The sequence below is a fragment of the Nocardia niwae NBRC 108934 = DSM 45340 genome (genome assembly GCF_001613465.1).
Classification (GTDB): domain Bacteria; phylum Actinomycetota; class Actinomycetes; order Mycobacteriales; family Mycobacteriaceae; genus Nocardia; species Nocardia niwae.
The window spans coordinates 56,050-111,215 of sequence record NZ_BDCK01000027.1 but is presented as its reverse complement, the minus strand read 5'-3'; the positions used below and the strand labels follow the sequence as shown (position 1 = coordinate 111,215).

The following is a 55,166-nucleotide window of genomic DNA, read 5'->3' as shown; positions in this document are numbered from 1 at the left end:
TCCCGACCGTCGCCGAGCGCACCGCCCCCAGCACCGCGACCGACTCCAGTTGCGGAAGCACCTCCTCCACGGCCGGGTCGGTCCAGATCGGCGCCGCGTTGCGGTAACGGCTGACGGTGACCGTGTCGTCCTCGCCGACGCGCCACCAGGCGACGCCGAAACCGTCGGCGTTGATGGTGCCGCCGTGGCGCATGTCGCGCGGCGCCCACGCCTGGGTGCGCAGCGAATGGGAGCCGAGGGTCAACATGTCGCCTACCCGCACCGGCGGGCCGACGTAACCCAGGTGTCTACACATCCGCACCCACCGGTGCCGCCGTCGCCGGGCGCGGGCCGCTCGCCGTATAACCGCGGCCGCTCCGCCGCCCGGCCGGACGGGCGTGGCTCACTCCCCTTCTCCCGGCCGCAGATCCCGCGCCAAGCGGAACCCGGCGAAGATCTGGCGGCGGATGGGGTGGTCCCAGTTGCGGAAGGTGCTGCGGCAGGCCACCGGATCGGTGCCGAAGGAACCGCCGCGCAGCACGCGGTAGTCGCCGCCGAAGAAGACCTCGGAGTATTCGCGGTAGGGGAACGCGCGGAACCCGGGATACGGCTCGAAACCCGAAGCGGTCCATTCCCACACGTCACCGATCAGCTGGTGCACCCCCGCGGGAGACGCGCCGGCCGGATAGGCGCCGACCTCGGCGGGTTCCAGATGCCGCTGCCCGAGGTTCGCGGTGGAGTCGCCGGGATCGGTATCGCCCCAGGGGAATCGGCGCGACGCGCCGGTGTCGGGATCGAACCTGGCCGCCTTCTCCCATTCCGCTTCGGTGGGCAGGCGCTTACCCGCCCAGTTCGCATATGCCTCGGCCTCGAACCAGCACACGTGGACGACCGGTTGGTGCGGCCGCAGCGGGGTCATCACCCCGAACACCCGCCGCCACCAGCGCCCGGACGGGTCGCGCTCCCAGAACTGCGGCGCGACCAGGCCCGCCTCGACGCGATGCGCCCAGCCGCGTTCGGACCAGAGCTCGGGTCGCTCGTAGCCGCCGTCGTCGACGAAGGCCAGGTATTGCTCATTGGTCACCGGCGCCGCGTCGATCGCGAAACCCGGCACCCGGACCTGGTGGGCGGGGCGCTCGTTGTCCAGCGCCCACGCCTCGGTCGAGGTGCCCATGGTGAATTCGCCCGCGGGGATGACGACTTCACCGGTGACCGCCGCGGTGGCGGCCGGTGCGGCCGCCGCGGAGAGCACGGCGGCCCCAGTGCGCAACTGATGGGTGGCCAGCATGGTCTCGTCGTGCTGCTGTTCGTGCTGGGCGATCATGCCGAAGGCGAAGCCGTCGTCGATCAGCGGACCACCTCGTAGCTCGCTGCGCTCCAGCACATCCCAGACCTTGTCGCGCACGGTGCCGACGTAATCGCGGGCCTGACCGGGGTCGAGCAGCGGCAGGCCGGGCCGGTTTGCGCGGGCGTGTTTGAAGGCGTCGTAGAGTTCGTCGATGTCGGCGCGCACCGGGTCGCGTCCGCCGACGTCGCGCACCAGCCAGAGTTCCTCCTGGTTGCCGATGTGCGCGAGGTCCCAGACCAGCGGGCTCATCAGGCGCGAATGCTGGGCCACGAGTTCTGCCTCGTCGACGCAGTCGGTGAGGGTGCGGGTGCGCTGCCGGGCGCGCGTGAGTACGGCGGCGATCCGGTCGCGGAGCTGCTCGGTGCCGGAGTGGTCGGTGAAGGCTGGGTGGGAAGTGGTCACGGGAAACGTCTCCGAGATTCGTGATGATCGGCGTCGGCGCGGCCGCGGACGGTTCGGCGCTCGCCCGTCCGGTCGCGCGGGGCGCCGTCGGGGAAGTGCGGCTGGTTGCTGGTCACGGGGCGGCCTCCGAAGGCTCCGGGTCGAGGCCGTGCTCGGTGTCGTCGTCGGTCGGGGTGCGGCCGTGGCGACATCGTTCGGCGGCGGCTTCCACGGCACGGGCCGCGTCGTCGGTCGCGGTGTGCTCGGCCGCGAGGCGCAGCAGGGCGACCGCGCCTGCTCGGATGTCCGGATCGGCCAATCCGTAACGGGCGGCGTCGACCCACCGGCCGGCCAGGGGCGCGGCGATCGAAGTCGCCTCCGCGGCGACCGACGGGCTGGACATGAGCGCATCGATCACGTGCACCGGGACGGTCCACGCGTCGCCGGGCTGGGCGTCGAGATAGCGGACCTCCAGATGGCCCGAGGCGCGTACCGGGGGGAACAGCGTGGTCAAGTGATAGTCGAGGTCGCCGAGGCCGGGGCGGCGGCCGACCTCGTCGTCCAAGGCGCCGGACAGCCAATCGGCGAACGTCGCACCGGGCGGCGCGGACCATCCATCACCGTCACCGCGTTCGGCGGCCCCGTCGGGTCGGCGCACGCACAGCAGCGGCACGTCCAGCGCCCATCTGCCGTACGCGGCGATCGGGTCGGTCCAGTCCAGCACCGGCGGGCGAGTGCGCGTGTTGTCCAGCCGCAGCCAGGCCCGCATTCGCTGGGATGCCCACCCGCCGGGCGGCGCGCCACGCAGGACGGGTGAACAGGCGAAGGCGGCCAGCAGCGCCGGGCCGACGGCGTACAGGGCGGTCCAGCGGGCGGTGACCTCGGCGCGGTCGGCGCCGGCGTCGACGCTGACCTGGGTGGCCGCGGTATTGCACATCATCAGCTTGCCGAACGGACCGATGCCGCCGAAGGAGCGCTCCATCGCGCGATAGCGCGGAAGCTGGAGCAAGCGTTTGGGACGACGGTCCGCGTCCGCGGCGAGGGAAACGGTGCGGATGGACCGGGATTCGAGAAGTTCCCGCAACAGGCGGGCATCGTCGCGCAGGCGATCACACAACTGCGCGGCAGCGCCATAGGGGGCGCTGGAGAGTTCGATCTGACCACCGGGTTCGAGAGTGACCCGGCTGCCCCCCGGCAGTGCGAGCGCCGGCGAATGAGGGGCGATGGACCGTGGTGCATACGGTCCGAGTGCGTCCGCGAAGGCGGACAGCTGGGGGCGCGGAGCCGCGGATGGACCGGACGCCGAACACTCACCCTGCACGGTGAGCCATTCGAGTTCGGCGCCGATCAGCGCGGGTGGTCCGAGTTTGAAGCACACCCCGCCGATGTATGCCTCCGCCGCCGCGCGGGAGGACAGTTCTCCCTGCTCGGTGGCACAACCGGCCGACTCCGGACTCTCGAGCGTGACCGCCATGCCAACCTCCAGTGGGCTCCGGGACGTAGTCCGCTGCTCTTCGGTTATCGCCATTCTGCTCGGTGATATTCCACTCCCCGGCCGAAATTCGCGTGCGGCGATCCATCCAGCGTAGCCACGCGGACCGACAAGAAAACGACACGAAGCCGAACAATTCACCCGATAAGGTCGGCTCATGCTGGACGACGATCGTGTACGAGCCGACACTCCCGGATGCGTGGACGGGCCCCGCCCCGGCCCGGTCTTCCTCGACAGCGCCGGATCTTCGCTGCCGCCGCGGGTCGTCACCGACACCGTGATCGCGCATCTGCGGCGGGAAGCGGAGATCGGTGGCTATCGCGCGGCGAACGAGCGGCTCGACGATCTCGCCGACGTCAAGACCGCGATCGGCGCGCTGATCAACGCCGAACCGGAGAGCATCGCGCTCAGCGACAGCGCCACGCGTTCCTGGGCGGACTTCTTCTACTCGGTCCCGCTCGCCGCGGGCGACCGCATCCTGATCTCCGAGGCGGACTACGCCAGCAATGCCATCGCCGCCCTGCAGCGCGCCCGCGCCACCGGCGCCACGGTGGAGAAGATCCCCAGCGACGGCAGCGGGCAGATCGATCTCGACGCGCTGGCGGCGCTGGTGGACGAGCGGGTCAAGCTGGTCTCGGTGCTGCACGCGCCGACCAACGGCGGGCTGGTGAACCCGGCCGCCGAGGCCACCCGGATCGCGCACTCGGTCGGCGCGCTGGTCCTGCTGGACGCCTGCCAGTCCGCCGGGCAGCTGCCCTTGGACGTGGCCGAACTCGGCGTCGACGCCTTGTCTGCCACAGGTCGCAAGTGGCTGCGCGGCCCGCGCGGCACCGGGTTCCTCTACCTGCGGCCGGAACTGGCGCGCTCGATGGAACCCGCACGGCTCGACCTGCACAGCGCGGAATGGACCGGCCCGCACGACTACCGGCTCGCGCCCGGCGCGGGCCGCTTCGAGTTCTGGGAGTGCGACGTCGCGGCCCGGCTCGGCCTGGGCGCGGCCGTGCGATACCTGCTGGAATTGGGCCCGGAGAACGTCTACGCCGCGATCGCGGCCCGCGCGGAGCACCTGCGCAAGGCGCTGCCGGAGATCCCGGGTGTGACCGTGCGCGATCTCGGCATCCGGCACAGCGGCATCGTGTCGTTCACCGTCGACGGCATCGACTCCGCCGAGGTGCGCGACCGGCTGCTGGCGCAGGACATCACGGTCACCGTCAGCCATGCCGGTTCGACCCTGCTGGACATGACCGGCCGCGGCCTCGGCTCCGTGGTGCGGGCCTCGCCGCATTGCTTCGTAGGTTTCGACGAACTCGATCGTTTCGTCGCCGCGGTGGCGGCACTGCGAGCCTGAGCCACCGGCAGCGCCCGGGAGCGGTCAGGCCAGGTGCACGGCGAGCGCCCTGGCCACCAGCGCCCCCGCGTCGGCGCCCGGCCCGACAAGGCGGAGACTGCGATTTGCCTGCGCGGTCGCGATGCCGTGCAGGTTGGTCCACAGGGCGATCGCGCGGTCGCGCGGGTCGATCGTGTCCGAGGCCGCTGCCGCGCCGACCAGCTGGGCGAACCGCGCGAACAGCGGCAGGCTGACCGACCGCAGATTCTCGCCGGACCCTTCGAGCAGGTCGTGCCGGAACATCAGGGTGAACATCTCCGGACGCCGCACGGCGAACTCGAGATATTCGGCGCTCATGCGCGCGAGACGGTCGCGTGCCGATCGGGCCTCCACCGCCGCGAACCGTTCCTCGAGGTCGGCGAACCCGCGCGCGGCGATGGCGGCGAGCAGTGCGCGGTGCGTCGGGAAGTATCGCCGCGGCGCGCCGTGCGAGACGCCCGCCGCCCGGGTGATCGCGCGTAATCCCAGGTGCGCGGACCCCACCTCTTCGAGCAGATCGACGCCGACGTCGACCAGTCGATCCCGCAACGACTCGCTCCCGGCCATGCGGACATTGTCTACGCCTGCCGCCGGGCGGGGGCACCCCGGGTGTAGACACTGTCTACAAGATCGGGTAGACAATGTCTACGCACTCGGCTCCCGGAGGTCCCCATGTGGTACGCATTGTTCAAACACGTCTTGCTCGGCCCCCTGCTGCGACTGCTCGGCAGGCCCGATGTCGCAGGGCTGGAGAACATTCCGCGTACCGGGCCGGTGATCATCGCGGCCAATCACCTCGCCGTGATCGACTCGCTGTACCTCGCGCTGGTCGTGCCCCGGCGCGTGACGTTCCTGGCGAAGCGGGAGTACTTCACCGGCACGGGTCTGCGCGGACGATTCAACCGGTGGTTCTACTCGGTCTCCGGACAGGTGCCGGTCGACCGGACGGGCGGCGACGCGGCCGCGAGCGCGCTGGCCGCCGCCACCCGAATCCTGGAAGCAGGCGGAGTCTGGGCCATTCATCCCGAGGGCACCCGCTCCCCCGACGGGCGCGTCTACCGCGGCCGCACCGGCACTTTGCGGGTCGCCATGGCCACCGGCGCGCCCGTCGTCCCGGTGACGCTGTCGGGCACCGACCGGGTGAATCCGCGCGGCAGCCGTCTGCTGCGTTTCGCCAAAGTGCGCATCGAGTTCGGCGCGCCCCGCCGCTACCCGCCCGCCGAGCAGCGTCATCTCGTGCGCGCCGCGACCGACGAACTGATGCGCGAACTCGCCGCACGCTCGGGCCGCCGCTACGTCGATCGCTACGCCGCTACCTTCCATACCTCCGCGCCGGCGCGCTGACCTGGGCCCCTGGAAAGGGGGTTAACGCCCTGCCGCGATGACGGGATAGTGGTGGGAGGCCGGTTCCCGGCGACGGCTGGTGATGGAGGAGTTGAACGTTGAGCAGATTCACCGACGAAATGTATGCCACGGCGCGGACCTCCGAACGTGGACTGGTGACCGGCGAGCCGGGCGCCCCGCTGCGTCGCACCTGGGCCGAAATCCACCGGCTCGCCCGGCGCATGGCGGGCGGGCTGGCCGAAGCGGGCATCGGGCACGGCGACGCGGTGGGCGTACTGGCGGGCATGCCCGCCGACATCGCGCCGGCCTGCCAGGCCGTCTGGATGCGCGGCGCGTCGATCACCATGCTGCACCAGCCGACTCCGCGTACCGATCTGGTGGTGTGGGCGCGTGACACCGAGACCGTGCTGACCATGATCGAAGCGCGCGCGGTCGTGCTCGGCGCGCCGTTCGAGGCGGCCGAACCGCTGCTGCGCGAACGCGGCATCACCGTGGTGCGCATCGATCAGCTGCCCGAGGGCCCCGACATCGATCCGGTGCCCACCTCCGAGGGCGATATCGCGTTGCAGCAGTTGACTTCCGGCTCGACCGGCTCGCCCAAGGCGGTCCGGATCACGCACGAGAACTTCTACGTCAACGCCTACGCCATGTTCGACCGGGTGAAATTTCAGCTCGACGACGACGTGATGGTCAGTTGGCTGCCCCTGTTCCACGACATGGGTATGGTCGGATTCCTCAGCGTCCCCATGCAATTCGGAGCCGAAGTGGTGTGCGTGACACCGCTGGACTTCCTCACCAGACCACTGCTGTGGGCCGAGCTGATCAGCAAGTACCGCGGAACCGTCACCGCCGCACCGAATTTCGCCTATTCACTGCTGGCGCGGCGGCTGCGGCAGGCCGACGACGGCGCGTTCGACCTCAGCAGCGTGCGCTACATGTGGAACGGCGCCGAACCGGTGGATCCGGACACCATGGACGCCTTGGCCGAAGCGGGCAAGCGCTTCGGGCTCAACCCGATGGCGCTCACGCCGGTCTACGGCATGGCCGAGACCACGCTGGCCGTGTCGATTCCCGACCCCGGGCACGGACAGGTGGTCGACGTGATCGATGCCGATCTGCTCGAGGCGATCGGCAAGGCGGTGCCCGTGCCGGAGGAGCACGGCCATCCCGCCAACATCCGCAGGTTGCCCACGCTCGGCTACCTGGTCGACCACCTGGAGGGCCGGATCGTCGACAGCGAACGTCAACCGCTGCCCGCACGCTCGGTGGGCGTGATCGAACTGCGCGGTCCCGCGGTCACTTCCGGCTATGTGACGGTGAACGGATTCCAATCGGCCCAGGACGCCGAGGGCTGGCTGGACACCGGCGACATCGGCTACTTCACCGACGAGGGACTTATCGTGGTGTGCGGCCGGATCAAAGACGTGATCATCATGGGCGGCCGCAACATCTACCCCACCGATATCGAGCGCGCGGCGACCAGGGTGCGCGGCGTCCGGCCGGGCAACGCCGTGGCGGTGCGCCTGGACGCGGGGCATCAGCGGGAGAGTTTCGCCGTGGTGGTGGAAAGCGGCAGTCACCAGGACCACGAGGAGGTCAAGCGGATCGAGCGCGAGATCGTCCATTCGGTGTTCGCGGAGGTCGGCGCGCGGCCGCGCACCGTCACCGTGCTCGGCCCCGGCGCACTGCCGAAGACGTCCTCCGGCAAGCTGCGCAGGGCCGCGACCGCGATGCATCTGCCCCGTGGCTGACCGCCCTGCGCCGCGCGGCCTGAATCAGGTCGCGTCTCAGTGCAGTTGGTTCTGCGCGGTCTCCAGACCCACGCGCAGCAGCAGTTCCACCGCGTCGGCGGCCTGCTCGACGATCACCGGGACCTCTTTGCGCTCCGGCGCCGAGAACGGCTTCAACACGTAATCGGCCGGATCCTGGCGGCCCGGCGGGCGGCCGATGCCGATGCGGGTGCGCAGGTAGTCCTTGGTGGTCAGGGCGCTGGACACGGAGCGAAGACCGTTGTGCCCGCCCTCGCCGCCGCCGCGCTTGAGCCGGATCGCGCCGAACGGCAGGTCGAGTTCGTCGTGCACGACGATCACCTCGGTCGGCGGCACGGAGAAGAACTTCGCCAGCGCGGCCACCGGCCGCCCGGACAGGTTCATGAACGACCGCGGCTTGGCGATCAGCACCTGGCGGCCGTCCAGCCGCGCCTGCAGCAGGTCGGCGCCGGACTTCTTGTGCACACCGAAACGGCCGCCGACGCGCTCCGCGAGCACGTCGGCGACCAGGAATCCCACATTGTGCCGGGTGCGCTCGTATTCGGGACCGGGGTTGCCCAGTCCGACGACGAGCGCGGGCCCGGCGGACGAATCGCTGTTATTCAGCGCTCTCGCCCTCGGCCGATTCCTCGCCCTCGACGGGCTCGGCGGCCGGGGCGGCGATCACGTTGACGATCAGGGTCTCCGCATCGGCAGCCAGGTCGACACCCTCGGGCAGCTGCAGCGCGCCCGCGGTGATCTGGGTGCCCGCCTCGACGCCCTCGACGGAGACCTCGATGGCCTCGGGCAGCTTCAGCGCGTCGGCCTCGATGGAGACGGTGGTGGCCTCCTGGGTGACCAGGGTGCCGGGGGCGGCGTCGCCGGTGACGGTGACGTTCACGTCGGCGGTGACCTTCTCACCACGCTTGATGATCAGCAGGTCGGCATGCTCGATGTAGCGGCGGATCGGGTGCACCACCACGGACTTGGTCAGCGCGAGCTGCTTCTTGCCGTCGATGACCAGGTTCAGCACCGCGTTGGTACCGTGCTCACGCAGGATGGCGGCGAAGGCCTGGGCGTTCACCGAGAGATGCTGCGGGTCGGCCTGGTGGCCGTACAGCACGGCCGGGACGTTGCCCGCACGACGGGTACGGCGGGCGGCGCCCTTGCCGAACTCGGTGCGTACGGCTGCTTCGAGAAGGTTGACGTCGGACATGACTGGATCTACTCCTACGGCTCTTCCGGGCTGTCAGTTACACGTCAGGGGTTCCGCACACCTGACGGGAGGGTCTATTCGTCGGGGCGAAGACCGAACGGGGACGGCCGGAAGCCGCGCCGCGTCGATCACGGTGTCGCAAAACTGGTCTGCGGTCACCCTCGCCGAGACAACCCGAACACCATACCCCAGCGCCGGGGCCCTCTTTGAATCGGGTGGTCACCGGCGGTTCGGCTCGCGCTCACGCGCGTCGCGTACGCTGGCGTGGTTGCCGATCGGTCGTCTGCGAAAGGTTGTCTTGCGTTGAGCGCCTCCCCTGAGGGTGTTGTCGCGCCCGCACCCCGCGGGTTGCCCGCCGAGGTAGCCCGCCGGCGCACGTTCGCGGTGATCTCCCACCCCGACGCGGGAAAGTCCACGCTCACCGAGGCGTTGGCCCTGCACGCCAGGATGATCTCCGAGGCGGGCGCGATCCACGGCAAGGCCGGGCGCAAGTCCACCGTCTCGGACTGGATGGAGATGGAGAAGGCGCGCGGCATCTCGGTCAGCTCGACCGCGCTGCAGTTCAACTACCGCGCCGCGGGCTCGGATGTGGACAGCGTCATCAATCTGGTCGACACCCCCGGCCACTCCGACTTCTCCGAGGACACCTACCGGGTGCTCACCGCCGTCGACGCCGCGGTGATGCTGATCGACGCGGCCAAGGGTCTGGAGCCGCAGACGCTGAAGCTGTTCCAGGTCTGCCGCCACCGGGGCATCCCGGTGATCACCGTGATCAACAAGTGGGACCGGCCGGGCCGGGCGCCCCTGGAACTGCTCGACGAGATCAACGAGCGGATCGGCCTCACCCCCACGCCGCTGTTCCTCCCCGTCGGCATCGCGGGCGACTTCCGCGGCCTGCTTCGCCGCGGCCCGGACGGCGCGGCGCTCGAATACATCCACTTCACCCGCACCGCGGGCGGCGCGACCATCGCGCCGGAGGAGTCGCTCACTCCCGAGGCCGCGCAGGCGCGCGAAGGCGAACCGTGGACCACGGCCGCGGAGGAGAGCGAGCTGCTCTCTGCCACCGGCCAGGACCACGACCAGGAGTTGTTCCTCGCCGGGCAGACCTCACCGGTCATCTACGCCTCCGCGATGCTGAACTTCGGCGTGCGGCAGCTGCTGGAGACCCTGGTGGCGCTCGCGCCAGCACCGGGGCCGCGGCCCGACATCGAAGGCAAGCCGCGCGCGACCGGCGACCCGTTCAGCGCGGTGGTGTTCAAGGTGCAGGCGGGCATGGACGCCGCACACCGCGACCGCCTCGCGTTCATGCGAATCGTGTCCGGCGAGTTCGAGCGCGGCATGGTGGTCACCCACGCCCAGACGGGGCGGCCGTTCGCCACCAAGTACGCCCTGACGGTGTTCGGCCGCGAGCGCGCCACCGTGGACACCGCCTATCCCGGTGACGTCGTGGGCCTGGTGAACGCGACGGCACTGGCTCCCGGGCACACGCTGTTCGTGGACAAGAAGGTGGAGTTCCCGCCGATCCCGTCGTTCGCGCCGGAACATTTCGCCGTGCTGCGGGCCCGCACGGCGGGCAAGTACAAGCAGTTCCGCAAGGCGGTGGATCAGCTCGACTCCGAGGGCGTCGTGCAGGTGCTGCGCAACGACATCCGTGGCGACGCCTCCCCGGTTCTGGCGGCCGTCGGCCCGATGCAGTTCGAAGTGGTGACCGCGCGCATGCTCACGGAGTTCAACGTGGAGACCACGATGGAGCACCTCGGCTACACGCTGGCCCGGCGCACCGATGCCGCGTCGGCGGAGGAACTCGGCCGGCAGCGCGGGGTGGAGGTCTTCACCCGCTCAGACGGTGCGCTGCTCGCGCTGTTCAGCGACAAATGGCGGCTGCAATACATCGAGAAGGAGCACCCGGCGCTCACCTTGGAGCCCCTGGTGGCCACGGCCGACTGAGTCAGCCCGCTTCGGACTCCGGCCGCAGCGGCGCGGTGCCGGGGTCGCGTTGGATCGAGGCGATCCCGTCTTCTTTCGCGATCAGCCCCCAGCGACTGGAGGTCAGGCGCAGGCTGGGCAGGTCGCTCAGGGAGAGCACCACCTCGTAGGTGCGTTCGTAGCCGGTGTGCGAGATCCGCCAGTGCCGGTCGTCGCAGCGGACGTAGCGGTCGGTGTAGAAGGCCGCGCCACGCAGCAGCATGTTGTGGCCCGGGATGAGGACCGTGTCGGCGAGGTACCACGTGCCGGTGGCGGTGTCGCCCTCGACATCGATCTCCGGATGGTCACAGCGGTGCTCGGTGATCACGTGCGGCCCGAGCGTGTTGCGCATGAACGCGATGAACGCCTCGCGCGATTCGAACTGCAGATATTCGCTGTAGGTCGCGGTGGCCTCCGGTATCATGGTGTCGGCAAATTCATCCCACGATTTTGTGTCGAGGGTGCGCAGGTACCGGTACTTGAGCCGGGAGATCGCCGCGACGTCGTCCGGCTCGGGCTCCGCAGCGCGGCCGCGCGGCCGCGGATCGTCGCGCACCTGCCCGAAGTCGATGGGTCCCGCATCGAAGCGCAGCCGGTCGTCCGGATCGCGCTCACCCGTGCTCGTGGCCCGCTGGCCGCGCGTGCGGTCCGGACCGACCGGGTCGAGGTCCCGCTCGTCCTGCTCGGAGCCGCCCGCGTCGAGATCCACGCCACCGCGCTCGCCCTGGGGGAAGGCCGGGTCGTCGCGCTGCTGCGCACCGGAGCCCGTGTCCCGCTCACTACGCGCTTGCCCAGCGATACCCACACCCGGGTCGCCGCGCCCCTGCCCGCCGTTTCGCTGATCCATACCCTCAACAATCCCATCCCGAGTGCCGGATTGGGAGAGTTGTATCAGATTGCTATCACGGCGACGCGAATCTCCCGGCGAAGATCAACTCCGCGGCGTCAGCTCCCGATCGTGAAGCAGGTGCGGCAGAAGTCCTCGCCGAACTCGGTCAGCCGGAGGCTTTTGCGCACGATCTTCGGCGCCCGGCCCGCTTTCTTCAGCGCCGCCTCCACCACCGGCTGCACCTCGAGCACCATGTACCGGCTCAAGACCACCGGATCGTCCGAGGTCAGCGTCAGCCCGAGGCGGTTGAGGTTGATCAGGTAGGAGCGCGCCCGGTCCGGGTAGCGCACGCCGGCCTGCTCAGGCACCGAGGTGAGATCGCCCTGCACCAATTCCGAGCCGATCCCCAGCGGACGGTTGGTGCGCACGTCGACCGACGGCTGCGGTCCGTTGAGCGCCATGAAGCGCAGGATGCGCGCCTCGTCGGGCGCGATCTCGTCGAGGATGCGGTCGTAGGCGGGGTGCACGTCCTCGGTGAAGTAGACGTCGGCGGACCTGGCCAGCAGCGCGTCGCCGCGGCGGCGCAGCTCCTCGGTGCTGGCCGAGCGCAGGTACGGGCCGACGGCCAGCGCCTGCTGCGACGAGGTCGGGCCGTTGGACGTCGGGACGTAGCTGACGATTTCCCGGACCGAGCCCTCGGTGACGCCGAGCGCGCTGCGGGCGATGGAGCGCAACGCGTTTCCGGTCCGCTCGGCGATCTCGGCCGAGGACTCCCCGTCCAGCGCCGCCTGGGTGATCTCCCTGGTGACCTCGTAGGTCGTGCCAACCGCCCATTGGCTTCCGCGCACGACGGTGCCCGCCGCCACTCCGGCCGCCCGGAACACGCCGCGGATCAGCCGTGCCTCGTTGCTGATCTGCCGCTGTTCGACATCCGAACTGCGCTCGACGGCGCGGGAACCTGGCCGGGCCACGTCCTGTGCGGTCCTGTCGTCTGCCACGTTTTCTCCGATATCGCCGGGGGAACGAATCCGTTCCACAGATTACTTCCCCTTGTGTCGCGGGTCATTCGCACCGCCTGACTCGGACAGTGCGACCGGCACGCGGCGCGCAATAGGGTTCCTTCGCCGAGGGGGTGCTAGTTTTGGGTGCCGGTGAGGCGGCGATCACCGGTGTATCGGCAGGAGGGTGTCGTGTTAGAGAGCGTATTCGGAATCCACCCCACGATCCTCCTCGAGCTCGTGACCATACCGCTTTTCACCGGGGTGATCGGCTACATCACCAACTGGACCGGCGTGCTGATGCTGTTCAAGCCCGTCGCCTTCCACGGCATCCGAGTTCCCGGCCTGCGTGCGCTGTATCCCTTCCTTCCCAAGCGAATTCAAGTCCTCCCGTTGCTCAGCTATGACGGCCGGTTCGGCTGGCAGGGCATCGTTCCCTCGCGTGCGGACAAGATGGCCAGCATCGCCGTCGACAAGGGCCTGGCCAAACTCGGCAGCGTCGCCGACTTCTACCGGGAACTCGAGCCGGACAAGCTGGCCGAGCACCTCGCGAGCATCGCCGACTCGCAGATCAAGGACATCGTCGAGGAGATCCTGCGCCGCGAGCATCCGCAGCTCTGGTACAACCTGCCCGCCCAAGTGCGCGACATGGTGCACGCGAGGGTGCGCCAGCAGCTGCCGGAGATCCTGCGCGAGCTGACCGAGGAATTGGGCGCGAATATCGATCAGCTGCTCGATGTGAAGCAGATGGTGATCCGGTACTTCCAGGCCCGGCCGCATCTGCTCAACACCCTGTTCCAGGTGCTCGGCGCGAAGGAACTGCGATTCATGCAGAACTTCGGTTTCTACTTCGGCGCGCCGATGGGCGTGCTGCTGGTCGCCGTCCTGCATCTGACCGGCTGGTCCAGCCTGGTCGTGCTGCCGATCGGCGGCGTGATCATCGGATGGGTGGTCAACTGGATCGGCATCAATATGATCTTCGCGCCCGCATATCCGAAGTGGTGGGTTCCGTGGCGGCAGGGCCTGCTGATCAAACGCAAGTCCGAAATCACCGACGGATATGCGGAATTGGTTTCCAGCCAGGTGATCACCGTGGCGAATATCGGTGACGAGTTGCTCAACGGCCCCCGCTCGGATCGCACCATGCAGATGCTGGAGGACACGCTGCGCCCGGCCGCCGATCGCGCGCTCGGCCCCGCGCGCCCCGCGGTCAAGTTCGTGCTCGGCAGCCGCGAATACGATTCGCTGCAATCGACGTTCACCAGCGAAGCCATGGCCATCGCGCCGATCGCGTTCGCCGACCCGGAGTTCAACGTCCGCCAGGGCAGGCAGATCAACGAGTACATCGCCAGGCAGATGGCGATGTTGTCGCCGCCGGACTTCGTCGACATGCTCCGCGCCGCCATCAAACAAGATGAATGGCTTCTTTTCGTCCATGGCGGCGTGCTTGGGCTGTTCGCCGGATACGCTCATATCCTGATCTTCGGAACGGGAGTGGCGACATCATGGCTGTAGCGGGTCCGGACGACGGCGATATCGAGGCCGTCGAGCACCTCGACGCGACGGCGGCGAATGCCGAGCCATCGCAGGAGATCGCCCGGCGGCCGGCTTCGGACCTCGCCCACTCCGACGAGTTATCCAGACGAGTAACGGTTCCCGTGGCTACCGTGCGTGCCGCGACGGGCGTCGCACGGGTCGCGTGGACCGCCGTCGCCGGGGTGACGACGTGGGGAGTCGGCACCGCGGTCGGCGTCACCTCGACGGTGGTGCGGCGCAGCATCGAGGGAGCGCCGCCGCGAGAAGTATTGGCGGAGGCGGAATCCGAGGTCCGCGACGCGATGCGCAAGGCGCTCGGCCTGCCCGCCGCCGCGCAGCCGCCCACGCAGGAAGCCGTGCCCACACTGCGGGAACAGGGCGCCGCGCTGCTGCGGTTGTCGGCCAGCCCGCACGGCGAGGACGACAACCACCCGGCTTTCGCGGGCATGCTCGCCGAACTCACCCCGGACGAGGCGCGCATCCTGCGTTTTCTGCATCTGGACGGGGCGCAGCCCTCGATCGACATCCGCACCGGACGTCCGCGCGCACTCGGCTCCGAACGCCTCGGCTCGATGCTCACGCTGATCGGCGAGCACGCCGGATTGCGCTTCCCGAATCGGATCCAGCAGTACCTGACCAATCTGCGCAGGCTGGGGTTGATCGAGCACGCGCGTGAGCCGGTCGGCAACCCGAACCGGTACCAGCTGCTGGAAGCGCAGTCACCGGTGCGAGAGATGCTGAAGCGCTCCGGCTTCGGCACCAAGGTGATCTACCGCAGCGTGGTGCTCACCGATTTCGGCGCGGATTTCGTGCGCACCTGCCTGCCGGTGGTGGTGCAGGACGGACGCGCCTCGGGCCACTAGGCTCCCCAGCCGCGCAGCGCGAGTTCGGCCACCCGCTCGAGTTCGGCCCGGCTCGCGCCATCGCGCGCCGCCTGGGACATGCCTTGCATGACCGTCCCGACGTAGCGGGCCAGCGTGCGCGCGTCCAGCTGGTCGGGCAGCAGGCCCGCGTCGATGTCGTCCTGGATGCGCGCGGCGAACGTGTCGATGTTCCGGTTGCGCAGCTCGCGTAGGAATTCGGCGATCTCGGCGCTGGTGGTGTTGACGCCCGCGCTGATCACCAGGCACCCGTGCGGGCAGTCCGGCCGCGTGTACTCCGTCGCCGCCTCGCGCAGGATGCGCCGGACCGCCGCCTCCGCGGTGTCCTCCTCGGCGAGCGCCCGCGCGACGAATCCGCCGTAGCGCGTGCCGAAAGTCGCGACGACCTCACCGAACAGCGTCTTCTTGTCGCCGAACGCCGCGTACAGGCTCGGCGCGCCGATCCCCATGGCCGCGGTCAGGTCGCCGATCGAGGTGGCTTCGTACCCGCGCGCCCAGAACAGCCACATGGCCTTCTCCAGCGCCGCGTCCCGGTCGAAGGAGCGCGGCCGTCCGCGGGTCGTCGTGCTCATGCCGGGAATTCTATAGCGGCCACTAGATAATGTGCTACCTTTCTTTCTGTAGCGAGCACTAGAGAAAAGGATTCCACGATGGGCGCACTGACCGGCAAGACAGCACTGGTGACCGGAAGCAGCCGGGGCATCGGCCGGGCGATAGCCGAACGACTCGGGCGCGATGGCGCACGCGTGGCGGTCCACTACAACGCCGACGAGCAGGCGGCGAAGGCGACCGTGGCCGCGATCGAGGCGGCGGGCGGCACGGCGTTCGCCATCCGGGCCGAGCTGGGCGTGCCGGGTGACGCGCAGGCGCTGTGGGCGGCGTTCGACGCGCACGCCGACGGGCTGGACATCCTGGTGAACAACGCGGGAACCGACGGCATCCGCGAACCCATCGCCGGAACCGACGAGGCGGCGTTCGACCGGGTCTTCGCGATCAACGCCAAGGCACCCTTCTTCATCACCCGCCTCGGGCTGGAGCGGCTGCGCACGGGCGGCCGGATCGTCAACATCTCCACCGGGCTCACCCACGGCGCGTACATGCCGCAACTGATCGCCTACACCATGACCAAGGCCGCGATAGACAGCTTCACCAGCGTGCTCGCCAAGGAGGTCGGCGGCCGCGGCATCACCGTGAACGCGGTGGCGCCGGGCATCATCGACACCGACATGAACGCCCACTGGCTGCGCAACGCCGAGACCCAGGCGGCGGTGGCGGCGATGTCCCCGCTGCAGCGGGTGGGGCAGGCCGCCGACGTGGCCGACGTGGTCGGTTTCCTCGCCTCGGACGATGCGCGGTGGGTGACCGGGCAGTGGATCGACGCCACCGGCGGCGGACTGCTGTAACCCGCCGAGGATCGCCCCTCCTCCGGTTCCTTTTCGCGGCTCCGGCTACGGTCCGGCGTCGCCCGGCCGCTCCCATTAGGCTTGAGCACCGTGCTGTCAGTTGTGCCGAGTCCCGTCACCGTGCGGGCGCCGTCGAAGGTGAACCTCCATCTCGGAGTGGGCGACCTGCGTGCCGACGGTTACCACGACCTGACCACGGTGTTCCAAGCACTGTCCCTGAGCGACGATCTGGAGATCTCGCCGTCGGGTTCGCTGACCGTCCGGGTCACCGGCGAGGGGGCCGCGGAAGTGCCGACCGACCGGGCGAACCTGGTCTGGAAGGCTGCCGTCCGGCTCGCGCACCTCGGCGGCCGCGCTCCCCTGGTCGAAATCGCCATCGCCAAAGGCATTCCGGTGGCCGGGGGCATGGCGGGCGGCAGCGCCGACGCCGCCGCCGCGCTGGTCGGCCTGAACGAGCTGTGGGACCTGGGACTGTCCAGGGAGGAACTGGGCGCGGTGGCGGCCGAACTGGGCAGCGACGTGCCGTTCGCCCTGCACGGCGGCACCGCGCTGGGCACCGGCCGCGGCGAGCGCCTGCTGCCGGTGCTGTCGCGCAATACCTTTCACTGGGTGCTCGCCTTCGCCAAAGGCGGCCTGTCCACTCCCGCGGTGTTCGCCGAACTCGACCGATTGCGCGAGCACGGTGACCCGCCCCGGCTCGGCGAGCCCCAGCAACTGATGCAAGCGCTGGCCTCCGGCGACCCACACCAGCTCGCGCCCTTACTCGGCAACGATCTCCAGGCGGCGGCGGTGTCGCTGAAGCCGGAACTGCGCCGCACGCTGCGGGCGGGCGTCGCCGCGGGCGCGCTGGCCGGGCTGGTCTCCGGCTCCGGGCCCACCTGCGCCTTCCTGTGCGACAGCGAGGAATCGGCGATCTCGGTGGCCGCCGAACTCGCGGGCGCGGGCGTCTGCCGCAGCGTGCGGACGGCCAGTGGGCCGGTGCCGGGCGCGCGCATCCTCAGCGCCGACCCGTCCGGCAAGCACTGACCGCCTCGAACTGGCCTGCCACGGCGAGCAACGGCGGCGTGGTTGTCGGGGCACAGCCCGCGAACGGCCGGTCGGACGGGGATACCCCACACGTCCGCCCCGGCTCGACCATGCCGCCGCGATCGCCCGCCGCCGGATAGAGCGCATCTCGACCGCGATGAAAGCGACCACCCCAACGGCGGCGCGCAGGCGACCACGACGAAGACGGCCGGCCACAGCGGCCGCGCAGACGATCGCGACCGGCGCGGGGATCAGCCGTTCCCGCGCCGATCGCAATCGCGCGACCGCTGGGACGCGTCGCTCAGGGCAGCGCGTCGGCGAGGCGATCGATCTGATCGGCGTCGCGCCCGTAGCAATAGAACATCACCTCGTCCGCGCCGAGGTCACCGAATTCGGCGATGGTGGTGCGGATCTGCGCGGGCGTGGTGAGCATTCCGGCGAGGATGCCCTCGGTGTAGTCGCTGAACCCGTAGTAGGCGCCCATCGAGGCGCGGGCGTCCTCGATCACGTGATCGGGACCGAGGGCGACATTGACCTGGGCGACGATCCTCGGCTCACCCGCTCGGCCGTGGTCGGTCCAGGAACGACGCGCGGTATCGAAGAGTTTGCCCGCCCACGACGGCGCAACGGCGGCGAGGAACCCGCCGCCCCACCGCCCGACGCGGTCGAGCGCGGCGGGTTGGAAACCACCGAACAGGATCTCGGGTCCTTCCGGACGCAGCGGGGCGGGGCCGATCGGTCCGCACTCCGCGTCGTACGGCTCGCCCGCCCACAGGCGGCGCATGAGCGTGAGGTGCGCGTCGAGGCGGCGGCCCCGGGTGCGCAGCTCGGTGCCCGAAGCTCGGTGATCGTCGGCGCGACCGCCGACGCCGAGACCGAGCACCAAACGTCCCCCGGACATCCGGTCCAGGGTGGCGACCTCCTTGGCGAGCAGGACCGGGTCGCGCAGCGGCGCGAGCAGCACTTCGGTCTGGACTTTGACGCGGCTGGTCGCACCGGCGAGCGTGGCCAGCGCGATCAAAGGTTCCGGGTTGTCGTACACCAGCCGGTCGAGCAGGCCGAGCGTGCGGAACGGCCCCGCGTCGGCGCGCCGGGCCCAGTCGAGCAGGGCGACAGGATCGGAAATGGGCAGGCCGAGGCCGACGTGCATGGAATTCCTCCAGGGAAACGATGCGGAATGGGGTGCCGCCCGCCGACACCTCGAGACGAGGTGGGCGTCCCACTCTGCGGCTGTATTTCTGGGGAACGCCGGATCGGTCAGATGGAACGAACAATGTTCGTTCGCGGATGAATCTAAACGAACATTGTTCGTCACGCAAGGTCCCCGCCGCTCGCCGGGCGGACGGACGCCCCGCCCGGGTCGGTACGCTGGCCCGGGGCGATCATCGGCCCGCCCCCGCAAGACACGGAAGGATCCATGTCCAACCTGATCAACCTCGAACAGGTCCACAAGAGCTTCGGGATCAAGCCACTGCTGGACAACGTCTCGCTCGGCGTGCACGCGGGCGAGCGGATCGGAGTCGTCGGCCTGAACGGCGGCGGCAAGACCACCCTGCTCGAGGTGCTCACCGGCATCGAGGAACCGGACAGCGGCCGGGTCAGCCGGCTCGGCGGCCTGCGGATGGCGGTGGTGACCCAGCGCGGCGTGCTGCCCCCGGGCGCGACGGTCGGTTCGGTGGTGTTGGCCGGCCTGGCCGACGACGCGATGACCGATGAGGTCGCCGAACACGAATGGGCCGCCGACCCGCGCATCCGCTCGGTGATGGACGGCATCGGCATCGCCGATCTCGGCATGGACACCCAGGTGGACAATCTCTCCGGCGGCGAGCGCCGCCGGGTCGCGCTCGCCGCCGCGCTGGTGCGCGAACTGGACCTGCTGGTGCTCGACGAGCCGACCAACCACCTGGACGTGGAGGGCGTGCAGTGGCTGGCCGCGCATTTGCTCGGCCGCCGCAGCGCGCTGGTCGTGGTGACCCACGACCGCTGGTTCCTCGACACTGTCGCCACCAACACCTGGGAAGTGGTCGGCGGCAAGGTCGAAAGCTACGAGGGCGGCTACGGCGACTGGATCTTCGCCCGCGCCGAGCGCGCCCGCCAGGCGGACGCGTCCGAGGCCCGGCGGCGCAATCTGGCCCGCAAGGAACTGGCCTGGCTGCGGCGCGGCCCGCAGGCGCGCACCTCCAAACCGCGCTACCGGGTCGAGGCCGCCGAAGCCCTGATCGCCGACGTGCCGCCGCCGCGCGACAGCGTCTCACTGGCGGCGTTCGCCCGTAAACGCCTCGGCCGCGTCGTCGTGGAACTGGAAGACGCCACGCTCACCACCCCCGACGGCCGGGAACTGGTGCGCGACCTCACCTGGCGGCTGGCGCCGGGCGAGCGCGTCGGTCTTGTGGGCGTCAACGGATCGGGCAAGACGACGCTGCTGCGCGCCTTGGCAGGCGACAGCGCCGCGGGCTTGGCCGCGGGCAAGCGCGTCCAAGGCCAAACCGTCCAGATCGGCTGGCTGCGCCAGGAACTCGACGACCTGCCGACCGACCTGCGCGTGCTGGAGGCGGTGCAGCAGGTCGCGCAGCGAATCATGCTCGGCGACAAGGAGATCTCGGCGGGGCAGCTGGCCGAGCGGCTCGGCTTCACCCCCGCCCGCCAGCGCACGCCGGTCGGCGACCTGTCCGGCGGCGAGCGTCGGCGCCTGCAGCTCACTCGCATCCTGATGTCCGAGCCGAACGTGCTGCTGCTCGACGAGCCGACCAACGACCTGGACATCGACACCCTGCAACAGCTGGAGGACCTGCTCGACAACTGGGCGGGCACGCTGGTCGTGATCAGCCACGACCGGTATCTCATCGAGCGGATCTGTGACTCCACCTGGGCACTGTTCGGCGACGGCAAGCTGACGAACCTGCCCGGGGGCATCGAGGAGTATCTCGCCAAGCGCGCGGTCCTCGCGGCGAGCCGGACCCGCGCCGCCGCGCCGGAGAGCAAGCCGGCGGACGCGCCCGCCACCGACGCCGCCGCCTACCGCGCGGCCCGCAAGGAGCTGACCCGGCTGGAACGCGCCATCGACAAGCTGTCCGAACGCGAGCAGCGCTTGCACTCGGCGCTGGCGGACGCGGCCACCGAGCCGGACAAGCTCGTCACCTTGGGCGCGGAACTCAAGCAGGTGCTGGCGGAGAAGGAGACGGCTGAAGAGCGCTGGCTGGAACTGGCCGAGGGCGTGTGAGTTCACCCCTTGCGCACACATACCCTTAGGGGGTATGTTTCGGAGGTCGGGATACCCCCCGGTCGTATGAGAATCTGGATGCGAAGGAGTCGGACATGCCCACCACCACCTACACCGTCACGGGGATGACCTGCGGGCATTGCGTCAGCTCCGTCAAGAGCGAGATCGGCAAGATCGATGGCGTGACCGGCGTGGACGTCGACCTCGCCAGCGGGGCCGTCCGCGTCGACAGCACCGCGCCGATCGCCGACGCCGACATCGTCGCCGCCGTGGACGAAGCGGGCTACGAAGTCGCCGTCTGATCCTCCGCGTGGCTCCTCGCACCGGCCGATCCGGCGCGGGGAGCCACTGTTTCGCGCGGCGCTATGCCTGCGCGGCCAAGCGGACGAAGGCGGCGGTGTCCAGGGTTTCGCCGCGAGCCGTGGGGGCGATGCCCGCGGCGAGCAGACGACGCTCGGCTTCGGCGGGCGAACCGGCCCAGGCGGCGAGCGCGGCACGCAGAGTCTTGCGGCGCTGCGCGAAAGCGGCGTCGACGACCTCGAAGACGCGGCGGCGGTGCTCGGCGTCCATCGGCCACGGCGACTGGGCGAAGCGATCGATCCGCACCAGCCCCGACTCGACCCGCGGAACCGGCCAGAACACCTGGGTGCCCACCGCTCCGGCACGCCGGATCGTCCCGAAGAAGCCCGCCTTGACGCTGGGCACGCCGTAGGTGCGGTTGCCCGGCTCGGCGGCCAGCCGATCGGCCACTTCGGCCTGCACCATCACCAAAGCGACCGCGAGGCCGGGCAATTCGGCGAGCAGATGCAGCAGCACCGGCACCGCCACGTTGTACGGGAGGTTGGCCACCAGCGCGGTCGGCGCGGCGGGCAGATCCGCGGCGGTGACACGCAGCGCGTCCGCCTCGACCACCGACAGTCGCGCCGCCAGTTCCGGCGCCCGGTCCGCGACAGTCTTCGGAAGGTGGCGCGCCAGCACGGGATCGATCTCGACCGCGACCACCGAGTCCACCACGTCCAGCAGCGCGAGGGTCAGCGAACCGAGACCGGGGCCGACCTCGAGCACCACGTCCTCGCGCCCCACCCCCGCGGCCGCGACGATCCGCCGCACCGTGTTCGCGTCGTGCACGAAGTTCTGCCCGAGTTGCTTGGTCGGCCGCACCCCGAACCGTTCGGCGAGCACCCGCACCTCGGCGGGCCCGAGCAGCGCCGCACTCCCACGAGCGGAAATTTCAGGTTCGGACACCTCGAGAATCTATCAACCGCGCCGGGAAGCTCCCGAGGTCCGGTGAGTGTCAGCTGATGCCGAGCCGGCCGGTGCACGCGGGCCACGCGCCCCAGCCCTGCCGCTGACGGGTGATCTCGGCGATGGCGATCTGCTCTTCCCTGGTGGCCAGATCGGCGCGCGGGGCGTACCGCAGCCCGCCCTGCCGCTCCCAGGTGCCCTGGTCGAACTGCACGCCGCCGTAGTAACCGTTGCCGGTGTTGATCGACCAGTTGCCGGTCGACTCGCAACGGGCCAGCGCGTCCCAGATCGCGCCGTCGCGCACCGGGGGCACCTCGGTGCCCGGCTTGGCGCCCTTGCGGACGGTCTTCGGCTGCGCCGCCACGGTGACGGTCGAAGCGACCGGCTTGCGGTCGACTTCCTGACCGTTGACCATGGTGACCGCGAACGTGACGTTCTGCACGCCGGGAGCGCCGGGGGTCTCCACCACCGTGCGGCTCATGTTCATGGTCGGGTCTTCGATGACGTTCTCCGGCGGATCCAGCGGCAGCGTCTCGGTCTGCTGTTCGACCCGCTTGCGCGTCACGGTGACGCGCAGGCCGTTCGTCAGCGGGGTGGACGCGGCGGGCTCGACGGAGTCCTGCTCGAGCAGCGGAATGCCGGTCACCTCGAGGAACTTGCCGACGGTGGGCGCGGCGGCGCGCACGTCCACCGGATTGCCGATGCCGTCCACCAGCGACACCACGCGCGGGGTCGCGATCATCAGCGTGGCGCCCTGCAGCGGGAGCCGCTCGTCGCGGGCGGGCGAGACGTAGACCTCTTTCGGGATCTTCAGCTGCTCGAGCGCCTCCCCCGCGGTCACCCCGGTGGTCCAGACCTTCTGCGTCATGCCGTCGACCGACAGATCGACCTCACGGCCGCGGTTGAGCGTGATGGTCGCACCGTCGCCGATGTGCGCGGCCAGCGCGGGAGCCACCTTGTCCCGGTCGGTGACGATGAAGCCCGCCGCCTTCAGCACGCCGCGCACGTCCCGCGACATGGTGGTCTGGAAGAGCTTCTCGCCGTCCACGACGACCGTCACCGTCTTGCGATTCATGATCGCGAGACCGGCGCCGACGATCAGCGTCAGCAGCAGCGCGCCGACCGCCAGGTGCAGCAGCGGCGAACGCGACTGGTTGATCCGCGTGAAGGGGGACATGGTCACAGCACGATAACGAGGGGGCCGGGCGCCGACAACAGCAAGCTCCGGAACAGCACCTTTTCAATATCACGATCAAATCTCGACCCCGCAGGTAAATCACAAAACGAAACGCCGAAAGTGACATAGGACACATTTCGCATACACCGATGCATTCCGGGCATCCGTGACGCCGCGCGGTCAGGCGGACGCGCCGCTCAGATCCGATACACGCGGCGTGCGTTGTCGGTGGTGATCTTCGCCAACTCCAGCGGGTCCTGCTCGCGCAACTCGGCCAGCGCCCGGACGGTGTACGGCAGGCAATACGGCTCGTTGGGCGCCCCACGGAACGGGTGCGGGGTCAGATACGGAGCGTCCGTCTCGACCAGGATCTGGTCGTCCGGCACCACCTTGGCCGCCTCCCGCAACTCGTGCGCGTTCTTGAAGCTCACCGTCCCGGAGAAACTCAGGATGTAACCCTCGGCCACGCACGACAGCGCCATGTTCGTGTCCGAGGAGAAGCAGTGGAAGATCACGCGGTCCGGCGCGCCCTCGTCCAGCAGCACGGTCAGCAGGTCGTGATCGGCCTCACGGTTGTGGATCATCAGCGGCTTGCGGACCCGCTTGGCCAGGTCGATGTGCCAGCGGAAACCCTCGATCTGCGTCTCGATGTCGGCACAGCCGTCCAGCTTGCCCGGCCAGTAGTAGTCGAGGCCGGTCTCGCCGACGGCGACCACCCTCGGGTCGTCGGCCAAGCGCTCCAGCTCGGCCTTCGTGTCGTCATCGAGCGCGTTCGCCCTGGTCGGGTGCAGTGCGACGGCGGCGAACACGCGATCGTCCCAGTGCGCGGCCCGCACCGCCCACTGCGCGGCGGCCAGGTCGTCGGCGACGGTGACCACCCGGCCGACACCGACCGAGGCGGCGCGGTCGACGATCGCCGCGGTGAACACCGCGTCGGTCGCGCCGCAGGCGTCCAGATGGGTGTGCGCGTCCACGATCGGCGACAGCGGCTCGGGCAGCTCCGGCGCGGGCCGTGTGGCGCTCATCGGCGATCCCCACGCGGCGCGAACGCATCGATCAGGGGGATATTCACGCGAGCGAAAGAATGCACGCGCATTACAGTAGACACACCATGAGCGAAGCTGACCGCCCCGCCTTCTACATCACCACGGCCATCGCCTATCCGAACGGCGCGCCGCATATCGGGCATGCCTACGAGTACATCTCGGCCGACGCGATCGCCCGCTTCAAGCGCCTCGACGGCTACGACGTGTTCTTCATGACCGGCACCGACGAGCACGGCCAGAAGATGCAGCAGACCGCGGCCGCCGAGGGCATCCCGGTGGACGAGCTCGCGGCGCGCAACTCCGACGTGTTCGAGGCGATGGACAAGACGCTCGACATCTCCTTCGACCGGTTCATCCGAACCACCGACGACGACCACCGGGCCGCCTGCGCCGCCATCTGGGAGCGGATGCTGGCCAACGGCGACATCTACCTGGGTAACTACTCGGGCTGGTACTCGGTGCGGGACGAGGCGTTCTACACCGACGAGGAGACCACGGTGCTGGAGGACGGCACCCGCGTCTCGTCCGAGTCCCGGACGCCGGTCACCTGGACCGAGGAGTCGAACTACTTCTTCCGGCTCTCGGCCTACCAGGACAAGCTGCTGGCGCTCTACGAAGAGCACCCCGATTTCATCGCACCCGCCACCCGGCGCAACGAGATCGTCAGCTACGTCAAGGCCGGGCTGAAGGACCTGTCCATCTCACGCACCACCTTCGACTGGGGCGTACCGGTGCCCGGCCACCCCGACCACGTCATGTACGTGTGGGTGGACGCGCTGACGAACTACATCACCGGCGTCGGCTTCCCCGACACCGAGTCCGCCGCCTTCGGCAAGTTCTGGCCCGCCGACGTGCACATCATCGGCAAGGACATCTCGCGGTTCCACACGGTGTATTGGCCCGCTTTCCTGATGTCGGCCGGTGTGGAGCTGCCCAAACGCGTTTTCGTGCACGGGTTCCTGTACAACAAGGGCGAGAAGATGTCCAAGTCGGTGGGCAACGTGGTCGACCCGCTGGAGCTGGTCGAGAACTACGGCTTGGACGCGGTGCGCTTCTTCCTGCTGCGCGAGATCTCCTACGGCCAGGACGGCAGCTACAGCCACGAGGCCATCGTGAGCCGGATCAACAGCGACCTGGCCAACGAGTTCGGCAATCTGGTGCAGCGCAGCACCAAGCTGCTCGCCCGCGACTGCGGCGGCGTGGTGCCGACGCCCGGTGAGTTCACCGCCGACGACCGCGCCTTGCTGGATCTGGCGGGCGGTCTGCTGGAGCGCTGCCGGGCCGAATTCGACGCACAGCAGATGCATCTGGCGCTGGAGGCGATCTGGCTGACGCTGGGCGAGACGAACCGGTACTTCTCCGCACAGGCGCCGTGGGCGCTGGCGAAGTCCGGCACGCCGGAGGACCTCGCCCGCGAGGCCACCGTGCTGTACGTGACACTGGAAGTACTGCGCATCGTCGCGATCCTGGTGCAGCCGGTCCTGCCGGGATCGGCGGGCCGCATCCTCGACCAGCTGGGCCAGCAGAGCCGGACGTTCGCCGATATCGCGACGCCGATCGAACCGGGGCTGGCGCTGCCCGCGCCGGAACCGGTTTTCCCCAAGTACGTCGAACCGAAGGACTGACCCGGTTCCGGCCCACCTCCTGGCGGGCCGGAATGGCAAGGCGCACAACCCTTTACCCGCATTCCGCAGTGGTCTGCCCACGGGTGGATCCACCTGCCTACCCGGTGTGGAATGCGTTGTCGGATAATGAAACACCGGTTCGCGGCCTGGCGACGCCCCCGGACCGTGTGCGATCGGTACGACAACGTTCCGTTCGGAATCGGTTCCGGCACAGAGAGGGCACCCATGGGCCAGCAGCATGCGACGGCTTCCGTTCAGCGGTCCGGTTTCGCCGAGCGGCATCGGGCGGCACGCGAAGCCGTGCTCACCTCGCAACGCGGCAGGCTGGTCGAGGCGATGGTGGAGTCCGTGGACAACAAGGGCTATCCGGCCACCACGCTCACCGACATCGTCGCCAGGGCCAGGGTCTCGCGCACCACGTTCTACGACCATTTCGCGAACAAAGAGGAGTGCTTCGCCGAAGCGGTGCACACCGGCGTCGACATCATGGCGACCCGCATCGCGGACGAACTCGCCCAATTGCCGCCGGACGCCGACGCCTACGCGAAGATCGAGTCCATCGTGGTCACCTTCTGCCGGACCGTCGCCACCGAACCGGATTTCGCCCGGCTGGTCCTCGTGGAGTCGTTCAAGGTGAACCAGGAGGCCGTCGGCTACCGCGACCTGGCCGTGGACCGTTTCGCCCAGCTGTACCGAGTGTTCTACGACCAGGCTCGCGCGGCGGACCCGACGCTGCCCGAGCTCTCCGATGGACTGATCGCCCTGATCCCGGACGCGATCGGAGAGCGCACGCGGCGGGTCATCGTCTCCGACGGACCCGCGCGCGTGCCGGAGATGGCGCCGCTGTTCGTCCAGTTCGTCATGAGCGCCCTGGGACTACCCGTCCCCTCCTGACGACGCGTTCGCGGGTGCGCTGCGGCCGCCCCGAGTCACCCGCCGGGCTCGGCCACAGCGCGGCGGCCGATAACGCGCATCGGCAAACGGCTTTCGCCGCCGGTCTCACTTCCAGCGGTCGAGCAGCGTGTTGATCTGCTTGGTCAGCGCGCCCTGCAGGAACGGACCGAAGGTGATCCGCGCGACGCCCTGGTCGGCGAGCGCGGCCTTGTCGGCCTGATCGGGGAGAACGGTCGCGCTGATCGGCAGCGGCAGTTCACCGGTCAGGCGGCGCATGTCGGCGTCGGCGTGGCGGCCAACCGGGAACAGCACGTCCGCGCCCGCTTCGGCGGCCAGCTTCAGTCGCTCGATGGCGCGGTCCAGCCGGTCGGCCTCGTCGCCGTCCTGGCGCAGGAGAAGGTCGGTGCGCGCGTTGATCACCAGATGCACGCCCGCCGCGTCGGCGGCCTTGCGCAGGCCGTGCACGAGGTCGGCGTGTTCCTGCGCCGTCCGCAGGCGCTTGCCTTCGCTGTGCACGGTGTCCTCGATGTTCAGTCCGATCGCCCCTGCCTCGAGCAGGCCCTCGACCAGCCGCGCCGGATCCTGCCCGTAGCCCGATTCGATGTCCACCGACACCGGAACGTCCACCGCCGCCGTGATCTGCCGGACCTTGGTCAGCGACTCGTCGAACGTCATCCCCTCGCCATCCGCCCGCCCGATCGAGTCGGCCAGCGGGTGGCTACCGACCGTCAGTGCCGAAAAGCCAGCCGCCACAGCAACTTTCGCGGACCATGCATCCCACACCGTCGGAAACACCCCCGGATCCCCCGGCACGTGCAACCCGAGAAACGTCGTGGCCTTGCTCTCCAGAGAAGTCATACCGATGATCATGCCCGGCGGCGCACCCCGGGTCGACCACCCGCGCGGAGTGAAGCCGCGCGCCCGGGGCTAGGAGCCACGGCGCGCGGTGAGAACCGCGTCGTAGAGCTCGCGGCGGGAGACGGCGTTGGCGGCGGCGACCTCGGCGCAGGCGTCCTTGAGACGCAGGCCGGTGGCGGTCAGCGATTCGACGGCGCCCACCAGGTCCGCGGGGTCGGCGGAGGCGGGCTGGGCGCCCGCGAGTACCACGGTGATCTCGCCGCGCGCCCCCTCGACCGCCCACTCGGCGACTTCGGCCAGGGTGCCGCGGACGACTTCCTCGTAGGTCTTGGTCAACTCCCGGCAGACAGCGGCGCGACGGTCCGGGCCGAGGATCTCGACCGCGTCGGCGAGACAGTCGGCGAGCCGATGCGGCGCCTCGAAGAAGACACAGGCACGCGCTTCCGAAGCCAAAGTGCGTAACCATTCCCGGCGCTGGCCGGATTTACGCGGCGCGAATCCGTCGAAGCAGAACCGTTCCACCGGCACGGCCGACAGCGCCAGCGCCGTGGTCACCGCCGACGGGCCGGGCAGGCAGGTCACCGGCAGGTCCCGCTCGACGCACGCCACCACCATGCGATAGCCGGGATCGCTCACCGACGGCATGCCCGCATCGGTCACCAGCAGCACCGTGCGGCCGTCGGCGATCTCGTCGAGCAGCATCGGGATCCTGGCGGTCTCGACGTGATCGTAGAAACTGACCACCCGGCCGGAGATCTCCACGCCGAGCGCCTTGGCCAGCGCCCTGGTGCGGCGGGTGTCCTCGGCGGCCACCACGTCGGCGGTCGCCAGTCCCTCGCGCAGGCGCTGCGAGGCATCCCCGATGTCGCCCATCGGTGTCGCCGCGAGCACCAGCCTGCCCGTCGTCACTGTCGCTGTCCCGCCTCTCCGGGTATTCCGGCCATACCGGTCGGTTGTCGAAAAATCTTCGTCAGGCCCTGCGTTGAGCGCTGCTCGCGGTCCGGGCGTACGGGCGATGAGTTACCCGAGTACTTACGAGATCGGTTCGTAGCGTATTCCGCTGTCGGCGACGACCACGGGCGGGTGTCCGGTCCTGGCCGGGTTCGTCCCGGCAACTACACCGACGCCACAGCTGATCTCGCACGTACCTGCCCCCCGGTACGCCCGGATCGCGAGCGGAACCCGGCGCAGGACCTGAACGCAACTCGTTCAACCACCCAACGCGTATGGCCTGAATACCCGGAGAGGCGGCACAGCATACGATCGGGGCGTGACCCAGGTGACCGACCAGCGCGCGACCGCACGGTTCGGAACCGTGCCCTCTTGGTCGAGCCCGGGACCGCTGCGGCCGCCATCCGACTGCGGGCCGACCGACCGCCTGCGCGGCTGGCTGGTGACGGCATTCCTCACCGCGATCGCCGCGGTGACGCGCTTCACGATGCTCAACTACCCGACCGATGCGGGCACCCCCGTGTTCGACGAGAAGCACTACGCCCCGCAGGCCTGGCAGATGCTCACCGGCGGCTGGGTGGAGGACAATCCCGGCTACGGACTGATCGTGCACCCCCCGGTGGGCAAGCAGTTCATCGCGATCGGCGAGGCGATGTTCGGCTACAACGGCTGGGGCTGGCGCTTCACCGCCGCACTCGCCGGAACAGTGCTGGTGCTGCTGGTGATCCGGATCGTGCGCCGGCTGGCGCGCTCCACCCTGATCGGCGCGATCGCGGGCATCCTGCTGATCGCCGACGGACTCACCTTCGTCTCCTCACGCATCGGCATGCTGGACATCTTCATGGCGCTGTTCGTGACCGCCGCCTTCGGCTGCCTGATCGTCGACCGCGACGAGACCCGCGCCAGGTTCGCGCGCGCGGACGCGCAGGGCCGGATCGGCGTGACGGACTGGGGACCGCGCCTCGGCGTGCGCTGGTGGCGCTTCGGCGCGGGCGTGCTGCTCGGCCTCGCCTGCGGAACCAAATGGTCCGGCATCTATTTCATCGCCGCGTTCGGCTTGATGAGCGTCTACTTCGACCTCGCGGCGCGGCGGATGTACGGGGTGCGTCGCCCGTGGCTCGGTGTCGCGCTGCGCGATGTCGGGCCCGCGCTCTACGCGCTGGTGCTGGTGCCCCTCGGCGTCTATCTGGCCAGCTATTGGGCCTGGTTCGCGAGCGAGACGGGCGTCTACCGGTACATGCCGGGCAATCCGTCGGCGCCCACCGACCCGATCGGTACCGGCGGATTCTGGTCGCATGTGGCGCCGGGTGCGCTGCGTTCGCTGTGGTACTTCAACGCCAGGTCGCTGGAATTCCACACGGAACTGACCAATTCGGCGGGCAACCATCATCCCTGGGAGTCCAAGCCGTGGACCTGGCCCATGGGCCTGCGGCCGATGCTGTACTACTACGCCGACAGCGGCGTCACCGGTTGCGGCCAGACCCAGTGCGTGAAGGCCGTGATGCTGATCGGGACACCCGCCATCTGGTGGATCGCGTTTCCGGTCCTGGCCTGGATGCTGTGGCGCGCGGTGGTCCGTCGCGACTGGCGCTACGGCGTGGTGCTGGTCGGCTACGGCGCCGCGCTGCTGCCCTGGTTCGCCACGCTCGATCGGCAGATGTACTACTTCTACGCCGTGCCGATGGCCCCGTTCCTGGCGATGGGCGTGGCGCTGGCGCTGGGCGACCTGCTGGGCCCGGCGCGCCCGAGCACCATTCCGCGCAGCCCCGCCGGCACCTACCTGCCCACCCCGCCGAACGAACGACGCAGCCTCGGACTGCTCGCGGTCTGTCTGTACCTCGGCCTGGTGATCGCCAACTTCATCTGGCTGTGGCCGATTCTCACCGCCCTGCCGATCACGCCGGGCAACTGGCACGACCATCTCTGGCTGCCCAGCTGGAGATAGGCTCAACCTTCCAGTGCCGCCTGTACATAACGCAGGGCGGCCGCGTCGTCCAGGCCCAGCCTGCGTACCGTCGCGACGTAGGCGGTGGCCGCGCGGCCTGCCACGTCGCGAGTCGGGTCGCCGGACGAGGCGATGAACGAGCCTTGTCTGCCGCGGGTTTCGACCACGCCGTCGGCCTCCAGTTCGCGGTAGGCGCGTGCCACCGTGTTGGGGGCCAAACCCAGTTGCGCGGCCAGAGCGCGGACGGTCGGGATCTTGGTTCCGGCCGTGAGCTCGCCGGAGCGCACCTGGGCGATGATGCCGAGGCGCAGCTGCTCATAGGGCGGCACAGCGGAATCGTGGGAGACGGTGATGGTGAACATGCCCGCGCTCACAAATCGTCTCGGGACAGCGGGCAGGACAGGCAACGCGGTCCGCCACGGCCGGAACCCAGCTCGGAGCCGGGAATGCGCAGCACCTCGATGCCCGCGTCCTCCAATCTGGCGTTGGTCATCTCGTTGCGCTCGTAGGCGACCACCACGCCGGGAGCGAGGGCGAGGGTGTTGTTGCCGTCGTCCCACTGCTCGCGTTCGGCGGTGACCCCGTCCAGTCCCGTGTCGATCACCCGCAGCTTGCCGATGCCCATCGCCTCGGCGGCCGCGGGCAGGAACGGGTCGGGGCCGCTGATGCCGACCCGGCCGCTGCCCAGCCGTCCGCCGTAGTCGTCCTCCTTGCGGATCGTGAAGGCGCACAGCGATTCGCGCACAGCGGGATACATCACGACAGCATCCGCGTCGACCATGGTGCACACCGTGTCCAGGTGCATGGTCGCGCGGGTCTGCGCGATCGGGACCACGAGCACGGTGTGTGCGAGATCGTCGTCGAACAGGCTGCGCGCCAATGCTTCCGCGCCCGCGGGCGAGGTGCGCTCGCCGACGCCCACCGCGACCACGCCCTCCGACAACAGCAGGACGTCACCCCCTTCGATGGGAGCGGTATGCGATTCGTAGGCGCGGCGCACTCCGAGGAATCGGGGATGGAAGGCGTAGATGAGGTCGGTCAGCGAGGTCTCCCTGCCGCGGGCGGGCAGCGCGAGGGAGGTGATCGCGACGCGCGGACCGACCCAGAACGAGGAGTCCCTGGTGAACAGCAGATTCGGCAGCGGATCGATGACGAAGTCGCCGCCGTGGTGCATGCGGCGGACCAGCGAGGTGGTGTCGGGCCCGAATGGCAGTTCGTCGAAGGTCATCCCGGCCATGAGGATCTCGGCCAGTTCCCTGGCCGGCACGCCGCGCAGGAAGCCCGCCAGTTCGTCGGCCAGCGCGTGGCCGAGCCTGCGCGCGTCCACCGCGGCGGAGATGCCCTGGATGCGGGCGGCGCCGCTGACCGCGATGGTCTCCGCGAGCAGGTCCGACAGCAGCAGCACCTCGGTACCACGGCTGCGCAGCACCTCGGCGAACGCGTCGTGCTCCTGCTGTGCGCGCTCCACCCACGGGATGCCGTCGAACAGCAGCTGATCGTTGTTGCGCGGGGTCAGCCTGCGCAGCTCGTTGCCCGGCCGGTGCAGCAGCACCGTACGCAGCGCGCCGACCTCGGACGTCACGGCCAAACGCGCACCCTCCCGCGCGGACACAGCATCTGCTCCCATGATCGAACCGTAGTGCGCCGCGGCCCGGAGAGCACGGAAATCCCGGCTTCGGATGCCGATCGGCGCGCGATCACCGAATCCGGTCCCGGCACACCCTAACCTAAAGTATTGTTGAGGTGATTGGGAGGAGCGTGCATGTCGACAGCAGCCGATTGGCGGGCGAAGGAGCTGACCCCGGGGCAGCTCTCCGAGCGTAGTGGAGTCGCGGTATCCGCGTTGCACTTCTACGAACGCGAAGGGCTCATCACGAGCAGACGCACCAGCGGGAACCAGCGCAGATATGCCCGCGAGACCTTGCGCCGCGTAGCGTTCATCCGCATCTCCCAGCGTGTCGGCATACCGCTGAGCGAGATCCGGGCCGCCCTGGATCAACTGCCCGAAGGCCGCACCCCCACCCGGCGCGACTGGGAGACCTTGTCCACCACCTGGCGCGCCGACCTGGACGACCGGATCACCCAGCTGATCCGGTTGCGCGACAGCCTCACCGGCTGCATCGGCTGCGGCTGCCTGTCCCTCGGCACCTGCCGCCTGGTGAACGAGCACGACCGGCTCGGCGCCGACGGTCCCGGCGCCCGCGTGCTCGACGTGCAGCTCAATTGCCCGTCGAAGCCAGCAGCCTGCTGAATCGCGCGCTGGTGCGCCGCATCACGATCTCGTAGGGAAGGGCGAATTTGCGCGCCCACCAGTAGCCGAAGCGGATGTCGAAGGAGCTGTAGACCAGGAACGGGTTGCGTTCGATGCCGCGCAGGATCGCCGTGGCCACTCGCTCCGGCGGCACCGCGTGCTCGGCGAAGGCCGCGGTGAGCCGCTTGATCTTCGGGTCCTCTTTGTTCACCCCGGCCAGCTCGACGCTCTGCACCAGGGGCGTGTTCACCGCGCCCGGCGCCACCAGATGCACGGTGATGCCGTGTTGCGCCAAGTCGAACCGCAGCACCTCCGACACGCCGCGAATGCCGTATTTGGCCGCGCTGTAGGCCGCGTGCCAGGGTAGCGCGAGCAGGCCCGCCGCCGACGACACGTTCACCAGCGCGCCGCCCCTGCCCGCGCGCACCATGGGCGGCACGAAGGTCTCGATGACGTGGATCGGCCCCATCAGGTTGACCTCGACCATGCGCCGCCAATGCTTGTGCTCCAGGTTCTCCACGGTCCCCCAGACCGAGGTGCCTGCGATGTTCATGACGACGTCCAGGCTGCCCAGTTCGGCGTGCACGCGGTCGGCGAAGGCGCGCACGACGTCGTAGTCGGTGATGTCCAGCGCTTCCGCCAGGGTGACGCGGCCGCCCGCGGCGCGGATGTCGGTCACCGTGGCGTCCAGGCCCTCGGCGTTGATGTCGGTGAGCACCAGTTCGGCGCCGTTCGCGGCGGCCGCCAGCGCGGTGGCCCGGCCGATGCCGCTCGCCGCACCGGTGATCAGAACCTTCGCCTCGCGCATCGTCGTGCGTCCGCGACCTCTACCCAGCACTGCGCATCCCATCTCGAATCGCCGAATCGGTTCCCCGCAGGGTAGTCCAGCCGTCGGCCGCCGCCGGCGAGGCCGCTAACCACCCAGGACCGCCAGCATGCCCGCGACGGCCCGCGGCCAGGTGAACTGCTCGGCGCGGCTGCGCGCGGCGCTGCGGCGCCCGGCCTGCGGCATGGCCAGCACGTCGCGGACCGCCCGCGCGAACGCGGAGGGGTGGTCGGCGGCCACCGCGCCGCAATCGGCGGTCAGGATGTCGGCCAGCGCGGAGGAGCGGCTGGCCACCACGGGCGTGCCCGCGGCGAGCGCTTCCAGCGCCGCGAGGCCGAAGGTCTCGTGCGGGCCGGGCGCCAGCGAGACGTCCGCGGTGGCGAGCAGTTTGGCGACCATCGCGCGTTCGGAGATGAATCCGGTGAAGTACACGGCGGGCACGCCGCCGGGCAGCGGGGCCAGCGCGCGGGCCCGCCGCTGCAGCGCGTCGCGGCGCGGACCGTCCCCGGCGACCACCAGCCGTGCCTCGATACCCGCCGCACGCAACGCACCGACCGCCTCGATACTGCGATCCACCCGCTTCTCGACCGACAACCGGCCGCAGTGCACCAGCAGCGGATGACCGGGCACGCCGAGATCGGCGCGCAGCCTGCGATCGCGCCGGTGCGGGCTGAACAGGTCGAGGTCCACGCCGAGCGGAACCAGCTCCACGTTCCGCGCGCCGATCCGCAGGAACTCCTCGCGAGCGAACCGGGTGGTGCACACGACCATGTCGTAGTCGGTGGCGGTACGCCGGTTGGCCACGTCGGCGCAGCGCCGGGCCAGCGGACCGGGCAGCACCTGGCCCAGCAGGCGGTCGAGCCGCTCGTGCGAGATCATCACGCCGGTGACGTCGCGCCGCCGCGCCCAACGACCGAAACCGCGCAGCGTCAGCCGGTCGGAGACCTCGAGTACGTCGGGCCGCAGGCCGTCCAGGACGTCGGCCATCCGGCGGGGATCCGCGGCGCGGTAACCGCCGGTCCACGGAATGGCCAACGCGGGCAGCGTGATCCGCGCGACCCCGGTGGGCAGGATCTCCTCCGACCGGCGCGGACCCGGCACGATCAGCACCACCTCGTGTCCGGCGGCGACATACCCCTCGCCCAGATGGTGCAGCGCCGTGCGCAGCCCACCCGAACGCGGGCCGTAGAAGTTCGCAAGCTGAACTATGCGCACGTGGCCGATCGTGCAGCGGATCGGGTTACCCGCGCCCAACGGTGCGTGAACGGCCGTGAAAGAACCGGATAACCGGTGGCTGCGGCCGCGATCTCAGTGCGCGGGCAGCCCGCGCCCGGCCCGGGGCAGATCGAGATCGAGCGGAATCCGGCCCTCGGTGAGGTGCGCCTCGACCTGCTCGGCGGGCATCGGCTTCGCGATCAGGAAGCCTTGCGCGCGGTAGCAACCGAGGCCGACCAGGGTGCGCGCGGCGACCGCCGTCTCCACGCCCTCGCCGACCACACCGAGGCCGAACGAACCGGCCAGGCCGATGATGGATTTCACGATGGCCAGATCGTCGGTGCTCGCGCCGAGCCGCTGCACGAATCCCCGGTCGATCTTCACCGCGTCCACCGGCAGCGCCTTCAGATGCGACAGCGAGCTGTAGCCGGTGCCGAAGTCGTCGATGGCGATCTGCACGCCCATCCGCTTCAGCCCGCGCAACGTCACCTGGGTCCGGGCCAGGTCCTGCACGACGACGTGCTCGGTGATCTCCAGGCACACCGAGCTGCCGTCGATGCCGAACAGGCGCAGGATGTCCTCGATACGTTCGACGAAATCGAGACTGACCAGTTGCACCGGCGACACGTTGATCCGCATCACCACGTTGCCCGCCAGGCCGCGCCTGCGCCATTCGGCGAACTGCGCGCACGCCGACCGGATCACCCAGCGCCCCAGCTCACCGGCCAGGTTGGTGGCCTCGGCGACGGTGACGAACGCGGCGGGCGGCAACAGCCCCCTGGTCGGGTGCAGCCAGCGAACCAGCGCCTCCAACGCGACGATGCGGCCGGTGCGCAGGTCCACCTCGGGCTGGTAGTGCAGCAGCAGCGAGCCGTCGGAGACCGCGCCGCGCAGGTTGAGCTCCACGTCGTCCTGGAGTTCGAATTGCGCGCGCATGGTGTCGGTGAACACCGCGACGCCGTTGCCGCCGCCCGATTTCGCCGACAGCAGGGCGTGATCGGCGCGGCGCAGCACGTCGGCGACGGTGGTCTCGCCCGGGAAGCCGAGCGCCACGCCGACGCTGGCGCCCCGGCTGACCGACTCGCCGCCGACCGTGACGCGCCGGGCGATCAACTGCTGGATCCGGTTCGCCTCGTATTCGGCGGCCACCGCGTCCATCGGCTTCGCGGGCACGATGACGAATTCGTCGCCCCCTAGCCGGGCGATCATGTCGTTCGGATCCAGGTTCTCCCGCAATCGCGTCGACAACGTGCGGATGAAGTTGTCCCCCGCGGTGTGACCGAGGAAATCGTTGAGTGCTTTCAAGCGATCCAAGTCGAGGAAGAAGGCGGCTACCGGACCGGGGCTGCCCGCGCGTAATCGCTCCTCCATGTGTTCGAGCAGCGCGCGCCGGTTCGCCAGGCCGGTCAGGTCGTCGTGCAGCGCGATATATCGGAGCCGTTCCTCCGCGACCACCCGGGCTTGCAGTTGCGCGAACAGCGCAGCGATGGCTTTGAGCACGTTGAGTTCGCGATTGCTCCACTCGCGATCGCCCGACTTGACGAAGCCGAGCACGCCGGTCGGCTCACCCCGCGACATCAGCGGCACGGCAGCCGAGGTCACCCCAACGATGCCGGATCCGCGGCGGACGGTTTCCTGGTAGTCGGCGAACTCCGGGGTCGGGCGGGCGACCATCGGTTCGGTCGCGTTCTCCAAGGCACGGAACACCGGGTCGGCGCCGTCGAAGTAGATCACGCCGAGCGGGTCGGGATCCGGAATGTTCTGCCGGTGTGGCCACTCCGCGACGAGCACGGTTGCCCGTCGTTCGCGGTCGGTGTGCCGCACGTAGCTGAAGTCCACGTCGAAGTACTCGACCAGCTGCGCGAGCACCCGCTCGGTGGCGGCAACCATGGTCGTAGCGTCCACACCCATGAGCTCAGAGGCGACCTGGGTCACCAACGAGTCGAGTGTCCGCCGTGGCACATTGTCTCCGATCGCGCTAACTACTGGTGTCCACACCGAGCACCGGACGCCGCCTGCTGCGTACGGTGGCGGCAGAGGCGTAGCTCAGGCGAAGCACCAACGCCATGGTCTCATGCTCGGGCACTTCCAGCAGGTCCAGGAAACGGCCCTGAAGTGACGCTAGTGTATCCGCGAAGTCGGGGGAAATCGCAGCAAGTTCGCCACGGCGTCGGGCGTAGAGGTATACGGGGGAAATCGGTTGGACACACAATCCGAGGCGTTCGGCCCCCACCCAAACCCGCGCGACCGCGGCGCCCGCCTCCGCGTAGCCGGTCAATCCGGGTCCGGTCGCGTCGAATGTCACCGCCAGAATGGCGGAACCGGACCGCACCCGGTCACCGGTGTATTTCCCCAGCGCCGCGCCGCCCGACCAGGACCGCAACTGCGCCATGACGTCCGCGCGGGTCGTGATCTGAAATGCCGCCCACTCGTCGTCGGTCAGTTCCAGGCTGCGCGCATCGATTCCGGTATCCGGATCGTCGTCCGCCCAGCGCACTTCGGCGAGCATTTCCTCGTATAACCGGGGCGTGAGATATCGGATGCGATCGGAATCGCCCAGCAAACGCGCAGCTTCTTCGATGCCCTGCCGATCCGCGACCGCACGCACATGCGCACCCGAGGATTCGGCGGCCGCCTCGAGCGTGTCGAGGACCCCCTCGGCCAGCCCCGCCCCGGTGCCGACCCTGCGGTTGGTCTCGCGGCGCAAGACGGCGGGATAGTCGGCGGCCAGCTCGGCACTCCGGTCGTTTCCCAGCCGCAGGCGGGCGAGGAGGCGACCGGACCCCGGCGCCCCCTCGATGAACTCGTGCGGCCCGAGCATTCCGTGCGCGGCCGCGGCTACCCGCGCGTTGTACACGGCGGCGCCGAGGGCGACGGCACTGCCGCGATAGCCGATGTCCATCGCCGTGCTGTACTGCGGCGCCAGCTCGATGACGATGCCGTCCGGTTCGGCACGCAGCGACCATGGCTGCATATTTCCCCCGGAGGGCGCCCGTTGCGCGCAGGCCAGGACGTTTTCCACGGGGCTTCCGACAGACTCGGGCGGCGCCTCGGCCCACGCCTGCTCGCTGTTCGGCGGCGGGTCGGCGAGCTCGTCCAGGTGCCGTTCCACATCGATCCGGACGCGCCCGGAGGTCAGCTTCGTCCCCAGGCCGATGCGGCGCACGGCGGCCACCACGCTCGCGGCGCCGAGCGAGACGTCGCCGGCCAGCTGCGGCCAGCTGGTCACCGTCTCGCCGACTTCCACCAGGCTCGCGCCCAGCCGCGGCGACAGCCCCGCGGCGCCGAGCAACTGGACCACGAACGGCGCTTTCTCCCTCGACGTCAGCCCGCGCAGATCCGCCGCGCGGACCTCGCCCAGCAATCCGTGGAACGCCGGGCGCTGCGGTTCGAGATCGAAACGCTCGACGTCCAGCAAACCGCGGTCACTGGTTTCCATCAGAACCGGAATGCGATGACGGGCCGCCGCCTCCCTCAGCACCAGCTTCATATCGAGCGAATCACATTCCTCGACGAGGATCGCGAGGCCGGACAGGAATTCGTCCACCGTATTCTCGTCGATACCGGATTCGAAGATCCGCACCGGCAGATAAGGGTCCAACTCGGCGATACGACGCGCGGTTACCACCGCCTTGTTGACGCCGACGTCGAACAGAGTTCCCGCCACCCGATTGAGGTTCGAGAATTCTATTTCGTCCAGATCGGCCAAGCGCAATTCCCCGCAAACGCCCTCGAGCGCGAGCAGATGCGCGATCGCATTCCCCGCGCTTTGCCCCACGATCCCGATCGCTCCTTCGGCCAGCCGATCCTGTTCGGCTCTGGTCAATTTGTTCCGATTGCGATCCAGCCGAATCAGCCGGAAAGTACGCGGGCCCGGCAATCCGATCACCGCCGCGCGCCACGGGTAGTAGATCCAGCGGTCCGCTTCCGGGCCCTCCGGAATATCCGGTGCGGCAACCATTTTGCCGAGTTCGGCGCGCAACGACGAACGCAGGTCGCGGAATTCGAGGCGAGGGTCGTCACGCAGCGCGGTGAGTGTCCGCGCGTCCTCCGGATCGGCGGGGTCGAGGATCTGCGGCCGGTGGCCGGCCGCACGCGGTCGGTCATCGCCCATGGCGGCGCAGGCCCTCCGTCACCCGGCCGATCCCGCATCGCAGGTCGGACGCACGCGCGGCAGGCAACCCGAGCGCTTCCTGTTCCGCGTGCGTCAGAGTCCGCTGCAATTCCTCGGCGAACGCGGCGTGGCTCCGGGTGTCCCACCACAGCGGCACGGTTCGATAGCGCTCGTCCGGATACGGCACCGCGGGGATGCCCTCGGCTGGAACCGCCCCGCACGCCTCGTGCCTGGACACGGTGAATGAGGCCACCGTCGCGAAGCCGTAGCGTGCGCCGAGCAGGCGCGCGCCGTGCAGCACAGTGCGCGAGATCGCCGCGCCGAGTTGGTCGCGGTTGACCGCGTCGCGCGCGACCCACGCTCCCTTGGCCTCGATCACGCCTTGCGGTATCCGCTCGGCAATCATCCGCCGCAAGTCCTCGGCGCCCGGATGACCGGTCCATTCGACCAGTGCGTGCGCCTGCCGCGCCTCGCGGTAGGGACCCTGCATCCGCACCCCCGCGACCACCTCGCCGCCGGCGTCGAGCGCGGCGAAGAACAACGACGTCGATCCGCCGTCGGCGACCGCGTCGTATTCCAGTGCCTGTTCCACCCCGAAGCGCCGATAGACCGCACGCGCTCCGTTCAGATACCGGCGCCAGAGTTCCGGCTGCGCATCCGGTTCGGAGACAAAGAACGCACACTCGGATTGCGCGTCGTAATACCGCCGCACTCCCCGCCCACGGGAGTTACTCGGCACGACTGCAATCAGATCCACAGTCATGTTTTCCTACTCCATCGCCGCGCTGCCCTGCGCGATAGTCCAGCCCGATGCAGCCCCCCACGGCGCCGAGCCGAGACGAAGTTGCCCAGGGCAGTATCCGTCATCGGACAGAAATTCACCAGCCGTCCGGCTAATCTTCCGAAAACTCTGCGGTACACACGATATTTTCGCAGGTCAAACCCGGTGCAGTCGATATCGGAAATAAGATGGAGACCAGTCGGTTCTAGGTTAGTTACTTCCCGGCAAGCTAAACGAGGATGGAAATGAACAACTCGACCGACTCCGGGCCGTGCCAGATCTCGATTTCTTCACGGTAAGCGCGGGTGATCTCGGCCGACGCCGTCGCATCGTCGACCTGCGCCCAGACGTCCTCTACCGGATCGTGATAGTCGCCGTTCGGCGCGAAACGGGCATACACGCCTTTCGGCACCCGCACCAAGACGTCGCCGACCGGCACGGCGTCCGGGGACGGGTACTCGAAGCACACCACGGCGTTGTAGTTCCCGGCCGGATCCGGCACGTACACCGTGTACATAGGCCCCTCGCCGCCCTGGCGGTCGCGCAATCGGTCTTTGAGGAACTCGATCAGGTCGCTGTTGCTGACCTTGAAGCTCGGGCGCACGCGCGGGACGACCAGCCCGCCGTAGACCGCCTCGGCACGCACCACGATCGCGTAGCTCATCGCGCGTCGACCGCCAGGTACAGATCGATCTTGTAGGCGTGCGGATAGCACTCGAAGTCGCCGGTATAGGTCCGTTTGATCTGGTTGTGTTCCTCGGCGTAGGCGATCTGCGTCCACAGGTCGGTCATCACCTGCGGGAAGTTGCCGACCGAGGAGAACCGGGCGTAGGCCCCGCGCGGCAGGCGCGCGACCAGGTGACCGCGGGTGACGTCGTCGAACGACGCGCACTGATAGCCGACGATCTGGGTGTTGTACGTGCCCAGCTCACCGGTGTAATCGGTGTAGGCGCTGGCCAGCGGGCCGCCGAGTTCCTGGTGCAGCACCGCCGCCCAGGCCGCCTCCAGATCGCGGTCACGCAGTTCTCCGAGCGCACGCTTGGGGCTGCGTACCGGCAGCCCGGCAACCCACGTCTCGTCCCGCTCGACGATCTCAAACTGCATGGAAAGACTCTTTCGAAGGAAGCCGGAGGTGAATCACCGCGTCCGGTCGGTCGGAATCGCCATGCTACCAACCCGGACCGGGTGGTACCGATCACATAGCACGCTCGGCAACCGCGCGATCACCGCGCTGAACTGGACAGACGTCCGAAGCGGCGCCCTCGGCGGCGAACCGGCCGGCGGGCGGCGACGGACGGCCGCGCTGAGGCATAGTGGACATGATCGTCCGGTTCGCCCCTCCGCGGCACCACCGAACGGAGTCCTGATGAACGAGACGCCGGTCGCCGACCGACACCGCCCCACCAGCCCGCGATGACCACACCGCCCACCCCGGCCCCCCGAACCGACGGGTGCCGGTCCATCGCCGAACTCGACGCGGCGGTCGCCGACTGCTTCGCCTGTCCGCGCCTGGTCGCCTGGCGTGAACTCGTCGCGCGACAGAAACGCGCTGCCTTTCGCGACCAGACCTACTGGGGCCGTCCGGTGCCCGGATTCGGCCCGGCGGACGCGCGAATGCTGATCGTGGGACTCGCGCCCGCCGCGCACGGCGGCAACCGGACCGGCCGGATGTTCACCGGCGACCGCAGCGGGGATGTGCTCTACGCGGCGCTGTACGCGGTCGGCCTCGCCAACCAGCCGACCGCGGTCGGCCTCGACGACGGCCTGCGGCTCCACGGCGTACGGATCACCGCCCCGGTGCACTGCGCGCCACCGGACAACAAGCCGACGCCTGAGGAACGCGACCGCTGCGGCCACTGGCTGGACACCGAACTGCGTCTGCTGACGCCCACCGTCCGCGCGGTGGTGGTGCTCGGCGCATTCGGCTGGCAGGCGTTGCTGCCGGTGCTCGCGCGCGCACGCTGGGTGGTGCCGCGCCCGCGACCGCGGTTCGGCCACGGCGCGCACGTGGAACTGGCCGCTGCCGACGCCGGCCGCGAGCCGCTGCATCTGTTCGGCTGTTATCACGTCAGCCAGCAGAACACCTTCACCGGACGACTCACGCCGGCCATGCTGGAGGCGGTACTCGCCGACGCGGCCCAGACCGCCGGGCTCGAGGTGCGGCGAAGCCACGCGCCGCGCGGGTGATCGCTCGCGCATCGCCGCTCGGCAGCCGGTTCAGACGTGGTCGACCAGAGCCGGGTGGCCTGCTTCGTGGGCGCAGTGCGCGCAGCAGAAGTAGTCCCCGCGCGCCTCGACGCCGTGGCCGAGGATCCGGCAGGAACAGTGCGTGCACGTCGGGGCCATGGCGTTGATCGCGCATTCGAAGCTGTCGAAGGTGGCGGACTGACCGTCGCGGGTGATGGTGAACGTCTTGTCGTATTCGTTTCCGCAGGTGTCGCAGGTGGCCATGAGGTGTCACCGGTCCTCTCGGGTCGATGGACTAGAGCGTCGCAGTTCGCGGTACCCAGCGCCGAAGACGCAAAACGGACCGGCGGAGCTCAGGCCAGGCGCAGCGCCTGGACCGGGCAGCTGTCGACGACGAGCTCGATCACGTCCCGATCGGAGGAGGGGACCGTGTCGGCCGGCACGACGATCCCGTCCCCGCCGACCCGGAACAGATCGGGCGCCAGAGCTTCGCACATGCCATGGCCCGCGCACAGGGTGCGGTCGGCGACGATTCTCATCGGTCGATCCGCTCCAACCGGATGGGCAGACCGTCGGCGGGCACCGGCCCGGTCCCGGCGACCAGCGGCACCTGGTAGTCCTCCGGCACGCTCCAGCGGTACCGCAGCAGCATCTGGTGCACAACGGCTTTCACCGTCATGCCGCCGAAGTAGAGGCCGATGCACTTGTGTGCCCCGCCACCGAAGGGCGCCCACGCGAAGCGGTGCGATCGGTCCTCGCGGCGGTGCTCGGCGAAGCGTTCCGGGTCGAAGGTGTCGGGGTCGTGCCAGTACTCCTCGTTGCGCATGAGCCCGTACGTGCCGCACAGGATGAACGTCCCCTTCGGCAGGTAGTAACCGAGGATGTCGGTGTCGGCGATGGTTTCGCGAACCTGCTGAGCCACCGGCGAGTAGACCCGCAGCGCCTCTTTGAACGCGAGGTCGAGCGAGGGCAGGCGGTCGAGATCCTCGTAGTCCAGCGCTGGCTTGCCCAGCGCGACGGATTCCGCCCGCAGCCGCTCCTGCCATTCCGGATGCCTGCCGAGTTCGTATACCAGCATGGACGCGGCGATGGTGCTGGTGTCGTGGGCGGCCATCATCACGAAGATCATGTGCTCGACCACCTCCGCGTCGGTGAAGGTCTCGCCGTCGGCGGTGCTCGCGCGGCACAGCACGCTGAACAGATCCTGGCCGCCGCCCGCGCGCTTGGCGGGCAACTCGCGGCGGAAGTGCTCCTCGAGCACCCGGCGCCCGCGCACGCCACGGGCCCACACACCGCCCGGCACGTTCGCCCGGATCAGCGCGGCCCCGCCGCGCACCGCGTCCTCGAAGGCGCGCTCCAGCCGTGCGGCGTCCGCGCTGGGTTCGGCGCCCGCGAAGACTTCGGTGGCCTGCTGGAGCAGCAGTTTCTTGATGGCGCGGTAGACGCGGAAGTCGTCGGCGGGCTCCCACTGCGCGAGGCCGCGGGTGATTCGCGGCGTGGTCATATCGAGGTAGCCGATCAACCGCGGACGGGTGAAGGCCTGCTGCATGACGCGCCGGTGCAAAAGGTGGTCGTCGAAATCGCGCAGCAACAAGCCGCCGCGGAAGAACGGGCCGATCAGCCACTCCCAGCCGCGCTGCGCCGACAGCACCTTGTTCCGGTCCAGCATCACCGCCTCGTACCCTTCGGGGCTGCCGAAGGTGACCATCCGGCGGCCGAGCATGCCGAACCACTGGACGGGCCCGAGGCGATCGAATCGAGCTCGCGCGAATCCGATCGGGTCGGCCAGTGCGTGCACGGTGTATCCGATCCCGGGGAGCCCGAAGTCGCCGAGCACGGGTCTCAGCCCGCTCCCCGGCGGCGGATCGGCCAGCGGCCGCACCGGCGCCGGATAGCGCGCGACCGCCCGCGCGGCCGCGCGCTGCGCGTGCCACGCCCAGGTGGTCCGCGCCTGGCGGATCGTGCCGGAAACCTCGTCGAACGACTGGGGCACAAGCAGACTCATGACCGTCTTCCCTTCGCGACACTGCGATAGTCCGACGATAGAGGAAACCATCGTTTCCGTAAACGTTTGTTTCCCAATTTTGGCTGTGCCAAGCTGACGTGGTGACCCGTACCGTCCGCGGCACCTATCGCGGGGCCTCCACGGCCGAGCGCCGCGAAGACCGGCGCAGGCGGTTGCTCGACGCGGCCCTCGACATCATGGGCACCCAGGGCCTATCGGCATTGACCGTGCGCGGGGTATGTGAACAGGCCAAGGTCGGCCCGCGCTTCTTCTACGAAGCCTTCCCCGACCGCGACGCGCTCGCCTCCGGCGTGCTGATGGAGATCCAGCAAGCGGCCCTCGACCGGGCGAAGGCGGCGATCGCCGAGACCACGGGCACGCCCGCCGACCGGATCCGCGCCGGGGTGGCGGCCCTCATCGTCGAACTCACCGACGACCCGCGGCGCGCGAAGGTGGCCTTCGCCCAGACCTACGGCGACGAGGCGCTCATGCGCAGCCGCTTCGCGGGCATGCGCCAGGTCGCCGACGTCATCATCGAGCAGACGCGCTTGGTCCTCGAGCTGCCCGAGGGACAGGACACCGCGATCGCCGCGACCTCCCAGCTGATCACCGGCGGCGCGGCCGAACTGGTCCTGGTCTGGCTGGACGGCGGCCTCGACGTCGACCGGGACGGGCTCATCGCCCTGCTCGCCGATTTCACCGTGGCCATGCTCGACCGGCTGCCCGCGGTCGCCGGGCGACTGTCCGGCCTCACACCAGATTCCTGATCAGCGCGGACATCAGCGGCTCGCGCAGCCCGGGCAGGGCGGCGAAATCGCCGGCGACGACGCGATTGGTCGCCAACGAGACCACCGCGCCGATCACCGCCTCCCCCGCCAGCCGCTGATGCGGGCGGGTCGCGCCGAGGGTCGCGGCGAATCCGTCGACCAACGCGGCCTGGGTCGCCAGCCGCCGCTCCAGCACCGGCCTACCCGCCGCGTACACCTCCACCAGGAAGACCTTCGCGACCTGCGGTTCCTGCGCCAGGGTGGAGAAGTACGCGTCGAGTGCGCGGTCTATCCGCTCGAGCGGCGTGCCCGCTGCCGCGAGTGCTCCCGCGATCCGGGTCATCACGATCTCCACGGCCATGTCGTAGGCGGCGAGGAAACATGCCTCCTTGTTCGCGAAGTGCTGGTAGAAGGTCATCCGCGACACCTCGGCCCGCTTCAGCACGTCCGCCACCGTCGCCGCCGCGTAGCCCCGGTCCGCGGCCGCCTCGATCATCGCCACCAGCATGCGGGCCCGCTGCGCGGCCACCACCTGTTCCGGCGCGATGCCGTGATTGCCGCCGTGCAATTTGCCGCTTGCCCGCGCCTTCAGCAACGATCCTCGCTCCACATTGCCGATGCTAGGTTCACGCGCTCATCGCCCGTCCGCGAATACGGCCGCGACTCTGCGCGAATCGGACCGCGATTGGGGCGAAACGGGGCACAATGGGCCGTCCGAGAGTGCTCGATTCGAAAGAAGGAGCGTGATCGACAGTGGAAGGCAGGCAGCTGGCGGGACGAAGCGCCCTGGTCGCGACGCTGTGTGCAGGCGCGTTCGCGGCGGCGGCCCCGGCGACGGCGGGCGAACCGGCGTTCGTGAACATCGGGGTCATCCCCACCTTCGGTGACACCTGCTACGGCGAAGGTCAAGCGGGCGTCTCCGCGCCCACCGGCACTTCCGGCGCAGCCCGTTTCGGCATCAGCTTCGTCAACCAGACCCCCACGGACCTGCCCTGCACCTTCACCGCGTTCGCCAACTGGCGCAACCTCGACACCGGCGCCGCGGGCACAGCGACTGTCCCCGTCACCACCAAGACGGCTACGAACCAGCCCTCCGCGACAGTCTTCGCCGCCTTACCCACGGGCCGTGGACGCGTGCAGGTCGACGTGACCACCGATTATCCGCATGTGCCCGCACCGCCGGTCGAGATTCGGATCAGCTGAGCGCCTGCGCGCCCGGATCTCGGGCCGTTGCGGACCTCGGCATCCGGGCCACCCCGGCATCTCCGCACCGGCACGGCGAATCCACGCGAACGCCCGCGGCAGGTCGCGGTAATTGGCGGGTGATGGCGATGCGCCGACTGTGCCCGGCTCCTAGACTGGGGAACTGCGGCACGGTCGACCGTCGAAGCGCCGCGGCGCGTCCGCGGTCGGCACAACCAGAAGTCCCGACTCAGCGAGGGCCGCTCGGACACGGCCCGTTCCCATGCAGGAGGGCCGCATGCCCGAGCCGTTCCATATGCGAGTCTGCCTGATCGGCCGAGGTTGCCTCTGCCCCACGGTCACCCTCTTCCTCGCCCCCGAACCGCTGATCCCCGGCGGCAACATGCTGCACGTGGTCGAACAGGATCCCCTCACCGCCGACACCGGCACACCGACACCCGACGCCGAAGTGATCGACCTGGTAGAGGGCGGCCCGGCCGCCGCAGGCCCGCAATGGCGGCCCGAGCTGCACGAGTTCCGATCCGGACGCCCCGACCCGCACCGAATCCACGACATCCTGCACGACCACCACATCACCGACGCCGCCCCGGTCGGCCTCGATGTCGGCGATCCCGCCGAACTCGCCCGCCTTGACCTACTCCCCGAACACCCCATCGGCTACCGCCGCATCGACGACTTCCAACAGGAAGCGACCGCCCGCGCGATGCTCGCGGTCTACCGCCTCTTCGAAGTGGACCAGCGAGTTCGCCTGATGTACCACGGCTTCGCCGATCCGGAGACGGGCTGGTTCGCGCTACGGACCGCGACCGCCTGAGCGATCGGGGCGTTGCCCCACCTGTAGGCGCCTCCACGCCCACTCGGCCTGGTGGGCGCCTCGTCGGCCGACGAGCGAGGACAGTGGCTCGCGCGCAGCGGTCGGCACCGATCGGCGCCCAGGAGTCGAATCCGCGGTGACATTCACGCGGCAGCGCGTTCGAGACTCGGCCGAATAATCGCGATTGCAGCAACATTCGAATTGCTGGGACCGCTCACTGCACCCGACTACCTGGACGTCGTCATGCGGCACCGGTCGTGACCGCCGGTCCGCCGCAGCCTCCATTGAAGCGACTCGACCTGAAACCCATACCCCGGAACAGGGTTTCGACACGCTGCGACGGTCGCCACACATCAGGCCTCTGGACGAGCGATCTCGGCTGCGGCACCGATGAGACCTTCGAACGGCAGTTTGTGGAGCGGATCACCAAGGCCCGTTCCGAGTGGTGGCTTCCCGTACCCCTTGGTAGGTTTCGGCTTGTTCGCGCAGCGTCGCGCATCACCATCAGCTTCGACTCGCGAAACATTCCTTCGATCCACAGTTCGTGCGCCTTTCCGTCATGGAACGAGGCGGGAATCGTCATACCCACACAGCCGCTTTCGCCGTTCTCGACGGCCGAATCGTCGGTGGCACGCTGCACGCCCCTGATCGCTGCGGGCGTAGCTGTTCTATCTCATCGAGCCTTCTGGAGTACCGGTGGTAACTGCACTATCTCACCAGCCCGCGGAACTCGACGCGGTCATCTTCGACTACAACGGCGTCATCGGCCTGCAACCCACCGTTCCCATGTGGAGCGGGCTCGCCGAACTCGCCGGATGGCACGCGGACCAGCTCGCTCTCTTCCAGAACGCGTTCTGGAGCGCCCGCGAACCCTACGACTCCGGTGAATTCGACGACGCGGCCTTCTGGACCGCCGTACTCGGCCGTTGCCCGGACCCGGAACTGCTCACCCGGTTGCGCGCCGTCGACACGGAGCTGTGGACCCGGACCGACGACCGCGTCGTCGCACTCCTCCACCGTGCCCGGCAAGCGAATCTCCCGATGGTGCTGCTGTCCAACGCACCCCACCCGGTCAGCGACGCACTCGACGCTTCCGACTGGCGCACCCTGATGACCGACGCCCTCTATTCGGCCCGGCTCGGCCTGAACAAGCCCCACCCCGACACCTACCGAAACGCGTTCGCCGCGACCGGAGTCCGCGATCCCGGCCGCGTCCTGTTCATCGACGACCGTGCCGACAACTGCCGAGCGGCCGCCCACCTCGGCCTGCGCACTCTGCACTACACCGGCTCACCCGCCGACATCGAGGTCTACTTCGGCCCCACAACCGTCGCCGCGTAGATCCCCCCGCGTCGTCACAGAATCCCGCGGTCAGCACCGCCACCAGTCGGTGGTGGGCATGAGCCTGACGGACGCTCGGCTTGGAGTATCCAGCCGAGCGTTTCGCGTGAGCGCAAGTGAGCACGAGCCTCCGATGCGTGGAGTCAGGGGGATCGAACCCCTTGAAATTCCCTGGTTTCTGGCCTCTGAACTGCGGTTGGATATTTTCGGACAACTTTCGAAGAGTTGTGGTGACCTGCGGGTTCACATCCAAGTGTTGATGGCATCAACACCGATCAACTGGGCGATCACGACCTGCGGTGGGTATGGAACCGGGGCGGCATGACACCTGAATTGCGTCCTGAGCCAAATCCTGAACCGCCGCTGGGCGGCACCCTCCTGCCGAGGCTGCCCAGATATGGACCGCATTCCTCACCGTGTGGCCCGGCGACCGTACTGGATCTTCCGCGCCGTCGCTCAACGCCGACGCGCTGGCCTCACAGCCGGTCAAGTCGAACGACGTCGAGTAGCCGGGACCTCTGGCAAGATGGCGCCGTGACCGACTCACTTGCAGCTGATTTGGCAATCGAGTGGAAAGTCTACGGTCCGTTCGTCCAAGGAACTGCGACAGTGGTCGGGGTACTAGTCAGTGGCGCTCTCGGCGGCTACTTCGTTACGCGCACCTCCAAGAAGACGCCGTACGAACACCTTGCCCTTCTGGTCGACGCCAGGTCGGATTGGCCCGAGGAGCTCGCAAGCGTCAGCACGATTGACCGTTCGATCGCACGGGCGCTTGCGCAGATCCGGGCGGTTGAGGGGCGCAGTATGCATGCAGACGCCACTGACGCCGAGTTGGCGGCCGATTGGCGCGTTGCCCGGGAGCGGAGCCGGGATGCGTGGCTGAAAGTTGGCCTCGTTGTGTTCTTCATCGGATACCTGCTGACGACTTTTGCGGCTCTGTCGGGTAAAGCCTGGTTGCTCTATTCGGCCGTCGCAGTTCTCGTCATCGGAGTCGTGATCCTGACCTTCCGCGCACAGATCAGCGGACGCCAGTTCGCCGAACGGAAGAAGATCTTGGATTTGATGGAACAACGACTGGCGCAGCGTGAGAAAGAGGCAGCGGATCTCTCCAAGGAGTACGTGCCTCCGGAGTTATTCGACTACTAAGTATCCGCCTCGGCCAACACCGGCGCGTCCGTCGGATCCACCAAACCGGTACAGAACACGTGTTCGAATGAAGGTAGGTTCGGTCATGCCCGAACTTAACCGACTCGACTTCGCCCAGATGCAGGTAGGAGACGTGCGGCGGTTGCTCGACGCCGCCGCTTTCGGGAAGACCGTCGCCCCCGAACAGCTCGAAATTATGGCGCTCGGCGAAGGGCTTCGCATCTGCGTCGACGCCACCCGAGGAACAGAATGACCGACCACGCCGACGATGCCCTCATGACCGCCGACCAACAGGCGCTACTCCGTTCCGTCGTCGACGCCATCAACGAGGCACAGAGGCCGGTTGCTCCCGTCGAGATCACCCGCTTTCTGTCCACCCGGATCCACCCGGCGCCCGCGCTCAACGACATCACCGCGGTGGTGAACATCTTGGAGTTGCCGAGCGTCGCCTTCCAGCGCGGCGAGGCGAGCGGCATCGTGCTCGCACGAGTCCTCGATGCGTTGGAGTCGGCCACCGCGGGCGAAGAGTACCGCCGTCCTACGCCAGACGTTGACGACGGGTACTGAGCAGCGCTACTGCTGACCCAGCAGATAGTCCCTCATCCGCGGCGAGCCTGTGCGTGAAGTCTCGACGATGTTCACGGCCTCGCGCCCGGTCAGTCCAAGACGCTGCGCCAGCTCGACCGGCACGACATCGTCGTCGCCGACGAGTTCGACGAGCAAGCGATTACGCGCCTGCTCGGCAGCATGCACTTCTTCGCGGGCCTGCTTGAACCGGTCGGACCGCGACGGGGGGCGGCCGCCTTCGCTACGCGCGAATACTTCGCCGGTGCCCATAAGCGCGGCCTTGGCGCGCTCGATCTGCGCCAGCACCACTGCTTCACGGTCCGCGCTCATACCATCACGATATCCCGAGCCGCGAGGCGCGCGTCCAACTCGCGGACCGGCTGTGACCCCGCCCACGGCGAGAGGACTCGGCGGCCGTCTCGGATCGCGGCAGCCAGGCGAGGTGACCGGCATTGCCCGGTGAGGTCGGCCGCATCGCCGACGGCGGCCGCGGCCGCATCCACCTCCCCGAGTTGGATGAGTGACCGCTCCAGTTCGAGCAGCGATATCGCGCGGTCGCGTACGTACTGCGGCTGCATGAGGGTCAGCGCCTGGCGGGTCGCCGCGGCGGCGGCCGTAGCCTCGCCGAGGATCGAGAGGCAGTTGCCGCGGTAGGAGTGCATCATCGCCTCGGACACGAAGTAGGCGCGAGACTGCGAAGGATGGCAGGGCTCCACTCCGGCGATGGCCTGGCCGGCCTCGTCCAGCGCAACAAGGCACGCCTGCCGCTGCCCGGCGACGGCCGCAGCCTCGGCCGCGCGCATCGCGACATATGCACGAAGCGGCGCGTCCTCACTCTGGGCGACCCAGCTTCGCGCGGCCACGGCGTGATCTACCGCGCCGCGCGGGCGACGCTGCCAGATCGCGAGCTGGGACAGATGGCACAGCATGTACGCGCCGAGGTCCGCATCCTCGGCGTCGTGCGCCGTTTCGCGAGCGAGCTTGTACAGCCGCGCGGCGGTGTCATAGTCATCGGAGTCCCACGCCAGGCACCCTGCGAACCCGGTCCATTCGGCGTGCAGCGACAGGACGGCGGGCCGCAGCGGGGCAGGACAATCGCGCAGCATCGCCTCAGTGAGTTGCTGCTGAGCGATTACGACGCCTTGCGCAGCAGGGGATCCGAGCGTGTCGTCGAGCTGCATCGCCGCGTAGAGAGTGTTCCGCACCACCTCGACAGCCGCGGCGTCCGGCTGGCCGGTACCGGACATCAGCCAACGCGCACGATCGGCGTCGGCGATACCGAGCATTGCCAGCCCACCGGCACCGAGCGCACCCACCTTGAACAACTGCCGCCGATCCACGTCGTCCTCCTGTGTCGGGTGTAGCCGCGCACGGAACGCTGCTACGACTTCCTCCGGGGCCATGGACAGCGTCGTGTCGAGCACGGCTTGATATGCCGGGCGGATAGATCGACCGGCTTCCCAGTGCTTGACGGTGCGCTCGTGCGCACCCAACTTGCGTGCCCAAGCTGCCTGGCTCATTCGGAAGGCGTCACGCAGGGCGCGGCTTTCCTTGCCAGTCCACTCTCTGACGCTAACCATGCTGTCTCCCAGGACGTAGTGGCTGAGGCCCACTGTGCACCACAACGCCCCCGCTGGTCCATCGAAACGCCACCGAAGCGCCACCACCCGCCCAGCGAAGCTACTTTCAGCCCCGGCGCCGGGAGACGCCGCCTGCCCCACAGATCCCCGGCGTCGGGTGCTCACCAATAGCCCCCGGCAGCGAGGACGGTATGACCGCAAAGGCGATCGGGTTCCTGCGAATGGACTTGGCAGCAGACCCCCAGCAAGACGAGGTGACGATCCGCGAACTGGCCGGCCAAGTCGGCTCCACGCTCGTCGAAATGTTGAAACCTGGAGAGAAGATCGAGCCCGACCCCGGCACATGGTTACTCGCGCGGATCCACGGGCACCGCGCGGCGGACGTAGTGATCGCGGACGGGCGCCACATGTCCGAGACCATGGTGGACGCGGTCACCGCGGTGTGCAGCGTGGTCACCCCAGTCCGGATCATCCCCGGACGCGTCCGGTATCCGGAGGGATGACATGGAACCGCAGTCCTCGGCCGAGCTGGAGGCCGTGCGTGCCACCTTCACAGCCGACAATGCCGTCAAACTCGCCATCGCCCGCAAGGACGGCCCGATGTGGATGGCTGTGGACAAACCGCAGACATGGGCGTTGGTCGATGAAGACGGCGTGCCGGGTGACGAGTTCACCGTCATCAGCCCGGCCTTCGGCGCGCCGGAACTACGCGAGGGTGGTGCCGAATGAACGGGTGGATCACCTTCGCAATCGGTCTTGGCGCCGCGCTCCTGGTGATGGTGCCCGTGGTCACAGCTTCGATGTGGTGGCAGGTCCCTGTCGACCCCGATACGGCTCAGGCGCGCGTAGCGGAGCGCCGGATGGACAACACGTTGTGGACCGCAGGGTTCCCGCACGATGCGCCGGATCACGAGCTCAGCGTCCAGGAGGCGCACCAAACGATGCAGCGGCATCGCGGGTGCCGCGCAGACGAGTGCCGGCGTAAGGCGGCGGCACGGCAAACCCTGATCAGCGCGGGCCGGATGAAGCCCGATACGTCACGGGAGTACTGAGCATCCGCCGCAGGGGGCGGTTCTGATCTCCCGTGGGTTGCGGGAGCAGTAGGTAATGGAGGATATCCATGAGATACAACGTGATTCGGGCAACCGTCACGGTTGTCGCTGTCAGCGCCGCATTGCTCGCAGGGCAGACGCTCACCACCGCGCCACGCGCGCAGGCAACTGAGCGTTCCTGCACCTTCGCGTTCAACAAGGAGCCCTACCTGTTGCACAAAGCCGTCGTGGTCGGCGGAACAGTGAAATGCGATCCCGCGCCGCTCGCATTCCGCATCGAGTTGCAGCTGTGGCATCGGTCGGGCACCAGCAACCCGAAGCCGAAAGGGGATCCCGGCATTTCCACGCAGATCCCCAACCCCACTATTCACATCGCCACAATGGCGTTGGACTGCGTACCCGGCATGTGGCAGGGCAAGATCGTCATGCGGGCTACCTGGGACACCGGGACGAACGAGGTCCGCAAGGAGACCATACCGGCCATCATCCAATGCTAGGTTGACCCCGTGAAGCTGCTCTATCTCAGTAGCGGCCCTGTCACATGGTCGACTCGCTGGCTCTGGTTGCGCCAAACGCTGTACCTCTGGGTTAGGGGTGTCTCCCGCGCGCCTGGCTACACCGGCGAGAACCAGTGGCACGCTCGCCGGGAATACGGCGGTTGGGTGATCCGTCCGGCCAGTGGGTGGCGTCGGCTCCGGTGGATAACCCCACCGCTGCACTACACGCGCGCCATCGCCGCTGACGACATGGACGCCGTCGGCAGTTGGATGCTGGAGAAGCTGGAGAAGTAGTACGACACCTACGGAAACGCATTCGCCGCGATCCCGGCCGCGTCCTGTTCATCGACGACCGCGCCGACAACTGCCGAGCCGCCGCCCACCTCGGCCTGCACACCCTCCACTACACCGGCTCACCCGCCGACATCGAGATCCACCTCCGCTCCACGACCGTCGCCGCGTAGATCCCGTCGCGTCGTTACGAGCCTCCGGGCGGCACAACAACCGCCGTCGGTCGGTGGTGGACACGAGCCAGACGCTCGGCTGGGGGCTGCCCTAGCCGAGCTATGGTGTTATGCGGCCTGTAGTTCGGCTGGGCGGTGACCAAGGCAAGACTCTCGTGTACCTACCCAAATTCGCCGAAGGGCAGTTCGACATTCTCGACGTCCTCCCTCTGCGTACCAGACTGTGCGGCCTTCTTCGGCGTCTGAGTCCAATTCAGGTCGTAGACCCACTCCGCCCGGCGCAGTTCGTCGGACTTTCCAGGCTTCCAGAACTCAACCGGAGCCTTGCGCATTCGCTTCCCCACGAGCGCCGCAAAGTCCACCATGAAGACGACCGTGTCCACTCCACGCCACGAACCAGTGTTTGGCCTGGTCGTCATAATCCGATGCACGAACCGTAGATCTTCGAGTTCCACTATCTCCTGACCCCAAGAGGTGTCCAAGTACTCACGACGAATCAAAAAGAAGAATGTGTCGCGGTTACGAACGAACTTCACGAGGTCATCGAACCGCTTCTCCAGAGCTGGAGCTTCCCGCCCGGCATCGTTGCGAAGGTCGGTCTGTTTTCTCTGGAGCCGGAGACCGGCTGCCGCCTGAACATGCTCGGCTCCGATCGTGAACGAACCTGCCTTCTTGTCACTGCGCTGCGTCGCCTCCCACCCCGCATCCGCCGCCGCAATAAGAAGGTCGAAGTAGTCGCGGGCGACGGCACCGCCGGCGACCAGCACAGCCCGCTCCCGAGCAGTATCAGTCAGAACGTCCCGAATCTTGAACCCTGCGGGCCCGAGTACGCCATTCGCAACCTCTTCGAGGAAGGTCTTCGCCGTCGCGAAGTCGGCGAGGCCAACGTCGAGTGAAAGATGCTGGAGATCATGCGGCGGCTGCATCCCGAGAGGTGGGTCGCCGTCGACGAATGACTGCGTTCTGGAGTGAACGCTGCCGATCTTCAGCCAGACATTGCTGCGCTTGGTGATGCCATGAAGGTGGTCGAGAACGAGTGGCTGGGTCTCCTTGGCGATGAAGTAGAAGTCGTCTAGGACTACTAGGAGCGACTTGCGCCCGTCGAGCTTGGCGGCGTCCTCCAACGCATGCGAGATTGCCGGGGCGAGGTCTCTCAGGAAGTCCTCTTTTCGCCGCGTCTGAGTGGACGTCCGAGAGGTCTTCGTCCGCTTCGCTCTGGCCCCGCCTGCTGTAGCGCTCAACTTCACGTACTGCCTGGCGACGCCGCCGTGGAGCGCTACGCCGACATCACTCGTCTTGGTGGTGTCCGTCTCTGTGCTCGTGGTTACCTCGGATCCCGCGTCACGTAATGCGGCAAGCACCGTGAGAAGCTGCCCCACTTCCCTGCGCAACAGACGCTGCGGCTTCCTCCACCCTCTCGGCTGAATCGCCCTCAAGACGTCCATGATGATCTCGATGAGTACGTCAGGGTACTCCCGCGACTTGTGCTGCTCGACGTCCACGAAGATGACCCTCGCCCCGGCCTGCTCGGCGCGACGTTGAAGAACGGCGAGTGTGGTGGACTTACCGACACCACGACGCCCGGTGACGAGGTGGTTTACGGCCGACTCCAGCGTGGCGACCGTGCCCGGACGTAGCTCGACAAAGCGATCACTCAATGCGTCGTCGGCATGATTCGTCGTCCGCAGTGCAGCAGACAACGCCGCCTTGAACAACTGGAGGTTGTCTCTGGTCAGCAACGGTTCTCCGTGATCGACTGCTCGGAAACAGCGTGGCCACCTGCGAACAGGTGGCCACGCCGATCTTCAGACATTGAGCGCCTTGACTCAAGGCCCCCCAATCTAGGCAATTATTCAGTCCCCCGAGAGTGGAGCTAAGGGGAA

58 protein-coding genes and 1 tRNA gene (2 of these 59 only partly in view) are annotated in these 55,166 nt (G+C 68.8%); 27 read left to right on the top strand and 32 right to left on the bottom strand.

The window, feature by feature from the left end; genetic code table 11:
- The 3 genes from egtC to egtA form a co-directional block, all read right to left on the bottom strand.
- Positions 1-295, bottom strand: partial view of an ergothioneine biosynthesis protein EgtC gene (gene egtC / locus NNI01S_RS19400; RefSeq protein WP_063021517.1) — the 5' portion only. Its footprint begins 515 nt before the window's first position; only the first 295 of its 810 coding nucleotides appear in the window; the start codon lies at positions 293-295; its stop codon lies off the left edge, out of view.
- Between the two features lie 87 nt (positions 296-382).
- Entirely contained in the window at positions 383-1,729 is a 1,347-nt protein-coding gene (gene egtB / locus NNI01S_RS19395) for an ergothioneine biosynthesis protein EgtB (protein WP_063021516.1), read from the bottom strand.
- Between the two features lie 112 nt (positions 1,730-1,841).
- Positions 1,842-3,182, bottom strand: a complete 1,341-nt coding sequence (gene egtA, locus NNI01S_RS19390; RefSeq protein WP_063021515.1) for an ergothioneine biosynthesis glutamate--cysteine ligase EgtA — start codon at positions 3,180-3,182, stop codon at positions 1,842-1,844.
- A gap of 175 nt (positions 3,183-3,357) precedes the next feature.
- Between egtA and NNI01S_RS19385 the strand changes: the two genes are divergently transcribed.
- On the top strand, positions 3,358-4,548 hold the full coding sequence (locus NNI01S_RS19385) for an aminotransferase class V-fold PLP-dependent enzyme (protein ID WP_063021514.1): 1,191 nt from the start codon (positions 3,358-3,360) through the stop codon (positions 4,546-4,548).
- A 24-nt stretch (positions 4,549-4,572) separates the two neighbouring features.
- Here the strand turns inward: NNI01S_RS19385 and NNI01S_RS19380 are convergent, their stop codons facing one another.
- Positions 4,573-5,133 (bottom strand): TetR/AcrR family transcriptional regulator, encoded by a 561-nt coding sequence (locus NNI01S_RS19380; protein ID WP_063021513.1) that lies wholly within the window; start codon positions 5,131-5,133, stop codon positions 4,573-4,575.
- A gap of 105 nt (positions 5,134-5,238) precedes the next feature.
- Here NNI01S_RS19380 and NNI01S_RS19375 point away from each other — a divergent pair, with 105 nt between their 5' ends.
- Together NNI01S_RS19375 and NNI01S_RS19370 are read left to right on the top strand one after the other, a co-directional pair.
- A complete protein-coding gene (locus tag NNI01S_RS19375; RefSeq protein ID WP_063021512.1) occupies positions 5,239-5,910 on the top strand; it encodes a lysophospholipid acyltransferase family protein in 672 nt (223 codons plus the stop codon).
- Positions 5,911-6,008: 98 nt separating this feature from the next.
- Complete coding sequence (locus NNI01S_RS19370) at positions 6,009-7,661, top strand: fatty acyl-AMP ligase (protein ID WP_063021511.1); 1,653 nt, start codon at positions 6,009-6,011, stop codon at positions 7,659-7,661.
- 36 nt (positions 7,662-7,697) lie between these two features.
- Here the strand turns inward: NNI01S_RS19370 and pth are convergent, their stop codons facing one another.
- Together pth and NNI01S_RS19360 are read right to left on the bottom strand one after the other, a co-directional pair.
- The gene (pth, locus tag NNI01S_RS19365) at positions 7,698-8,285 is read right to left on the bottom strand and encodes an aminoacyl-tRNA hydrolase (protein ID WP_063021510.1); all 588 of its coding nucleotides are present in this window, start codon (positions 8,283-8,285) and stop codon (positions 7,698-7,700) included.
- Positions 8,278-8,874, bottom strand: coding sequence for a 50S ribosomal protein L25/general stress protein Ctc (locus tag NNI01S_RS19360; protein ID WP_063021509.1), 597 nt, complete (start codon positions 8,872-8,874; stop codon positions 8,278-8,280). The genes pth and NNI01S_RS19360 overlap by 8 nt, the downstream gene beginning before the upstream one ends.
- A 303-nt stretch (positions 8,875-9,177) precedes the next feature.
- On the opposite strand from NNI01S_RS19360, the gene NNI01S_RS19355 reads away from it, so the two are divergent.
- Positions 9,178-10,821 carry a peptide chain release factor 3 gene (locus NNI01S_RS19355; RefSeq protein ID WP_063021508.1) on the top strand — a complete coding sequence of 548 codons (1,644 nt, stop codon included), beginning with the start codon at positions 9,178-9,180 and terminating at the stop codon, positions 10,819-10,821.
- A 1-nt stretch (position 10,822) separates the two neighbouring features.
- On the opposite strand, the gene NNI01S_RS19350 is transcribed toward NNI01S_RS19355, so the two are convergent.
- Positions 10,823-11,395, bottom strand: a complete 573-nt coding sequence (locus NNI01S_RS19350; protein WP_063917570.1) for a nuclear transport factor 2 family protein — start codon at positions 11,393-11,395, stop codon at positions 10,823-10,825.
- 389 nt (positions 11,396-11,784) lie between these two features.
- Positions 11,785-12,666, bottom strand: a complete 882-nt coding sequence (locus NNI01S_RS36095; protein WP_084489015.1) for an Abi-alpha family protein — start codon at positions 12,664-12,666, stop codon at positions 11,785-11,787.
- Positions 12,667-12,837: 171 nt separating this feature from the next.
- On the opposite strand from NNI01S_RS36095, the gene NNI01S_RS19340 reads away from it, so the two are divergent.
- Complete coding sequence (locus NNI01S_RS19340) at positions 12,838-14,181, top strand: DUF445 domain-containing protein (protein WP_245676275.1); 1,344 nt, start codon at positions 12,838-12,840, stop codon at positions 14,179-14,181.
- Positions 14,172-15,065, top strand: coding sequence for an Abi-alpha family protein (locus tag NNI01S_RS19335; protein ID WP_063021507.1), 894 nt, complete (start codon positions 14,172-14,174; stop codon positions 15,063-15,065). The genes NNI01S_RS19340 and NNI01S_RS19335 overlap by 10 nt, the downstream gene beginning before the upstream one ends.
- On the opposite strand, the gene NNI01S_RS19330 is transcribed toward NNI01S_RS19335, so the two are convergent.
- A complete protein-coding gene (locus NNI01S_RS19330) occupies positions 15,062-15,655 on the bottom strand; it encodes a TetR/AcrR family transcriptional regulator (RefSeq protein WP_063021506.1) in 594 nt (197 codons plus the stop codon). The genes NNI01S_RS19335 and NNI01S_RS19330 overlap by 4 nt on opposite strands.
- Before the next feature lie 78 nt (positions 15,656-15,733).
- On the opposite strand from NNI01S_RS19330, the gene NNI01S_RS19325 reads away from it, so the two are divergent.
- Positions 15,734-16,486: an SDR family oxidoreductase gene (locus NNI01S_RS19325; RefSeq protein ID WP_063021505.1), complete on the top strand. Its 753-nt coding sequence runs from the start codon at positions 15,734-15,736 to the stop codon at positions 16,484-16,486.
- Between the two features lie 90 nt (positions 16,487-16,576).
- On the top strand, positions 16,577-17,512 hold the full coding sequence (locus NNI01S_RS19320; RefSeq protein WP_063021615.1) for a 4-(cytidine 5'-diphospho)-2-C-methyl-D-erythritol kinase: 936 nt from the start codon (positions 16,577-16,579) through the stop codon (positions 17,510-17,512).
- Positions 17,513-17,813: 301 nt separating this feature from the next.
- On the opposite strand, the gene NNI01S_RS19315 is transcribed toward NNI01S_RS19320, so the two are convergent.
- Positions 17,814-18,662 carry an LLM class flavin-dependent oxidoreductase gene (locus tag NNI01S_RS19315; RefSeq protein ID WP_063021504.1) on the bottom strand — a complete coding sequence of 283 codons (849 nt, stop codon included), beginning with the start codon at positions 18,660-18,662 and terminating at the stop codon, positions 17,814-17,816.
- A 267-nt stretch (positions 18,663-18,929) separates the two neighbouring features.
- Between NNI01S_RS19315 and NNI01S_RS19310 the strand changes: the two genes are divergently transcribed.
- A complete protein-coding gene (locus NNI01S_RS19310; RefSeq protein WP_063021503.1) occupies positions 18,930-20,732 on the top strand; it encodes an ABC-F family ATP-binding cassette domain-containing protein in 1,803 nt (600 codons plus the stop codon).
- A 95-nt stretch (positions 20,733-20,827) separates the two neighbouring features.
- Positions 20,828-21,034, top strand: coding sequence for a heavy-metal-associated domain-containing protein (locus tag NNI01S_RS19305; protein ID WP_063021502.1), 207 nt, complete (start codon positions 20,828-20,830; stop codon positions 21,032-21,034).
- Between the two features lie 61 nt (positions 21,035-21,095).
- Here NNI01S_RS19305 and rsmA read toward each other — a convergent pair whose 3' ends face one another.
- The 3 genes from rsmA to NNI01S_RS19290 form a co-directional block, all read right to left on the bottom strand.
- A complete protein-coding gene (rsmA, locus tag NNI01S_RS19300) occupies positions 21,096-21,977 on the bottom strand; it encodes a 16S rRNA (adenine(1518)-N(6)/adenine(1519)-N(6))-dimethyltransferase RsmA (protein WP_063021501.1) in 882 nt (293 codons plus the stop codon).
- 49 nt (positions 21,978-22,026) lie between these two features.
- Positions 22,027-23,154 (bottom strand): resuscitation-promoting factor, encoded by a 1,128-nt coding sequence (locus NNI01S_RS19295; RefSeq protein WP_063021614.1) that lies wholly within the window; start codon positions 23,152-23,154, stop codon positions 22,027-22,029.
- Between the two features lie 197 nt (positions 23,155-23,351).
- On the bottom strand, positions 23,352-24,179 hold the full coding sequence (locus tag NNI01S_RS19290) for a TatD family hydrolase (protein ID WP_063021500.1): 828 nt from the start codon (positions 24,177-24,179) through the stop codon (positions 23,352-23,354).
- 59 nt (positions 24,180-24,238) lie between these two features.
- Between NNI01S_RS19290 and metG the strand changes: the two genes are divergently transcribed.
- Both metG and NNI01S_RS19280 read left to right on the top strand, forming a co-directional pair.
- Complete coding sequence (gene metG, locus NNI01S_RS19285) at positions 24,239-25,825, top strand: methionine--tRNA ligase (protein WP_063021499.1); 1,587 nt, start codon at positions 24,239-24,241, stop codon at positions 25,823-25,825.
- 225 nt (positions 25,826-26,050) lie between these two features.
- On the top strand, positions 26,051-26,719 hold the full coding sequence (locus tag NNI01S_RS19280) for a TetR/AcrR family transcriptional regulator (RefSeq protein ID WP_063021613.1): 669 nt from the start codon (positions 26,051-26,053) through the stop codon (positions 26,717-26,719).
- A gap of 105 nt (positions 26,720-26,824) precedes the next feature.
- Here the strand turns inward: NNI01S_RS19280 and NNI01S_RS19275 are convergent, their stop codons facing one another.
- Together NNI01S_RS19275 and rsmI are read right to left on the bottom strand one after the other, a co-directional pair.
- Positions 26,825-27,577: an isocitrate lyase/PEP mutase family protein gene (locus NNI01S_RS19275; protein WP_063021612.1), complete on the bottom strand. Its 753-nt coding sequence runs from the start codon at positions 27,575-27,577 to the stop codon at positions 26,825-26,827.
- 69 nt (positions 27,578-27,646) lie between these two features.
- On the bottom strand, positions 27,647-28,486 hold the full coding sequence (rsmI, locus tag NNI01S_RS19270) for a 16S rRNA (cytidine(1402)-2'-O)-methyltransferase (protein ID WP_281180656.1): 840 nt from the start codon (positions 28,484-28,486) through the stop codon (positions 27,647-27,649).
- A 361-nt stretch (positions 28,487-28,847) separates the two neighbouring features.
- Here rsmI and NNI01S_RS19265 point away from each other — a divergent pair, with 361 nt between their 5' ends.
- Positions 28,848-30,473: a dolichyl-phosphate-mannose--protein mannosyltransferase gene (locus NNI01S_RS19265; RefSeq protein ID WP_084489013.1), complete on the top strand. Its 1,626-nt coding sequence runs from the start codon at positions 28,848-28,850 to the stop codon at positions 30,471-30,473.
- A gap of 2 nt (positions 30,474-30,475) precedes the next feature.
- On the opposite strand, the gene NNI01S_RS19260 is transcribed toward NNI01S_RS19265, so the two are convergent.
- Positions 30,476-30,835, bottom strand: a complete 360-nt coding sequence (locus tag NNI01S_RS19260) for a GntR family transcriptional regulator (RefSeq protein WP_063021498.1) — start codon at positions 30,833-30,835, stop codon at positions 30,476-30,478.
- 8 nt (positions 30,836-30,843) lie between these two features.
- Complete coding sequence (gene arcA / locus NNI01S_RS19255) at positions 30,844-32,100, bottom strand: arginine deiminase (protein WP_063021497.1); 1,257 nt, start codon at positions 32,098-32,100, stop codon at positions 30,844-30,846.
- Positions 32,101-32,235: 135 nt separating this feature from the next.
- Here arcA and soxR point away from each other — a divergent pair, with 135 nt between their 5' ends.
- Positions 32,236-32,724, top strand: coding sequence for a redox-sensitive transcriptional activator SoxR (gene soxR / locus NNI01S_RS19250; RefSeq protein WP_063021496.1), 489 nt, complete (start codon positions 32,236-32,238; stop codon positions 32,722-32,724).
- Here the strand turns inward: soxR and NNI01S_RS19245 are convergent.
- The 7 genes from NNI01S_RS19245 to NNI01S_RS19215 all read right to left on the bottom strand — a co-directional run bounded on the left by NNI01S_RS19245 (position 32,693) and on the right by NNI01S_RS19215 (position 40,764).
- Positions 32,693-33,532 (bottom strand): SDR family oxidoreductase, encoded by an 840-nt coding sequence (locus NNI01S_RS19245; protein ID WP_063021495.1) that lies wholly within the window; start codon positions 33,530-33,532, stop codon positions 32,693-32,695. The two genes, soxR and NNI01S_RS19245, sit on opposite strands and share 32 nt — an antisense overlap.
- 105 nt (positions 33,533-33,637) lie before the next feature.
- The gene (locus NNI01S_RS19240; protein ID WP_063021609.1) at positions 33,638-34,765 is read right to left on the bottom strand and encodes a glycosyltransferase; all 1,128 of its coding nucleotides are present in this window, start codon (positions 34,763-34,765) and stop codon (positions 33,638-33,640) included.
- Between the two features lie 93 nt (positions 34,766-34,858).
- Positions 34,859-36,700: a putative bifunctional diguanylate cyclase/phosphodiesterase gene (locus tag NNI01S_RS19235; protein WP_281180661.1), complete on the bottom strand. Its 1,842-nt coding sequence runs from the start codon at positions 36,698-36,700 to the stop codon at positions 34,859-34,861.
- Positions 36,701-36,743: 43 nt separating this feature from the next.
- On the bottom strand, positions 36,744-38,879 hold the full coding sequence (locus tag NNI01S_RS19230; RefSeq protein WP_063021493.1) for an Rv1355c family protein: 2,136 nt from the start codon (positions 38,877-38,879) through the stop codon (positions 36,744-36,746).
- Complete coding sequence (locus NNI01S_RS19225; RefSeq protein ID WP_174554438.1) at positions 38,869-39,642, bottom strand: hypothetical protein; 774 nt, start codon at positions 39,640-39,642, stop codon at positions 38,869-38,871. The genes NNI01S_RS19230 and NNI01S_RS19225 overlap by 11 nt, the downstream gene beginning before the upstream one ends.
- Positions 39,643-39,889: 247 nt before the next feature.
- Positions 39,890-40,324: an effector binding domain-containing protein gene (locus NNI01S_RS19220; protein ID WP_063021492.1), complete on the bottom strand. Its 435-nt coding sequence runs from the start codon at positions 40,322-40,324 to the stop codon at positions 39,890-39,892.
- The gene (locus NNI01S_RS19215) at positions 40,321-40,764 is read right to left on the bottom strand and encodes a GyrI-like domain-containing protein (protein ID WP_039801088.1); all 444 of its coding nucleotides are present in this window, start codon (positions 40,762-40,764) and stop codon (positions 40,321-40,323) included. Before NNI01S_RS19215 ends, NNI01S_RS19220 begins: the two co-directional genes overlap by 4 nt.
- Before the next feature lie 309 nt (positions 40,765-41,073).
- On the opposite strand from NNI01S_RS19215, the gene NNI01S_RS19210 reads away from it, so the two are divergent.
- Positions 41,074-41,847 (top strand): uracil-DNA glycosylase, encoded by a 774-nt coding sequence (locus tag NNI01S_RS19210; RefSeq protein WP_063021491.1) that lies wholly within the window; start codon positions 41,074-41,076, stop codon positions 41,845-41,847.
- Between the two features lie 30 nt (positions 41,848-41,877).
- Here NNI01S_RS19210 and NNI01S_RS19205 read toward each other — a convergent pair whose 3' ends face one another.
- The 3 genes from NNI01S_RS19205 to NNI01S_RS19195 form a co-directional block, all read right to left on the bottom strand.
- Positions 41,878-42,111 (bottom strand): metallothionein, encoded by a 234-nt coding sequence (locus NNI01S_RS19205; RefSeq protein WP_063021490.1) that lies wholly within the window; start codon positions 42,109-42,111, stop codon positions 41,878-41,880.
- Positions 42,112-42,200: 89 nt separating this feature from the next.
- Positions 42,201-42,386, bottom strand: a complete 186-nt coding sequence (locus tag NNI01S_RS19200) for a ferredoxin (RefSeq protein ID WP_063021489.1) — start codon at positions 42,384-42,386, stop codon at positions 42,201-42,203.
- Positions 42,383-43,852 (bottom strand): cytochrome P450, encoded by a 1,470-nt coding sequence (locus NNI01S_RS19195; protein WP_084489009.1) that lies wholly within the window; start codon positions 43,850-43,852, stop codon positions 42,383-42,385. Before NNI01S_RS19195 ends, NNI01S_RS19200 begins: the two co-directional genes overlap by 4 nt.
- A gap of 101 nt (positions 43,853-43,953) precedes the next feature.
- On the opposite strand from NNI01S_RS19195, the gene NNI01S_RS19190 reads away from it, so the two are divergent.
- On the top strand, positions 43,954-44,619 hold the full coding sequence (locus NNI01S_RS19190) for a TetR/AcrR family transcriptional regulator (RefSeq protein ID WP_063021606.1): 666 nt from the start codon (positions 43,954-43,956) through the stop codon (positions 44,617-44,619).
- On the opposite strand, the gene NNI01S_RS19185 is transcribed toward NNI01S_RS19190, so the two are convergent.
- Positions 44,603-45,229: a TetR/AcrR family transcriptional regulator gene (locus NNI01S_RS19185; RefSeq protein ID WP_084489007.1), complete on the bottom strand. Its 627-nt coding sequence runs from the start codon at positions 45,227-45,229 to the stop codon at positions 44,603-44,605. The genes NNI01S_RS19190 and NNI01S_RS19185 overlap by 17 nt on opposite strands.
- A gap of 143 nt (positions 45,230-45,372) precedes the next feature.
- Between NNI01S_RS19185 and NNI01S_RS19180 the strand changes: the two genes are divergently transcribed.
- The 6 genes from NNI01S_RS19180 (at position 45,373) to NNI01S_RS19160 (ending at position 49,690) form a co-directional block, all read left to right on the top strand.
- Positions 45,373-45,822: a hypothetical protein gene (locus tag NNI01S_RS19180; protein WP_063021488.1), complete on the top strand. Its 450-nt coding sequence runs from the start codon at positions 45,373-45,375 to the stop codon at positions 45,820-45,822.
- A gap of 277 nt (positions 45,823-46,099) precedes the next feature.
- Positions 46,100-46,636: a hypothetical protein gene (locus tag NNI01S_RS19175; RefSeq protein ID WP_063021605.1), complete on the top strand. Its 537-nt coding sequence runs from the start codon at positions 46,100-46,102 to the stop codon at positions 46,634-46,636.
- Between the two features lie 696 nt (positions 46,637-47,332).
- Positions 47,333-47,977, top strand: coding sequence for an HAD family hydrolase (locus tag NNI01S_RS19170; protein ID WP_063021487.1), 645 nt, complete (start codon positions 47,333-47,335; stop codon positions 47,975-47,977).
- A gap of 534 nt (positions 47,978-48,511) precedes the next feature.
- Positions 48,512-49,123 carry a hypothetical protein gene (locus tag NNI01S_RS19165; RefSeq protein ID WP_157114861.1) on the top strand — a complete coding sequence of 204 codons (612 nt, stop codon included), beginning with the start codon at positions 48,512-48,514 and terminating at the stop codon, positions 49,121-49,123.
- 85 nt (positions 49,124-49,208) lie between these two features.
- On the top strand, positions 49,209-49,376 hold the full coding sequence (locus tag NNI01S_RS34625) for a DUF6374 family protein (protein WP_157114860.1): 168 nt from the start codon (positions 49,209-49,211) through the stop codon (positions 49,374-49,376).
- Positions 49,373-49,690, top strand: a complete 318-nt coding sequence (locus NNI01S_RS19160) for a hypothetical protein (RefSeq protein WP_063021485.1) — start codon at positions 49,373-49,375, stop codon at positions 49,688-49,690. The genes NNI01S_RS34625 and NNI01S_RS19160 overlap by 4 nt, the downstream gene beginning before the upstream one ends.
- Positions 49,691-49,696: 6 nt before the next feature.
- Here NNI01S_RS19160 and NNI01S_RS19155 read toward each other — a convergent pair whose 3' ends face one another.
- Together NNI01S_RS19155 and NNI01S_RS19150 are read right to left on the bottom strand one after the other, a co-directional pair.
- Entirely contained in the window at positions 49,697-50,020 is a 324-nt protein-coding gene (locus NNI01S_RS19155) for a hypothetical protein (protein ID WP_063021484.1), read from the bottom strand.
- The gene (locus tag NNI01S_RS19150) at positions 50,017-51,303 is read right to left on the bottom strand and encodes an NsdA family TPR-like regulatory protein (protein WP_063021483.1); all 1,287 of its coding nucleotides are present in this window, start codon (positions 51,301-51,303) and stop codon (positions 50,017-50,019) included. The genes NNI01S_RS19155 and NNI01S_RS19150 overlap by 4 nt, the downstream gene beginning before the upstream one ends.
- A 158-nt stretch (positions 51,304-51,461) precedes the next feature.
- Between NNI01S_RS19150 and NNI01S_RS19145 the strand changes: the two genes are divergently transcribed.
- The 5 genes from NNI01S_RS19145 to NNI01S_RS34620 all read left to right on the top strand — a co-directional run bounded on the left by NNI01S_RS19145 (position 51,462) and on the right by NNI01S_RS34620 (position 53,283).
- Positions 51,462-51,773, top strand: a complete 312-nt coding sequence (locus NNI01S_RS19145) for a hypothetical protein (RefSeq protein ID WP_063021482.1) — start codon at positions 51,462-51,464, stop codon at positions 51,771-51,773.
- A gap of 1 nt (position 51,774) precedes the next feature.
- On the top strand, positions 51,775-51,999 hold the full coding sequence (locus NNI01S_RS19140) for a hypothetical protein (RefSeq protein ID WP_063021481.1): 225 nt from the start codon (positions 51,775-51,777) through the stop codon (positions 51,997-51,999).
- Positions 51,996-52,322, top strand: a complete 327-nt coding sequence (locus NNI01S_RS19135) for a hypothetical protein (protein WP_063021480.1) — start codon at positions 51,996-51,998, stop codon at positions 52,320-52,322. The genes NNI01S_RS19140 and NNI01S_RS19135 overlap by 4 nt, the downstream gene beginning before the upstream one ends.
- 68 nt (positions 52,323-52,390) lie before the next feature.
- A complete protein-coding gene (locus tag NNI01S_RS19130) occupies positions 52,391-52,819 on the top strand; it encodes a hypothetical protein (RefSeq protein WP_157114859.1) in 429 nt (142 codons plus the stop codon).
- Between the two features lie 266 nt (positions 52,820-53,085).
- Positions 53,086-53,283 carry an HAD family hydrolase gene (locus NNI01S_RS34620; RefSeq protein ID WP_218019223.1) on the top strand — a complete coding sequence of 66 codons (198 nt, stop codon included), beginning with the start codon at positions 53,086-53,088 and terminating at the stop codon, positions 53,281-53,283.
- 161 nt (positions 53,284-53,444) lie between these two features.
- Here NNI01S_RS34620 and NNI01S_RS19120 read toward each other — a convergent pair whose 3' ends face one another.
- On the bottom strand, positions 53,445-55,022 hold the full coding sequence (locus tag NNI01S_RS19120) for a P-loop NTPase family protein (RefSeq protein ID WP_063021477.1): 1,578 nt from the start codon (positions 55,020-55,022) through the stop codon (positions 53,445-53,447).
- Positions 55,023-55,151: 129 nt separating this feature from the next.
- Positions 55,152-55,166, bottom strand: a tRNA-Ala gene (locus NNI01S_RS19115) (it continues 58 nt past the right edge of the window).

What these genes read in the sequence shown, in the direction of transcription:
- egtA (WP_063021515.1), bottom strand. Translation starts at nt 3,182, where the DNA reads ATGGCGGTCACGCTCGAGAGTCCGGAGTCGGCCGGTTGTGCCACCGAG.
- NNI01S_RS19385 (WP_063021514.1), top strand. Translation starts at nt 3,358, where the DNA reads ATGCTGGACGACGATCGTGTACGAGCCGACACTCCCGGATGCGTGGAC.
- NNI01S_RS19380 (WP_063021513.1), bottom strand. Translation starts at nt 5,133, where the DNA reads ATGGCCGGGAGCGAGTCGTTGCGGGATCGACTGGTCGACGTCGGCGTC.
- NNI01S_RS19375 (WP_063021512.1), top strand. Translation starts at nt 5,239, where the DNA reads ATGTGGTACGCATTGTTCAAACACGTCTTGCTCGGCCCCCTGCTGCGA.
- NNI01S_RS19360 (WP_063021509.1), bottom strand. Translation starts at nt 8,874, where the DNA reads ATGTCCGACGTCAACCTTCTCGAAGCAGCCGTACGCACCGAGTTCGGC.
- NNI01S_RS19335 (WP_063021507.1), top strand. Translation starts at nt 14,172, where the DNA reads ATGGCTGTAGCGGGTCCGGACGACGGCGATATCGAGGCCGTCGAGCAC.
- NNI01S_RS19330 (WP_063021506.1), bottom strand. Translation starts at nt 15,655, where the DNA reads ATGAGCACGACGACCCGCGGACGGCCGCGCTCCTTCGACCGGGACGCG.
- NNI01S_RS19325 (WP_063021505.1), top strand. Translation starts at nt 15,734, where the DNA reads ATGGGCGCACTGACCGGCAAGACAGCACTGGTGACCGGAAGCAGCCGG.
- NNI01S_RS19315 (WP_063021504.1), bottom strand. Translation starts at nt 18,662, where the DNA reads ATGCACGTCGGCCTCGGCCTGCCCATTTCCGATCCTGTCGCCCTGCTC.
- NNI01S_RS19310 (WP_063021503.1), top strand. Translation starts at nt 18,930, where the DNA reads ATGTCCAACCTGATCAACCTCGAACAGGTCCACAAGAGCTTCGGGATC.
- NNI01S_RS19305 (WP_063021502.1), top strand. Translation starts at nt 20,828, where the DNA reads ATGCCCACCACCACCTACACCGTCACGGGGATGACCTGCGGGCATTGC.
- NNI01S_RS19295 (WP_063021614.1), bottom strand. Translation starts at nt 23,154, where the DNA reads ATGTCCCCCTTCACGCGGATCAACCAGTCGCGTTCGCCGCTGCTGCAC.
- NNI01S_RS19290 (WP_063021500.1), bottom strand. Translation starts at nt 24,179, where the DNA reads ATGAGCGCCACACGGCCCGCGCCGGAGCTGCCCGAGCCGCTGTCGCCG.
- metG (WP_063021499.1), top strand. Translation starts at nt 24,239, where the DNA reads ATGCACGCGCATTACAGTAGACACACCATGAGCGAAGCTGACCGCCCC.
- NNI01S_RS19280 (WP_063021613.1), top strand. Translation starts at nt 26,051, where the DNA reads ATGGGCCAGCAGCATGCGACGGCTTCCGTTCAGCGGTCCGGTTTCGCC.
- NNI01S_RS19275 (WP_063021612.1), bottom strand. Translation starts at nt 27,577, where the DNA reads ATGACTTCTCTGGAGAGCAAGGCCACGACGTTTCTCGGGTTGCACGTG.
- NNI01S_RS19260 (WP_063021498.1), bottom strand. Translation starts at nt 30,835, where the DNA reads ATGTTCACCATCACCGTCTCCCACGATTCCGCTGTGCCGCCCTATGAG.
- arcA (WP_063021497.1), bottom strand. Translation starts at nt 32,100, where the DNA reads ATGGGAGCAGATGCTGTGTCCGCGCGGGAGGGTGCGCGTTTGGCCGTG.
- soxR (WP_063021496.1), top strand. Translation starts at nt 32,236, where the DNA reads ATGTCGACAGCAGCCGATTGGCGGGCGAAGGAGCTGACCCCGGGGCAG.
- NNI01S_RS19245 (WP_063021495.1), bottom strand. Translation starts at nt 33,532, where the DNA reads ATGCGCGAGGCGAAGGTTCTGATCACCGGTGCGGCGAGCGGCATCGGC.
- NNI01S_RS19230 (WP_063021493.1), bottom strand. Translation starts at nt 38,879, where the DNA reads ATGGGCGATGACCGACCGCGTGCGGCCGGCCACCGGCCGCAGATCCTC.
- NNI01S_RS19225 (WP_174554438.1), bottom strand. Translation starts at nt 39,642, where the DNA reads ATGACTGTGGATCTGATTGCAGTCGTGCCGAGTAACTCCCGTGGGCGG.
- NNI01S_RS19220 (WP_063021492.1), bottom strand. Translation starts at nt 40,324, where the DNA reads ATGAGCTACGCGATCGTGGTGCGTGCCGAGGCGGTCTACGGCGGGCTG.
- NNI01S_RS19215 (WP_039801088.1), bottom strand. Translation starts at nt 40,764, where the DNA reads ATGCAGTTTGAGATCGTCGAGCGGGACGAGACGTGGGTTGCCGGGCTG.
- NNI01S_RS19210 (WP_063021491.1), top strand. Translation starts at nt 41,074, where the DNA reads ATGACCACACCGCCCACCCCGGCCCCCCGAACCGACGGGTGCCGGTCC.
- NNI01S_RS19205 (WP_063021490.1), bottom strand. Translation starts at nt 42,111, where the DNA reads ATGGCCACCTGCGACACCTGCGGAAACGAATACGACAAGACGTTCACC.
- NNI01S_RS19200 (WP_063021489.1), bottom strand. Translation starts at nt 42,386, where the DNA reads ATGAGAATCGTCGCCGACCGCACCCTGTGCGCGGGCCATGGCATGTGC.
- NNI01S_RS19195 (WP_084489009.1), bottom strand. Translation starts at nt 43,852, where the DNA reads ATGAGTCTGCTTGTGCCCCAGTCGTTCGACGAGGTTTCCGGCACGATC.
- NNI01S_RS19175 (WP_063021605.1), top strand. Translation starts at nt 46,100, where the DNA reads ATGCCCGAGCCGTTCCATATGCGAGTCTGCCTGATCGGCCGAGGTTGC.
- NNI01S_RS34625 (WP_157114860.1), top strand. Translation starts at nt 49,209, where the DNA reads ATGCCCGAACTTAACCGACTCGACTTCGCCCAGATGCAGGTAGGAGAC.
- NNI01S_RS19160 (WP_063021485.1), top strand. Translation starts at nt 49,373, where the DNA reads ATGACCGACCACGCCGACGATGCCCTCATGACCGCCGACCAACAGGCG.
- NNI01S_RS19155 (WP_063021484.1), bottom strand. Translation starts at nt 50,020, where the DNA reads ATGAGCGCGGACCGTGAAGCAGTGGTGCTGGCGCAGATCGAGCGCGCC.
- NNI01S_RS19145 (WP_063021482.1), top strand. Translation starts at nt 51,462, where the DNA reads ATGACCGCAAAGGCGATCGGGTTCCTGCGAATGGACTTGGCAGCAGAC.
- NNI01S_RS19140 (WP_063021481.1), top strand. Translation starts at nt 51,775, where the DNA reads ATGGAACCGCAGTCCTCGGCCGAGCTGGAGGCCGTGCGTGCCACCTTC.
- NNI01S_RS19135 (WP_063021480.1), top strand. Translation starts at nt 51,996, where the DNA reads ATGAACGGGTGGATCACCTTCGCAATCGGTCTTGGCGCCGCGCTCCTG.
- NNI01S_RS19130 (WP_157114859.1), top strand. Translation starts at nt 52,391, where the DNA reads ATGAGATACAACGTGATTCGGGCAACCGTCACGGTTGTCGCTGTCAGC.